Here is a 44,191-nt window from a genome sequence, read left to right on the forward strand (position 1 = left end):
ATTGGACAAATTCATCGGTCTCATAGTCAAACTGTCCTTTAGAACCTTTCTATTGGACAAATTCATCGGGTCTCATAGTCAAACTGTCCTTTAGAACCTTTCTATTGGACAAATTCATTGATCGAGAAGGTTTCTATTTCCTTTTTTCGGGTAATGAACCGCTCTCTCATTGACCGAGGAGGACTCTATTTTCTCTTTTCGGGCAATGAACCGCTCTCTCATTGACCGAGAAGGGCTCTATTTCCTTTTGTCGGGCAATGAACCACTCTTTCATTACCCGGCAGAGAGTTCTAACTAACATTCCTCTTAAGGTCATTGAGAATTTTCTTTCATTGACCTCGCGTTAGACATTCGAATTAGCAGCCATCAACAAAGAATAAGCAACACAGTCTCACATCCTATTGATATCGAGCTGTCACCATTTTCTTTCTTGTATAAAAGTCAAATCCGTCTGTGCCATTTGCATGTAAATCCCCATAAAATGAATCCTTGTACCCGGAAAATGGGAAGAAAGCCATAGGAGCCGGCACCCCTACATTGACTCCGAGCATTCCGGCATCAATGGTTTCCCGGAACTGACGCACGGCGGAAGCACGATCAGTAAATAAGCAGGCCCCGTTCGCAAATGGTGAAGCATTCGCCACTTCAATTGCTTCCGCTAAATCTTTGACTCTAACGATCGAGAGAACCGGTGCAAAAAGTTCATCCTGCCAGATTTTCATCTCTTTCGTAACATGATCGAAAATCGTTGGTCCAACGAAATAGCCGGGACCGTTAACCGCCTCATCCTTTCGCCCATCCCGGACAAGTGTAGCCCCTTGGGTAATACCTGACTCGATATAATTGATCGTACGGGTCTTATTTCCTTCACGAATGACTGGTCCAAGGAAAACCCCCTTGGATAGTCCATTCCCTATTTTGATTTCATCAGCTAAACTAGATAAACGCTGGACCAATTCATCCGCAATACTATCTTCCACAGCAACTACGGCCGCTGCCATACAACGTTCTCCTGCGGAGCCAAAGGCAGCGTTAGTAATTTCTCTTGCCGCAAGCTCCAGGTTTGCATCTTTTAAGACGATGGAATGATTTTTGGCACCAGAAAGTGCTTGGACCCGCTTCAAATTGGCTGTTCCTTTTTTATAAACATATTCGGCAACAGGCTGTGAACCGACAAATGAGATGGCCTTCACGTCTTTATGTTCGAGCAAGCCATTCACCACATCATGTGCACCATTGACAATATTGAGAACCCCACTTGGTAATCCAGCTGCTGTCATTAATTCTGCAAGACGAGCAGCTAAAAGTGGTGTCCGTTCGGATGGCTTTAAGACAAATGTATTTCCACAGGCAATCGCGATCGGGAACATCCAGCATGGAACCATCATCGGAAAATTAAAGGGTGTGATTCCCCCTACCACTCCGAGAGGATAGCGATACATCCCAGATTCCAGATTGGTGGCAATATCGGGCAGCTGTTTACCCATCATTAACGATGGGGCACCAGCTGCAAATTCAACACACTCAATTCCACGCTGTACCTCACCCGCTGCTTCCGATAGAGCCTTCCCATTTTCTATTGTGACCAGCCTCGCCAATTCATCTGAATGTTCCACAAGCAGCTGCTGATACTTAAACAAAATTCGGGCCCGCTTAGGAACAGGTGTCTGTGCCCATGTTTTAAAAGCCGACTTCGCAACGGCAACAGCATCATCGACGTCTTCTTTTGTAGATAGCGGTATTTCAGCAATCGTTTGCCCCGTTGCTGGATTGACAACAAATTCCGTTTTATCAGATTTTGAGTCAACCCATTCTCCTCCAATGTAATTCTTTAAATGCTTGATTCCTTGTGTAAAAGTTGTCATTCAAACGGTCTCCTTTTGATGATATAGGGTTGAATGTTCGATCAGAGCTGTAGCTTATTAAACTGATATACTATCATTATTAATCATTTGATCGATCTTGGTATAACTAAATCCATGGGCATCTGCTACTGCTTTAAAGGTAACTTTTCCACCAATCACATTAATTCCTTTCATTAGAGCAGGTTTGGAAAGTGCGGCAAGAGCAATCCCTTTGTTGGCTATCTCAATACCGTATGGGACGGTTACATTTGTTAAGGCGATGGTTGCCGTTCGAGGGACAGCACCTGGCATGTTAGCAACTGCATAATGAACCACGCCATGCTTTTCATAGGTTGGGCTTGTGTGGGTGGTAATCCGATCAATCGTTTCAATCGAGCCTCCTTGATCGATTGCCACATCAACCACAACTGAACCGGGCTGCATCGTTTTAATCATTTCCTCCGTGACCAGTCTGGGTGCCCGTGCGCCAGGAATAAGAACTGCTCCCACCACCAAGTCTGCTTTTTTAACAACCTCAGAAAGGTTATAAGGATTGGACATAAGTGTCGTTAAATGTCCTTGAAATAGGTCATCTAATTCTCTTAAACGGTTTGCATTAATATCTAGAATGGTTACTTTAGCACCCAGGCCAAGCGCCATTTTCGCTGCATTCGATCCGACTATTCCGCCGCCGATAATGACAACCTCAGCCGGGGCAACACCTGGAACGCCTCCAAGAAGAACCCCTTTACCCCCTTTCGGCTTTTCTAAAAATTGGGCACCGATTTGGATTGACATCCTGCCCGCTACTTCACTCATCGGCATCAACAATGGGAGTAATCCATTTTCTAGTTGAATGGTTTCGTAAGCAATCGCAATTACTTTCTTTTCAATAAGAGCTTTCGTCAGATCATATTCCGGAGCCAGATGGAGATACGTAAATAAGATTAATCCTTCCCGAAAATATTCAAATTCTTCTGGCAGCGGTTCTTTTACTTTCATGACCATATCTGCTGACCATGCTTCTTTCGCAGTTTTAACGATTTTGGCACCGGCAGCCATATATTCCTCGTTCGAGAAACCACTGCCCATTCCCGCCTGGTTTTCAATCCAAATTTCATGCCCATTGGCAATAAATTCAAATACGCCTCCAGGTGTTAATCCCACTCGATTCTCGTTATTTTTAATCTCTTTGGGTATGCCGATAATCATGCTCCTACATCCCTTTCTGGTTGATCGTTTTGTTGTTGAATCAATCTCACGGAAAAATACTTCCGAGCAGCAGGAGTTAATAGGTGGACCGTTTCCCTTTCCATTTCACCATTGCTGTTTTTTTTCTCAAAATAAACATAGGCTCCGCTTAAATTTTCGGTACTATTTTTGATTAGATACCCCTTTTGAATGTAATAATCAACAAGATCCCGTTCTTTTAAAAACTGTTGATAGTCAGACATGATTCTCCTCCCTTTACTTTGCTCCCACTCCGCAAAGGGTTAAGAATCTTTATCCTTAACCCTTTTTTCCTTACAATCTATTACAATGTTACCGTTTTTTCTGATTCTGATTTTTGATTTGAACCATATTTCGCACGTTTTAAAAACTGTCCTGCACCTGGTTTTCCAACAAACTGTTTATCACGGATCACAAACTCACCACGTGAGAGGACAGATACAGGCTCACCAGTTACCCTGATACCTTCGAAGGCATTATAATCAACAGCCATATGGTGCGTTTCAGCTGAAATGACACGATCCACATTTGGATCAAAAATGACGATATCAGCATCAGCTCCTATGGCAATTGTTCCTTTTTTTGGATACAACCCAAATAATTTAGCCGCCTTTGTTGAGGTAATATCAACAAACTGGTTAATGGAAATTCTTCCTTTCTTAACCCCTTCGGAGAACAGAATACTTACGCGGTCCTCAATGATCGGTCCACCATTTGGAATTTTTGAAAAATCACCTTTCCCGAGATCCTTTTGACCAACAAAGTCAAAGGAGCATTGGTCAGAGCCCAAGGTCTGCAGTTGTCCTGTTTTTAAAGCATTCCATAACTCGGCTTGATTCCATTTTTCACGTAATGGAGGCGACCAAACGTATTTTGCTCCTTCAAAATTTGGCTTTTCTAGGTAAGATTGGTCCAAAACCAAATACTGCGGGCACGTTTCCCCCCAAATATCGACGCCTTTACTCCTCGCTTCGGCAATCTTACGGGCAGCTTCGGCACAAGAAACATGGACAACATATAGTTGAGATTTTGCTAATTCTGTTAATGTTGCCGCTCTGCCTGTTGCTTCCGCTTCTACTTCAGGCGGTCTTGTCAGTGCATGATAAACGGGATCGGTATTCCCTTCTTCTAAGGCTTTTTTCACTAAATAATCAATGACATCGCCATTTTCCGCATGTACCATGACGAGTGCGCCAAGGTCCCTTGCAGCAATCAACGTTTTAAAAAGGGTTTCATCATCAGCTTGGAATTGATTTTTATAAGCCATAAATACTTTAAGTGATGTGATACCCTCCTCTTCAATCATTTTAGGTAGCTCAGCCAGCTTTTCATTGTTCATCTCTACAATTTGCAAGTGGAATCCATAATCAATGACGGCTTTATCTTTTGATTTGGCATGCCAGGTATCAACGGCACTTTTCAATGTTGCTCCTTTGGCCGTTAAGCAGAAATCAATGATGGTGGTCGTTCCACCAAAAGCAGCTGCAATCGTACCGGTTTCAAAGTCATCTTTTGTAACGGTTCCACCAAATGGCATATCCAAATGGGTATGGGGATCAATTCCGCCAGGGAATAGGTAACAGCCTTTTGCATCAATAACCTCTGCTCCTGCATCAGGTAAGTTCTCACCAATTTGTGTAACGACTCCATTTTCAATATACACATCGGCTCGATAGGTATCGGATGCCGTTACGACGGTTCCATTTTTGATCACCTTTTTCATAATGAATGCCCCTCCCTATTTTGATAGAAATTGAGTTTATTATTTTTTAACAATATCGGTTTCATAAGTAAGTGCCCCTAGAGCTGCCTGTCGTTCATTCCATGTCATTGGCGGCAGTTCACTTGGTATTTCTATCATGTCAATCGCACCCTCAACCGGGCAGACGATGGAACATAAATTACAGCCGACACAGTCTTCTTCCCTTACCTTTAGGATGCTGTTTCCGTGTTCATCCTTCAGCATATCGATGCATTGATGGGAGGTGTCTTCGCAGGCAATATAACATTTATTGCAATGAATACAAACATCATTATTGATTTTGGCAACCACACTATAATTCAAATCAAGATCGCCCCAGTCAGAATATTTCGGTACCGATTTACCAATTAAATCCATAACAGAGACGACACCTTTATCATCTAAATAATTATTCAATCCTTCAATCATATCCTCAACGATTCTAAAACCATGGTGCATGGCTGCGGTACAAACTTGGACCCCGCTTGCACCCATCAACATGAATTCGACTGCGTTTTGCCAGCTTGAGATTCCACCAATCCCAGAGATTGGAATATTAATCCTAGGATTTCGGGCACACTCCCCCACCATATGTAACGCAATCGGTTTTACGGCCGGCCCGCAGTATCCACCATGAGCACCTTTTCCGGCAACATGCGGGATCGTGTTCCAGGTATCAAGATCGACCCCTGCTAAACTATTAATCGTATTAATCATACTAACGGCATCCGCACCACCACGTACCGCAGCCTCAGCCGTTGCCGTAATATCGGTAATATTCGGTGTGAGTTTTACAATGACCGGAGTCTTTGCTACTTCCTTTACCCAATAGGTTTGTTGTTCAACTAGGGCTGGTACTTGGCCTGATGCAGATCCCATCCCTCGTTCTGCCATTCCATGTGGGCACCCAAAGTTTAATTCAAGACCATCGACACCAACTGCTTCTACCTTTTTTACGATCTCATGCCATTTTTCTTGCTTAGGCTCTACCATTAACGAGGCGATGATGGCGTGATGGGGGAAACGCTTCTTAGTTTCGGCTATTTCTTTAAGGTTCACCTCTAGTGGGCGGTCGGTAATCAGTTCAATATTGTTAAAACCAGCTACCTTTTGTCCGTTAAAGCTGACGGCTGCAAATCGGGAGGTCGTATTGATAATAGGCTCTCCCAATGTCTTCCAAACGGCACCTCCCCAGCCGGCCTCAAATGCACGTTGGACTTGATATCCTGAGTTTGTCGGGGGAGCTGAAGCAAGCCAAAATGGATTAGGTGATTTTATTCCAGCTAAATTAATCCTTAAATCTGCCATAAACCTACCTCCTTTTATTCTTTATCCGTAAGGCTAAGCAGTTTCAATAACCGAAGAATTCAGGAATTGATGAATGGCATAAGCACTTTCTTTCCCTTGTTGGACTGCCGTTACGACCATCGCATCCCCCTGTAGTCCCTTTCCATAAATAACATCGCCACACGCAAACACCTTCTGATTGGAAGTTTGATAGGTTGTGGGATGAATCTTGACAACGCCTTCGTTATGCTCTAACTGAAACTGTTCGATTAGTTCCACATATCTCGATTGGCCATTTGCTTTAATGACCGCATCGACTGCAAGGATAAATTCAGTTCCTTTGATTGGAACAGGGCGCCGGCGGCCATCCTCGCCTGGTTCTGTCAACTTCATGTTAATACATTCAATTCCGGTTACATTCCCTAACTCATCACCTAAAATCCCAACAGGTGCTGTAAGCCATCGGAATTCAACTCCATCTTGTTTGGCGAATTCATATTCAAACTCATAAGCAGTCATTTCTTCCCTTGTTCGCCTGTAGAGGATTTTGACATTGTCAGCACCGAGGCGGACGGAATTGGTTGCTGCATCAATAGCGGTGTTTCCAGCCCCAATTACGGCAACTTTTTTACCTAGAAGCTGAGTAGTAAGTGGTTTTGTTTTCGTTTCTTTAACAAATTCAATCGCGTCAAACACTCCTGTTAAATCCTCGCCATCTATCCCCAATTCCGGAACTTTGGACATGCCAATTGCGAGAATAATGGCATCATATTTTTTCATAATTTCTTCAACAGCTATATCTTGCCCAACTCTTGTGCCGGTGCGGATCTCAACATTTAAGCTCTCAATCTGTTTTACTTCCCAGTAGGAGATGTTAAGTGGCAGTCGAAATGGCACGATTCCATAGGTGTTTAACCCTCCGGCCTTATCTTCTGCTTCAAAAATAGTAACCTTAAACCCAAGCAGTGCTAGTTCCCTTGCAGCAGACAATCCAGCAGGCCCCCCGCCAACAATTGCCACGCTTTTTCCATTTTCCTTTCCAGCAGTAAACAGGGATTGTTCATTCTGGATCGCCCAATCGGTCGCATATCGCTGCAGGTGACCAATCATAATGGGCTTGGTAGAATGGTTCAGGACGCAGGCTCCCTCGCATAATTCCTCTGTCGGACAAACGCGGGAACAACTAGCTCCAAGCGGATTTGCCGTTAGAATCGTTTTGACAGAGCCTTTTAAATTCCCAGAAGCGATTTTCTTAATAAATGACGGGATATCAATTCCTGTGGGACATGCATTTATACAAGGTGCATCGTAGCAATATAGACATCGATTGGCCTCTTCAACCGCTTCCTGCTTGGTTAATCCAGGGACTATTTCTTGAAAATTCAGACTCAAATCTTCAGATGAAATTTTCGATTGATTGTTAACACCCAATTGCCAAAACCTCCTTTAAAGATAGTTGATTAAAATGTCAAAACCGTTTCCAACAGGACATTTACTCCCTTGGCACAATCCTCCCAAGTAGTAAGCTCTTCTTCACAATGACTCTTTCCATTGATACTTGGAACAAAGACCATAGCCGTCGGAATATAACTTGCTAGAAATTGAGCGTCATGACCGGCGCCGCTATCCATTCTTTTATAGGAGTAGTTTAATGTCTTAGCAGCTTTTTCTAATAAATTGCATAGATCATCATCAAATAAAACGGTAGAACGATCCCATAATTTCTCGGTTCGAATATCACAGCCTTCATTTGCAGATAATTGTGTAAGACCAACGATAATCTCCTCTACTCGCTGGATTACCACTGAATCTTTGTGTCTAGCCTCTAGTGAAAAAACTACTTTATTAGGAATAACGGTATGGATGTTTGGCAGGACATTCATACGTCCCATGGTGAAAACTAAATCCTTATCCAGAGCCCTTAGCTTTTGACGGGCCTCGTTAATTAAGTTATTTGCCGCAAAAAGAGCATCCTTCCTCATGTCCATCGGAGTGGTCCCGGCATGGTCCGATTCCCCCGTTACGGTGATTTCATAACAAACCATTCCCAGCACGCATTCCACTACCCCGATTGATAAAGATTCCCGTTCAAGGATCGGTCCTTGTTCGATATGTAATTCTAAAAAGGCCGCAGCTTTCTTTAAACGAGATTGCTCCTTACCAACGTAGCCAATCGACTGTAATGCATCTTTAAACGTGATACCATCGACATCCTTTTTCTGCAGCATAGTGGCTTTATCGAATTTACCCGACAATACGCCAGAGGCCATCATCGATGGTTCAAATCTGGCACCTTCTTCGTTTGTGATATCGGCAACGACAAGAGGAATCCTAGGCTTAACATTATTTTCAACCAACGCCCGAGCCACTTCTAAACCAGCGACTACCCCTAATACGCCATCAAATCGTCCGCCTTTTTTGACTGAATCTAAATGTGAGCCGATTACTAGCGGCGGCTTATCTTCAATTCCTGCTAATGTCGCATAAATATTCCCCATATCATCGATTTCAACTAGCATCCCTAACTTCTTACAGCAAGAAATAAAGTAATCTCTCGCTAAACGATCCTCCTCCGATAGGGCTAAACGAGTTACACCATTGTTTTCGGTTCGGCCGAAATTGGCAAATTGCTCAAGCGTGGACTGTAATCTTTCGGCACTGATTAAAATTTTTTGTTGTTCCATCATCTAATCTCATCCCCTTTCCTCTCTTTTAGCTGTCTGCAAAGACTTTCTTATCCTATTGTATTAATCAAACATCTCCTCCTATTTGCTATGCTTTAACCTAATGTCTTTTATATGTCTTTAATTTACGTTCTAGATTGATTATCTTCCTTACACGAAATATGTTCCATTATCTGGTAAGGACATCTAACATAATTATTTACGATAACGTCTATTTTTCCTTGAAATCATTCGAGTAAATGTTAGGGCGTTAACAAGTATGGATCAAGCTTTGTCTTTCCTTCTTCATTCACAAGTTTTGCTAATTCTGTAAAATCAATTTCATACACAATCCGTGGCCGCCCTTTTTGATGTAAGGATTCTTTTCCAATGATATTTGCAATCTTCTTTTCACATAAATTTTTTAAAATTCTTGCTGCATGGCGTTCACTAGTATTCATACCGATACTTAATTCCCTTGTGGTAACTTCCTTTTTTTGCATCATTGTCAACCATGCATAAAATTTACGAACTGTTAATGAATTTTGCTGATTATCATTAGATTTTTGCAGGGGATAATTCACCGTTTCTACCGTTCCAAGTGGTCCATAAATCCTTTTGTCTGCATCAATTAAAAAACTGCTCCCCTTCTTCTGTCTGACTGAAAATTCAAGAGCATTTCTTGCATTGTAAGCAGCACTTTCAGCGGTATTTCCATAGCCAATTCCAAGATTAACCGTAACGGCAAAAAGTTCGTTTAATTCTTTTAGAAAGGAGAAATCGCTCCATTTCTTCGTTACTTTTTCAAAAACACCGCGGGTTGTATAAAGTGTAATGATCTTGCTATCCGATAAATTGGTGCTTGAAAACAGCAGGTTTCCAAATTCTACGATTCTTTCTTTTATAAAATGACATTCTTTTTGAAATCGGTCATTCCGTTCCTTTTTGTCATGGATCAGCTGAAACTGGAGGACCGTAATTTGAGCTTCCTCTTGTTTTTGATTCAGCCCACTTAGCACCGCTTTACGTAATGTATCTCGGATATTGGCATTTGTGTGTCTGATTAGAAAGACGGGTATATTTAAGAACTTTAATCTTTCATAGACAGAATTTAGCGTGGTAGCAATCACCTGTACTTTTCCCTCTTTCCATAAGTTCAAGTGATAGTTAGCTAATCCATCACTATCCACTGTTTCTTCGTTAAAGGTGATTAATCGATAGGGGATTCGAGAGATCCCCATTTCCTCATAGATTTCTTCTACGTAATGGGGTTCGACAATATCAAAACTAATGATTGGATAGTGATGGTACATCTCATAAACCTCTAATAAAAGGCGATAGATATCCGAGCCTTCAAACGGAATATAATAGGAGATTACATCCAAGGGGATCGTTTCTTTTGCAATAAAAAAAGGTGTTGGACCAGCAAAAATATAGATATCCTTCGGTTCGTGGTGTTCCCGAACTAATTTTGCTGATTCCTCTACCTTTTCATAGAAAAGTGATTGTGTTTTAAGTTCATTAAATTCTGAGGCAATCTTGCTTATTTTATTGACTAACGGTTTTGGTCCGACAATGACTACTGTCAGTTTTATCAGTATCACCTCCTGTTCAATAGTAATGAAGCATCTACACTTGTGACTTAACTAGCTCGTTAGCCTGATTATCTTTAGTCTGTTTAAAATAATCCATCACTTTGAAATAAAAGCTCACATTGAAATTTATGTAAACGGATACATTTTAGAACAAAAAAACTGATCCCTTTTCAAGGTAACGAAAGGGTCAGGTCTTTTGATGTCTTGAAACATATTTATTATTCGTCACCCAGAAACGCCATGGATAGTCCTTTGCTTCACCAGAGTTGTTAATTCCAATCCTTTTTCCAGCTGATATACTTTCCGGACAGATGCCCCTTGCAATAAATAAAGGGGAAGAAGTCAGGGCATGCCCGTAATCCTCGATTGTAATGCCCATTGATTTTGTCAATTTGCCGGGGCCGTTTGTCAGATTGGTTAGTACTTCGATTCCTCTTCTTCTTTTCATAAGTTCGATACCGATCACCGGCTCAAGGGCTCGGACCAATACCGCCTCAGGTTTTTCTTCACCGCCGCTAACCACATTGAAAAGGCAATGGGTATGCATTAAATACGTATAAACTAGACCCGAACGCTGGAACATCACTTCTGTTCTTTTCGTGCGTCTATTTTGATAGCTGTGGGCAGCCCTGTCTCCAGGTCCTATGTAAGCCTCTGTCTCAACAATATAACCTGCCGTCATTCCTTCGGCCGTTTCTTTTACCAGCAGGCAGCCGAGTAATGCCCTCGCCAGTTCAAGAGTTGGCTGGTTATAAAACTCCGCAGGTAACGGATCCATTTCCATTAACGTATCTTCCACGCCTTCATCACTCCTTATAAAGGCTTATCTTTCTCTGTTATAAACCATCCATCAGGTTTTCTCTCAATATGAAACAAATTTTCATCAAACTTTTTTCTAAGCAATTTATACTCCTCATTTTCGAATTTCACCTGTGTTACTTTAATTTTCTTTAAGGTTATTTCTGGTTTCTCGACTTCAAAAATCAGGTCGTCTATTACAAAAAAAGTTTTCCGATGTTTCATTTTTTCCACTCCTTCCCCTTATCAATACATACGTATATAATTTGTTAAAAATGAAAAATATCCTTGTTAAATTTCTATAAAATAAGCGGAATTTTATATGAGTGGCTATCCTGGTAATGGCCAAGGTGGAGCCATTACCTATTCATTATACGCTAATTCAGAAAAAAAGCTTTACCGTAGACAGTAAAAGATACAGACCTATTACAAAATAAATTTATTTGACATTTCAATCAATGTTGATAATATTATACATGCAGGTAATGATTACAAATTAATAGGAAAAAAATCCGCTAGAGGTGCCTTTTTAAAGGGCTGAGATTGAAGTACTACTTCGGGACTCTATGAACCTGATCTGGGTTATACCAGCGTAGGGAAGTGGAAAACAAGATATTTGAATGCGCCATTATTCCCTTTCAAATGATCAAACCACTTTCTAAACATCGGAAAGTGGTTTTTTGTTTTTCACTTGTTCAATTAGCGGAATCTTCTAAAGAGGTGACGCGAATTTTAACAAAGATTAACGAGTTACATATTATTTCGAACGGTAAAATGCCAATCGAGCAGTTACGGGAGATTTTAATCGATATATACCCATATGTGACATCTATTCACTTACGAGAAAAGCAAAAAACAGCACGGGAACTTTTTCAAGCCGTTAATTTGCTATCTAAGGACATCCCGCTTTCAAAAATAATAATAAATGACAGGGTGGATGTTGCTTTCGCTGCAAAAACGGCAGGGGTCCAATTAGCCTATCATAGTTTGGATCAAGCGATTGTAAAAAAAGAGTTTCCAAGTTTAAGAGTAGGAAGTTCCATTCACTCTTATCAGGATGGAGAAAACGCTCTGCGGGATGGTGCCGATTACGTTCTGTTCGGCCACGTCTACCCTTCCCGCTCTAAACCAGGCAAGACACCGAAAGGAATAGAGGAATTATCAAAGGTAGCTAAACTGCCTATTCCGGTCATTGCCATTGGCGGAATCACACCTGAAAATACAAAATCAGTCATCGAAGCCGGCGCAAATGGTATTGCAGTAATGTCAGGTGTCTTAGATTCAAGCGATCCTATATTGGCAGTAAAAGCATATGTACATGCATTAAAAGATGGAGATGGTAAAAGGTGAAAAATTCATTTGATGTTGCCATTATTGGAGGCGGAATAAACGGGAGTTCCATTGCCTATCAACTTTCTAAGCTTGGTAAAAAAGTGGTTTTGATTGAGAAGAACCTTTTGGCTTGTGAAGCATCCAGTGCCGCTGCCGGAATGTTGGCCGCACAAGCAGAGATTGAAGATGATGGTCCCCTTTTTCAATTAGCTTTAAAAAGCCAGGCAATGTTTTCTTCCCTCTCTAACGAGTTATTTGAGCTTACCGGAATCGATATTGAGTTTGTTCGTAAAGGCATGATTAAAATTGCCGAAACAGAAGAAATAGCAAAAGAAGGTAAACAACAAGCAGCGTTTCAACGACTTTGGGATCCAGAAATAGAATGGCTCGATTCTCACAGTTTACGAGAATTGGAACCCTCCCTTTCCTGTAATATTGCTGGCGGGATGTTCATCCCTAATGATGGTCATGTCCAACCAGCTAAATTATCGAAGGCTTTTGCAATGGCCGCTGAACAATTCGGGGCGACCATACTGGAAAACACAGAGGTATATTCATTCAACTACGAAAATGACCGAGTCAACGGAGTTAAAACCATTTTAGGAAACATCGATTGTAACCAGGTTGTCCTTGCCACCGGGGCATGGGCTTCAAAGCTAATGCATGAAACCGGTCTGGATATATCAGTTTATCCAGTCAAAGGGGAATGCTTTTCTGTTAAGACAGAGAAACCGATTATAAACAGAACTATTTTTTCGGATAAGCGATGTTACCTGGTCCCAAAACGCAATGGTGAAATCTTTATTGGCGCTACCCAAATTGATCACACATTTGATAAAAGAGTAACACCAAGCGGGATTGCTACATTAGTGGAAAGAGCCAGTCAATTGGTTCCACAAATCATGGATGCTCCATGGGAGCGGGTTTGGGCTGGTGTTAGGCCTCAAACTGGGGATGGCCTCCCCTACATTGGTGAACATCCATTATGGAAGGGATTGTTCATCGCAGCGGGCCATTATCGGAACGGAATATTGTTAAGCCCGGTTACAGGTACGCTTATGGCGGATTTATTGGATGGCAGACCAAATGAAAACCTGCTCTCGGCTTTCCGAATTGACCGACATAAAGCATTGGTGGATTAGGGGGTTAAACATGAACGTTTTATTAAATGGAGAGTTTATTACATTACCAGATGACATTATTTCAGTTTTAGATTTACTTACACATTATGAAGTCCATGATAAAGTCGTTGTCGTCGAAATTAACGGTGAAATTTTAACTAGTGAAAGTCACCCATGTACTAGATTATCAGATAAAGATCGAATCGAAATTGTCCATTTTGTAGGAGGCGGTTGAAATGTTAAGAATAGGTCCATTATCATTTAATTCTCGTTTATTGCTTGGAACTGGGAAGTACCCAAGCTTTGAAATCCAAAAGGAAGCGGTTGAAGTTTCTAAAGCTGAGATTCTAACGTTTGCTGTACGGCGAATGAATATCTTTGAATCAAGCCAGCCTAATTTTTTAGAGCAGCTGGATACCAATAAATATACGATGCTGCCGAATACAGCTGGGGCAAAGACTGCCGCAGAAGCCGTGCGGATTGCTAAACTCGCAAAAGCTTCCGGTCTCTGTGACATGATTAAAGTCGAAGTGATTGGCTGTGATAAAACACTGCTTCCTGATCCAATCGAAACGCTTAGGGCAACAGAAGAGTTAGTAAAAGAAGGATTTATTGTCCTCCCTTATACTTCTGATGATGTCGTCTTAGCAAGGAAACTACAAGAAGCAGGGTGCCATGCGGTCATGCCAGGAGCCTCTCCAATTGGTTCTGGTCAGGGAATTATCAATCCAGTAAACCTTAGTTTTATTATCGAACAAGCAGTGGTTCCGGTTATTGTAGATGCAGGTATTGGTTCCCCTGCCGATGCTGCATTGGCCATGGAATTAGGAGCAGATGGTGTCTTATTAAATACAGCTGTTTCAGCAGCAAAAGACCCGGTAAAAATGGCCAAAGCGATGAGTTTGTCGATTGAAGCCGGTCGCTTAGGCTATGAAGCTGGACGGATTGAGAAAAAACGGTACGCTGCTGCCAGCAGTCCAAAAGAAGGAATGAGTATCGGGTGAATAATCGGTACTCACGCCAAGAACTTTTCCCTCCAATCGGAAAAAGCGGTCAGGAAAAAATATCAACGAAACATGTTCTAGTCATCGGTACTGGGGCACTTGGATCCGCATGTGCCGAAGCACTTGTCCGATCCGGAATTGGTCAGCTAACCATCGTTGACCGGGACTATGTTGAATGGTCCAATTTACAACGGCAGCAATTGTATACAGAAGAAGAGGCCGAAAATAGATTACCCAAAGTCATTGCTGCTAAAAATCGATTAACAGCGATTAATTCTTCTGTGGTTATCGAGGCCATCATCGCTGACGCGTCTGGTTTAGAGCTTGAAGAATGGGCTAAACAAGTCGATCTTATTATTGATGCAACGGATAATTTTGAAACAAGAATGATGATTAATGATGTTTCGCAAAAGATTGGCGTTCCATGGATTTACGGTGCTTGCGTTGGAAGCTATGGAATCTCCTACACCATTATTCCTGAAAAAACCCCTTGCCTAACTTGTTTATTAGACACAGTTCCACTAGGAGGATTAACCTGTGATACGGCTGGAATTATCAGTCCAGCTGTGAGCATGGTTGTTTCTTATCAAATCAGTGAGGCTTTAAAAATTTTGGTTGGCGACCTGGATTCATTGCGAAACAAACTGGTTTCCTTTGATTTGTGGAAAAACCAACATAGTGCCATAAAAGTAGATAAATTAAAAAAAGTGGATTGTCCTTCTTGTGGGCAACACCGCTCCTATCCCTATTTGTCGTTTGAGAATCAAACAAAAACAGCGGTATTGTGTGGGCGAGATTCCGTTCAGATACGCCCTTCCCTTTCTATTGCCCGGGATTTAGAGGCATTAGAAAAAGTATTAGTGAAACAAGGGGGAAACGTCCAGCGAAATCCTTACCTCCTATCGTTTAATGTAGATTCTCACAGATTGGTCGTTTTTAAAGACGGTAGAGTTTTAATACATGGAACGAAGGATATATCGGAAGCAAAGGCGCTATATCATAGATATTTAGGATAAAAAGAACGTAAAAAAATTAGAGGGCCCTTCTAAACCCGTGACTAAAAAACGGTGTTTTAGAAGGAAACCTCTATCTCTTAGTTGTTTGAAGTATTGATTGGACTGCATGATGAGCGTTCAACCAATTTATGTGAAACAATAATGCGTTTAACAGGTTCTGAACTATATTCTATTTTTTGGATTAAGCTCCTTGATGCTTCAATTCCAAGCATTAAAATATTAATATCCATGGAAGTTAAAGGCGGCTTTGACATTTCTGACAGCAGGATATTATTAAAGCTAACAACTGAGATATCATCTGGAACTTTGATTTTTAATTCATCTAACTTATTAAGGACTCCCAGCGCCATAAAATCATCAGCCACTAAAAGTGAGGTAGGCCGCTCAGGAAGTGCCATTAACTCACTAACTGCTTCTTGGCCCCCTTCCCTTAAGAATTCCTCATGTTTGATATATTCACCAATTATCGGAATGTTTGCCTCCTTTAAAGCTTGTTTATAGCCATTTAAACGATCTACGGTTACCGTTAGATCCGTGCTGCCGCCAATAAAGGAAATTTTCTGATGTCCAAGTTTAATCAGGTATTTGGTAGCCTCTTTCATGGCACCAACATTATCATTATCAACGTGTGCAATTTCTTCTGTATATTTAGCTGGTTTTCCAATCACTATAAAAGGAAAATTCATTTTTCTTAAGTACTTGATGACCTGATCCTCCACTTTAGAATGTAAGAGAATCATCCCATCTACGCGTTTACCTTGAACCATTTCAATAACTGCTTCAAAAGTTTCTTGTTCTGATCTTCCTGTAGTCATTTGCAAGGCATACCTTTTTTCGTGTGCCCCCTCGCTAATCCCCTGTAATACCGTCGAAAAAAAAGGATTTTGGAAAACAACATCCCCAGAGCTTGGCATTACAAGTCCAATTGTTTGGGTTGTTTTACTAGAAAGACTTCTGGCATTCAGGTTAGGATGGTACCCAAGCTCCTCCATCACTTTTTTGACTTTTCGTTTCGTTGCTTCACTAATTCTCGGATTATCAGCAATTACTCTTGAAACCGTAGAAGGGGCAACATTTGCCATCTTTGCGACCTCTTTTATTGTTACCGTCATATATTTCACTCTTCTTAATAGGGATTTTATTTAATTTTATCATAACAGAAATAGTACTTTGGTAGCACCATAAAAAGCCAAGCACATTGGGCTTCGTATCTTTTAAATTAAAATTACCAGCCGTTAACAGAAATTTTTGACTATTAACCTAATTTTCTATTGAATTAAACCTCCAAAAATAGTATTATTTGAATGTGAAAACGGTTGCACAACTCTTACATTCATTTGCATAGATTCTCCTTCATACTTCTTAGGAGGATTTTTATATCACCTTTTGTGCAAACGATTTCGCAAAACAATTGAGCATAGGGGAAAGGGGTTATTCGATGAAAAAGAAGCAGCGCACACTGCTGTCGCTTGTCACCATTACCGGATTAATACTCCAGCTGTTAACAGGTCTCTCAAGTGAAACTGTAAAGGCAGCAGAAACGTCAGCTAAGCAGGTTGTACTTGTTGGAAACTTGCAAACCGCTTTAGGAAATCCAGGGGATTGGGATCCATCATCCACCATTACTAAAATGACCGACAAAGGAAATGGTCTCTATACCTTAACTGGTACATTACCAGCCGGTACATATGAGTACAAGATCGCCATCGGCGGCAGCTGGAATGAAAATTACGGAGAAGGCGGCGCTCCCGGAGGGAACAATATTAAACTATCTCTAACTGAACAAAAAGAGGTAACCTTTTACTACAATGATATCACCCACTCCATTGCCGACAGCAGCCATTACACTCCATTAACTGGAGACAAACAGCCACGTATTGCTGGAACCATCCAGCCTGCCATTCAGGCCGGTTCAGCATGGAGCCCTGCCGATTCAACTGCATTGCTAACAGATGATCATTTTAACAATATCTACTCTTTCACCACAAAGGTACCCCGAGGCAGCTATGAATACAAAATTGTTCTGGGCAAGGACTGGACGGAGTCTTACCCATCTTCCAATGAAAAACTAAATGTACTAGCAGATACAACAATCACATTTTTTTATAACCAGCAAACAAATGAAGTTTATACAGATTACAGACCAGCTGGGTCTGATGGTTTAATTGATAAGTCTGCCCTATCTCATGATTCATGGGACAAAGTATACCGGACGCCTTTCGGGGCAGTACCTGCACAGCAACCTGTAATGATGCGCGTATCCGCTAAGAAGGGTGATCTGACAAGGGCGAATCTATATGTAAAAAACTATAATACAGGAACATCAAATGTCATTTCTATGAAGAATGCCGGCTGGACCGACACAACCGATAATGGGCCTCTTGAGTTTTGGGAAGCCTCATTCACCCCTTCTGAAAAAGGCATCTATGGATATAAATTCATGGTTGGGGATCAAGATGCTACTGCCGAATATGGTGAAGATACACAGGAAGGCCATACTGGAAAAGCAGAAGATAAAAATGCAGGACTTTTCCAATTGACCGTTTACGACCCTGCTTACAAAACACCGGATTGGATGAAAGAAGCTGTTGTTTATCAAATCTTTCCGGACCGATTTAATAATGGAAACAAAGCGAACGATCATGTGAAGGACAAAATTGGCGCACGTGGCAGCCAGCCAATCGAACATCCAGCTTCTTGGAACTCATTGCCGGATAATCCATATGAACAAGGTACTGGAACATACACGGGGGATGGAGAGTTTACCAACGACTTTTTTGGCGGTGATCTTGCCGGTATTAAAGCGAAGCTTGATTATCTGCAGTCTCTTGGCGTTAATACCCTGTATTTAAATCCCATCGCACTTGCACCATCCAATCATAAATATGATGCTACCGATTATAAACAGGTCGATCCGATGTTTGGAACACAGAAAGAATTCGAGGATTTCGCAAAGGAATTATCAAAACGTCACATGCACCTTATTTTAGATGGAGTCTTTAATCATGTTTCCGACGATTCTATCTATTTTGACCGCTACAACAAATATAAAACCGCAGGTGCTTATGAATATTGGTCCCGTATTTATGACTTGATGAATCAAGAAAAATTGACAGAATCAGCAGCCAAATATAAAGCTAAGAAGCAATTAATCGCCGAAGGCCAGACCTTTAGTCCATACGGCTTTGAAAACTGGTTCGATATCAAAAACGAAAAGGTAGACAACGAAAAAGTTAACGGCGTTTCAACAGGTAAGCATTATAAATATGACGATTGGTGGGGCTATGATAGTCTGCCTGTGTTTAAATCAGTGGACGGTACGAAGGTCGACCACCCAAGTGAACTTAACAACACACAATTAGCGAATTATATTTTTTATGACAAAGATTCTGTTGCCAAAACGTGGATTGATCAAGGTTCCTCTGGCTGGCGTCTCGATGTGGCCAATGAAGTGGACAGCTCCTTCTGGCAGGAATTCCGCAAGCAAATGAAATCCAAGGCGATGACCGGAGCAGGAAAAACACTTCAAAAAGAGGAAGAACCCCTTATTTTAGGTGAAATTTGGGATGATGCATCCAAGTATTTCTTAGGAGACCAATATGATTCTGTTATGAACTATCGGTTCCGCGGAGCCATCTTAGATTACTTAAAAAACGGTAATGCCGCTAATGCGGAGAACACCCTTCTCGCTGTACAAGAGGATTATCCAAAAGAAGCATTTTATGCCCTTATGAACCTAATGGGATCACATGATACTGCCCGGGCCATTTTCCTGTTAGGAAATGGAACAGATACGTATTACCGCGCAGAACAAGACCCGAACTATAATTATAATGAAGGGGTTAAGCGACTGAAGCTGGCATCCATACTTCAAATGGGCTATCCAGGAGCACCGACCATTTATTATGGAGATGAAGCAGGCCAGACAGGGTCGAAGGATCCAGACGACCGCAGGACCTTTCCTTGGGGAAAGGAAGACAAGTCCCTCATTACCCATTATCAAAAAATTGGTCAAATCCGGAAAGAAAATGCCGATCTATTTTCTTATGGGGATTTACACCACATTTATGCTAAAGGCGATGTATTAGCTTATGTTCGGACTAAAGGGGTAAAATCTGGCCTTGTCATTATTAATAGAGGGAAAAACTCTCAAACGGTCGAGATCGATACAAAAGAACTGCTAGGGAATGGTCTTCGTTTTGTTGATCAATTAGATAAAAAATATGAAGCTGCTACAAAGGATGGTAAATTGAGCTTAACTGTACCGGCTGAATCAGGCCGAATGCTAGTGTCTGTTAATGAAGTAAAACAGCCAGTTTCCGTAAAAACTGTAACCGGAACAGCAGGTTCAAAAAAGGTCCAGTTAAACTGGTCAGGAACAAGTGCCAAATACAATGTTTATCAATCTACAGTATCTGGCGGTTTATGGACAAAAGTTCAAGAAACAACTGATCCATCTGTAACCCTTTCTAACTTAGATAATGGCCGGACCTATTATTTTGCTGTTACGTCTGTGGATGGAAATGGGAATGAATCTGTTCCTGTTGCTACTTCCGGATTAGTCCCTCACTACGACGTGTCCAATGCCAGCATCAAAGATCTGGCTGGATTAGAAAATGGGGAACTGAATCTTGCTCAAGCCTCAACTGTAAAAGCAACTTTTTACTTGTCTGGCGCGACAGAAACAGGAGCGGCTGAAGGAGTGACAGCTGAGCTTCAAGTAAGGCTAAAAGGCCAAACTACATGGCAATCCTCCCCTGCCCTATATAATGGCCAGACACAAGATGGTGCGGCAAATGAGTTTCAAGGAAACTTCACGGCCTTTGAAGCGGGCACGTATGAATACCGATTGGCCTTTACGCCAGATCTTGGAACAACCTGGGTATACTCAACAACAGGTGAAGTAACCTATATTCATAGTACATCTGATACGACCCCTCCAGCTAAACAAGTTGTATTAGATACACCAGTGAAAGAGTCTGGTCAGGTTAACCTAACCTGGAAATTATCGGAGCCAGATCAGCCATTTAAAACGCTCATCTACAGAGACGGCCAAGTTCTTACCACCTTAAACGGGGATGCTGCCTCTTTCCGCGATTATCAGGTAGCAAATGGCACTGCCTATAAGTATCAAATCCGTGTCTTTGATCAGGCGGGTAATTCTGTAGCTTCAAATACCGTAAGTGTGACACCGGAAATTGTCATGGTTCAAGTGACCTTTAAGGTGCATGCACCGGATTACACTCCATTGTCCGCTCAAGTCAATATACCTGGCAGCCTAAATGGATGGAATACAGGCGCTTGGTCGATGAGCCGAAATGGTGCTGTTACACCAGATTGGGAATATACGATGGAGTTAGAAGAAGGAACCGAGCTCACTTATAAATATGTAAAAAATAATTCCTGGGATCAGGAAGGTCTAACAGACCATACTCCAAACGATCCTTCTGATGACGATATAAGCTACTATGGTTATGGTGCCCAAGGAACGGATATGAAGATTGTTATTACCAATCAAGGCAACAACAAAATGGTTGTCCAGGACACCATCCTGCGCTGGATTGATATGCCACTAGTGGTTAGTCAAATCAGTGTGAGTGGTTCGACGATGACGGTAACTGGAAATGCGATTAAAGGCGCAGACTTGACTATCAATGGAGAAAAAGTGACAGTGGGCAAGGATATGAATTTCACACAATCCTTCACACTCCAAGCCGGTCAAACTTCTGTACCTGTTCACATCGAGCCTTCTACCGAAACAAAGTCAACAATTTTTAAAAGTGATGGCGGATCCATTAATAAAAATACGAAGAACTATTTGATTGATGTCTCCGGAAAAACCATAAGTGAAGTGAAAAATTAGGATAGAAAGAGGTCTGCCAGGTGCGGCAGACCTTTTTTCATGTATTTAATTGGGAAAAGATGAGGTCTTTTTACTCTAGTCGGACGGTTGATTAAATAGTAATCTTACAACTAGACAAGAATAAGAATTGGATTTATTAACCAAAATAAGGTATCCATTTCTTTTCGACACGATTTTTCAAATTACATAAGGCGGAAGAAGGTATAAAATGACTGAAAATATGGCACTGGTTAATCTCGGGTTGTTACTTATACGGCTCGTGATCGGACTAACCTTTTTTGGGCATGGCGCACAAAAGTTATTTGGCTGGTTTGGCGGCCCTGGTATAGCGGGCATGGGAAACTGGCTTGAAACACTCGGTCTTGAAAAAGGGGCCAAGGTTTGGGCGACTCTGGCAGGCTTATTTGAGTTGATAGGCGGATTGCTTTTTGCTGCTGGTTTTCTTACTTGGCTTGGTGCAATTATGATTGTGATTGTGATGATTGATGCTATTTTTACTGTTCATGGCAAAAATGGTTACTGGATGACCAACAATGGATTTGAATATAATCTTGTATTAATTGCTGCTGTCATTGGCGTAGCCCTAATTGGTCCTGGCGACTATGTTTTGTTTTTTAACCTGAAGTGATAAATAAAAATCAGTGTCGTCAATAGAGCTTATTGACGACTGTCTGGTTCAAAAATGATTCATCCGGGTAGTCAAGAGAGCCTGTTGACGACTGGCTGGATCAAAAATAATTCATCAGGGTCGTCAAGAGCATCTATTGTCGACTGGCTACCTTAAAAATGATTCATCAGAGTCGTCAAGAGAGCCAATTGACGACCATCTGGCTCAAAAATATTCCATCAGAGTCGTCAAGAGAGCCTGTTGTCGACCGGCTGACTCAAAAATAATTCAGCTGAGTCGTCAATAGAGCTTATTGTCGACCGCCTACCCCAAAAATAATTCAGCTGAGTCGTCAAGAGCGCTTATTATCGACTGTTTACTTCAAAAATGATTCATCAAAGTCGTCAATAGAGTATGTAACTAATAAGCAATCTCCCCCATCACCCAATTGGTTCTTGCACCAGTCACTCCCGTACTTGGACACTTTCTGCTCTCCCCTGTTAATTCAGCCACAATGGTTTCTACAAGGTATTGATGGACATGCATCGGCGGATCAAAACTCCATTGCTCTGTTCCACTAGGTGTTGTTAATAAAATGGGTTCATTTCCAAAAGTGGAAAAAGTAATTTTCCCTTCACTGCCTACGATTTCATTAACATCCACATCTTCAAACGCAGAAAAACACCAGTTTCCTACACCGTGGACTCCAGATTCAAATCGATACGTCCCTGTCACGATATCTTCCGCATGATAATAACCTTCTTGATTGGAAGAAAAACCTTGAGCCTCCTTAATTGGCCCCAGTAAAAAATCTAATAAATCGAGGGTATGACTAGCCAAATCGAAGAATAGTCCTCCTCCTGACAATTCAGGCTGAACCCTCCATGGAAGAGTTTGTGAGTCCTTTACATTTTCAGACGCTTTTTGATACTGTGTCGTCGATACAAAACGAACATCTCCGATTGCTTTCGTCTCCAACAACTCTTTTATTTTTACAAAACGAGGCAGCGCTCTGCGGTAGTATGCTACATATAAAGGAACACCAGCCGCTTGCAAGCAGCAATCATTTCATTACACTCGTCCAAATTAAGTGCCATTGGCTTTTCTACATAAACCGGTTTGCCTGCCTTTGCGACTTTTATGGCATATTCTTTATGTGAACTTGGTGGTGTTGCGATATAGACAGCATCCACATCTGGATCGTTAATAAGCGCATCAGCATCATCGTACCATTTTGGAACATGGTGTCTTTCCGCATAGTCTTTTGCAAGTTTGCTAGTTCTCCTCATAACTGCGACCAATTCTGAATGACTATTTTTTTGGAATGCTGGTCCACTTTTCACTTCCGTCACATCACCGCATCCTATAATACCCCAACGAACTTTTTCAAATTTCATGGATTAATTCCCCTTCTCTTGGTTTTTTCCTCATTTATACATGAATATTACTGTACTTAATGCGTCCCGCTGACATCTAATATCGTATTCGTGACATGCTTTTTCTCGAATGTGGAAGATTGGATTTTCTCTTGTAATTTTTCATAATAAAGGTCTGCGTCTACGGGCAAATCGACCGTTTCGTTTAACCATGAAGATAAGTAGATACCATTTGAAATTTCTAACGCCTTGACACCATCTTCCCCAGGTGAAAGTATCGGTGAACCCTTAAGGATGGCATCAATCCAGTTCTGAACAATGATAGCATGATTACCATTATCACATTTGACGGGAATCTCAATTTTTTCACATGACGGCTGACCAAATCCGCCTGTATACGAAGTATTAAATTCACGTTCTGATTCGCTTAATTTGTAAAATAAAAGTTCTTCATTTTCAATCACGATTTTCCCACGATCTCCGACAATTTCAAAGCGATTCGTACCAGGAGCCTCTCCAGTAGATGCAATAAATACACCTGTCGCCCCATTTTCATATTCCACAAAGGCGGTTACATCATCTTCTACTTCAATATCATGATATTTTCCTAGACTGGTTATTGCACGAATACGCTTTGGCATATAACCTGTCGTCCACTGCCAAAGGTCTAGTTGGTGAAGGGCCTGGTTTAAGAGGACTCCACCACCTTCCCCTTTCCAGGTAGCTCTCCATTTACTTGAATCATAATAACTTTGAGGACGGTACGAATCAGTAACGATCCAATTGGTCCGCTTAATTTCACCCAGCTGACCTGATTGAATAAGCTCGCGTACTTTTTGATAAAGTGGATTAGCTCTTTGGTTATACATGATACTGAACACTTTTCCACTTTCTTTTGCTGCAGCATTCATTTCCAGCACATTTTTGGTATAAACCCCAGCTGGTTTTTCGATCATCACATGTTTTCCTTTTTCAAAGGCTTTTATAGCTAGCTCGGGATGACTGTAGTGCGGGGTAGCAACGAAGACAGCATCAATACCAGCTTCATTTAAAAAGGACTCGACATCCTTAAAAACCCTTACCTCACCCTTTGTATGGTTCTTTACCCAGTCAATTCGGCTATCATTGCTGCTGCAAACGGCAGTTAACTGCGCTCCTTTGATTTTTCCTTCATCCAGCATTAGCACATGTGAGCTGCCCATATTTCCGATACCAATCACACCGATTTTTACTATGCTCATCTAATTTCCCTCTTTTTTAAGAATTATTGTTGCCACACTATATAAATCTAGGAAATCATTCAAATAAATAAAAAGATAGTGATTGAAAAATTTGATTATTGACCACATAGTGGTACACTTGTATCATATAATGGTTACTTTCATTATAATGAATTGTTAAAATTCAAGTCAATAACTATTCTTTCCTCGTACAGGTACTAGTATAAAGAGGACGGGATAGGAAGAAGGATATATATGCGAAAGGAAAACATACGTATGGCAAACGATAACCAGAATCAAACGAAAGCAGCTAATGTCCAAGTTATTTCTCGCGCTGCTAAAATTTTGAGGACTCTTAGAGCTTATCCAAAAGGATTAAGCTTATCGCAAATTGCGAAAGAAGTGGGCATGGCCAGATCAACTGTTCAAAGAATTGTAACCACACTCGAACAGGAAAGGTTTATTGCTCCAGCCTCTGTAAATGGCGGTTTCCGCCTCGGACCTGAGATTGCAATGCTCGCGTGTGCTGTTCATAGTGACTTACGAGAAGAAATCAGGCCATTTTTAATAGAATTATCCAATCATATTAACGAAACAGTAGACCTCTCCGTACTGGATAATGGTAAGGTGCTTTTTGTTGATCAAATAATTGCCCCGCATCCATTGCAAGCAACTTCACAGCCAGGGGCGTCTTTTCCACTGCATTGTACCGCAAATGGTAAGGCCATCCTTGCCTCTCTGCCTTCAGCTAAGGTAGAAAATTTGTTGCCTGAACACCTGCAGCAGTATACGGAACATACCATCACGAGCCGGACTGAGCTGTTAAAGGAGTTAGAACAAGTTCGGATGAAAGGGGTCAGTTTTGCAAGGGAAGAGCACATACTAGGGATTTGTGCAGTGGGCGCTACGGTTGTTGACCGCATGGGGAATATCAGTGCTGTCTCGATTCCGCTTCCATCCACTCGTTTTTATGGCCATGAAGAAAGATTAGCGGCGGCCCTGATTCATACTTGTCAAGTGATCAGCCGGCACTTTGAACTCCAATAATGTCTGGTAGTCTTGATTAATTAAGGGTTAGGGATGATAATATTTTTTACTTTGAAAAACACCCGAACTAAATCGATTCCTCCACTAAGTGAAGGAATCGATGTTTAACCAACTATATTTTTTTGATACACTTAAAAAGCACGCTGTATAAACCATACAAGCCCCAAGGCTAAGATTGCTGCCGAGGTTCCAGGGATCACCCATTTTATCGGCCTTAAGGTTAATTTTTTAATCCACAAAATTAATGGGAAAGCTAGGCAAACAATTAAAAGTTGGCCAATTTCAATCCCGAGATTAAAAGATAGTAATGACGCCGCCAGATGACCCGTATCCAATTTCATCTCTGAAAGAATTCCCGCAAAACCAAATCCATGGATTAAACCAAAGGCAAACGCAAGCCATGGCTGGTGTTTCGAGTCCTGATTAAAAATATTTATAAGTGCCACATAAATAATGCTTAGAGCGATAGCCGATTCTACAAATCTACTAGGAAGATGAACAATGTCGAATGTTGCTAAAGCCAAAGTGATACTATGTGCAACTGTAAAAGCTGTAACTAAGGAGAGAATATGACGAATCGTTTTTGCACCAAATAGCAAACTAATGACAAACATGATATGATCATAACCGGTGAAAATATGTACTAATCCTAGAATTAAAAACTGTTTAACATTTTGCAAGAAGCTTATTTCTCCAATTTCTACTTCTCTTGATTCGAAGGTTAGAACCTTTTCTTGTTGTTTCCCGTCCATTTTAATGGTTGCATAGTTCGCATGACTAGGATCGGAATCATCCATAAACATATTATACTCGACCACTAGTTTTTCAGGTTTATGCCCGATTTTATACACCAAATTAATCCCTGCAAACGGACGCTCCTTAATCATTTCTATATCCGTTTCTAACACGCTTCCCTCTACCAGCTCGCTGTCCGCATAAAGCTTTATATGAGAATTTATATATTTTTGCAGGACCTTGTGGTTAATTAATTCCTTTTCATTCGTTACTTTATTTAGGGCATGCCCAAGCTCTTCTAAATCCAGTTTCAATTCATAATCCAGCGTTTTATCCTTGACATTAATTGTGGAAAAACCCTCACTGTTATTTGTATGTGCGTAAGCAGAATAGGGGTATAGTGAATTTAATACAAGAAAAATGAGCAATACAGGAACTAGTATTCTTTTCATTGTATACACGTCCATTTCTTTGTTAATTTCCTTGCTTCGACCAAGATAATGGAAAGACGAGGAGTATTTAGACCCCTCGTCTAGATTCTGTTCGTATAATTAACCTATTTACTAGATTTGACGAAAATTGGGTTTGAGTAGAACCAAAGATCATTCCAAGGATTTTCACCTTTTGGATCTGCTTCTGGTTCTAATTGGTCAGTATTAGTGCCACGTAAACGAATATAGCTATCTTTGTCCACATCTTTTAAAGTGTAAGTAATCGTGATGTATTCACCGTCTTTTTTCCAGTCACTTTCTGTGAAACGCTTTACGACTTTTGTTGTCGGATTAGAAGCTGTTGAGCGGTCTTCCACTTTCCCTTTAACTTCTCCCATAATTAGGTCGACACGTTGAACATTTGGCTTATCACCATGAGAGTTTGCAGCGTTTGGATCTTTAATCCGAACGGTTACTGTTACATCAGATTTCTTACTTGGAAGTGTAAGTGTTTCACCAATTGATGCAGTATTTCCTTTTGCTTCTGCATGCAATGGTGATTTGCCTCCTGCTTGTACTCTAACATCAAGTTCTGAGATTAAGTCACCCATTGTAACAAATACATTTCCTTTACGAAGGTTTTCCATTACATCTTCATAATTTTTCTCTGCTTTTACATAGGTTTTAGAATATTCACCAGGCCAGAAGTCACTTCCTCCATCCCGCCAGTTAACATGTGAGTCAGAGGTAGCAGTAATCCACCAGTGTCTTCCTTCACCTAACATCGAATCCCATAAGCCGCCAACGATAGCACTCATTTGATCGAAACCACCCATGGTTGGAGCGTTTGCGTTTGAGTAACTACCACGTGATCCTTTAGGGTCAAGAGAGCCATCTGGATTAATTGCACTTGCTTGGTGACCAGGGGCTCCCTCCATCCCAATTGAGATATTTGGTGCTGTATCATTCCAATTACGAAACTCTTGCGGAGTATCTTGTCCCCATACCCCAATACCTGTTGCAGAACGAGATGGATGATGTGCGATACTAATAGGAAGCTCGTCCATTTGTTTCATATAGTTAAGAGCGTCAATCATTTTGGATTCAGTGTTACGGCTTGGGTCATTTGGATAAGCTTCACGAGAATTAAACTTGCTTTCAAGATCATAAAGAACTTGTGATTCATTTTCACCTTCTGGGATCATTAGCGTGCTGTGGTCAGCTCCTGGTGTGTCTAACTCCATTCCGTAGAATTGAAGAACGTCAGGAACAGCTGCACGCGATTTTAGTAATTCAGGATAAGCTTGTTCTAAATTAACCTTGGAATGGTTAGGACCGCCATGATCGGTTGTCATCATCCAATCAAGTCCATATTTCTTCCCATTTTCGGCATTTTTTGAGATTGGATAGATCGCATCCCCACCTCTAATTGCAGTAGGCGGATTTGTAGTATTGTCCCAGCCTACACTCCATTCACTATGTACATGGTGGTCACCTGCTAGCCATGATGCACCATCCCTTTTCACTTCTTCTTTTGATAACGATTGTGCTTTAGCATTTTGGTTACCACTGTCGTTAAATATAGCTTGCGTTGTAAGTGCAGTTGTTGCAAGAACCGTTGTTGCGATTAAAGGTATAGCCTTCTTAAAACGAGATTTCATTTTCCCCTAACCTCCCAAGTATGTTTGCAGTATCTTCCATTGTTTACATTTTCATTAGATTGCCAGATTCATAACCCTATTACCCCAACGATGACAACTTTAAATATCCCTAGTATTAACCTCTTATATTACCCCTCTCGTTATTTATTAAAATTAGATTAAGGATTCTAATCAAATTTTAATCTTTCTCATCTCCTAATATAAATCAGAATTGTTAATCTATTGTTAAGGCCCGGTAAAGATTTACTTAAAATGAAAAAAGTGAATACATAAGTAATCTAGTAACAGCTACTCTGCTGCAAGTATCTCTTTTTCCAATCAAGTGTTTATTTGAAGAAGCACAAATTAAACTTTCCTAATTCCATAACTTTTTTATAAAAAAAGCTGACTCATAAGATCGTTGATTAACAACTTTTTGAGTCAGCTTCTTTTTTCACTAGAATGTTGGAATTTTGTTTTAATCGTTAGCTTGTATGCATCAATATATTCCTAAAAACAAACTCTGGTCTTTCCTCCGTAATTAAATGTCCTGTTTCTTCATAAGTGATTAACCTGGCATCTGGTAAATCCCGAACTAATCTTTTGCCAACTTCTACTGGAACCACGCGATCTTCCTCTCCCCATAATAATAATGTCGGGACTATATCCTTTAGTTGTTGTGGCAGCAAATCACCCTCACGGTGACGAATTAGTCGGATTAAAGCCTTATAAAATCCTTTTTCCGCCAGCGGCCTGCCAAATTCACGGATCAATTCATCGTTGATTAAGGACTGATCAAAAAATACATTCCCCAAATGATATTTGACGTCTTTTCTACCAATATAATAATGAATGATATTATCAAAGAATGGTAAATAGGAACTATAGATGAGAAGTTTTTTTGCACGCTTTAAATAGCCCGAACTACTTAATAAAATTAGTCTATGAATTTTCTCAGGAGCGATGCGCGCCATATTTAGGGCAATTTGACCGCCCATTGAATGAGCAGCAATACAGGTGTTAGCAAATCCAAACTGGTGGGTACATTCAATCATCAACTTTGCATAGTTTTCAAAACTATAAACAAACGAAAGTGATTTCTCGCTTTTTCCAAAACCGGGGAGGTCAATAGCCAGTATTGAAAACTTCTCTTTTAATAAAGGGATGATGCGACGAAACGTATAAGTAGAAGATGCGAAGCCGTGGATCAGGAGAATGGGTGGTTTACCATTTAATAAGTATTCACAGTACAAATTAATATTTTCTACTTTCATGTAGGTTTGCTTCAATCCATCAACACACAATGTGTTCCACTCCTCAGGAATTTATCATCTAGTATTTAGTATTGTTCAATTCGTTCAGGAGGATGCAGAAAGAATTTCACTGATAATTAACTGAAAGAAGTATTTTTCAGACAAATACGATAAGTATGTCTATTTTTATTTTCTTAGTTTGAAATCGATATTATTTTTCCATAATGAAATATGTGTAGAATCCACCTTAGAAAAAAGTTTAGCATGCTTTGTCCTGTCTGGTGGTTCTCATCAAACTATCTATTTTTCGAGGTGATCGTATGAGTTTACAACGAACATTTATCATGGTGAAACCTGATGGGGTGAAACGCGGGTTAATCGGAGAAGTTATCCGCCGCTTTGAACAAAAGGGTTTTTCCCTTTTGAATGCAGAGCTAATGACAGTGGACCGCAGTAAAGCTGAGTATCATTATATGGAACATCAGGAAAAGCCGTTTTTTGGAGAATTAGTGGATTTCATAACCTCTGGTCCTGTTTTTGCTATGGTCTGGGAAGGAGAAAATATTATCGAAGTTTCTCGTCTCATGATTGGAAAGACAAGCCCGACGGAAGCAGTGCCAGGCACCATTCGTGGTGACTTTGCTTTTTCAAAAGAGGAAAATGTGATTCATGGCTCCGATTCTCTCTTAAGTGCCGAACGAGAAATTGAAAATTTCTTTGGACTGCTGAAAAAACGGATCTCAAGAGATGATTTTCCATTCGAGGATCGACAATCTATGTAATTACATAAAGGCCACTTCCTTACTTGGAGGTGGCCTTTTGCATGAAGTAAAGAGTATTTAGAAGCTCCCTGCCATAGGACTAAATGTTTATAGGAAATACATTATAATAGTTCTATTATTTCTTCCTCATAAATTGTTCCTATGACTAAGTTAGGACTATTAATAGTTTAAATAGACAAAATAGTCGCATTTCCTACTTAATTTGTCGTTCTTTATCGAGAGGTTATTATTCCCAAGTAGTGGCAGTTGGACTAAAATAAATCTGTTAGATCAATTATAAGGAGGTTTTTCTATTGAATAAAAGAAAAAAAGCGATGGCTCTAGCAGCCAGCAGTATCTTAGCAATCTCCCTATCATCTTTCAATCTGCACACTTCAGCCACAACAACAGCTAAAAGCTACCTCATTGCCTACAACCAGTCTTCATTACCTAAAACCTATCAAACAGACATTAAGAATGCCGGAGGAGTAGTGATCAATGCTATTCCGGAAATTGGGGGTTTAGAAGTCCGCTCATCGAACCCTAATTTTCTCAGCAACTTGAAATCTAATACGAATATTATTGCGGCAAACGTTGAAATGAATTATAAACTAGATGACGAACAACCAGCTGGAGCGGATGGGAAGCCTGTAACCCTTACTCCTGATGAAGATGGTACATACTGGAGCTCACAGTGGGATATACAGCATCTAACTAACAATGGAAAATCATTTGGCATCGAGTCAGGCGGTACAGCAGCAAATGGAAAGGTAACTCATAAAGCGGTCGTCGGAGTCATTGACACAGGTATTGACGCAAATCATCCAGACCTTAAAGCCAACTATGTTGGCGGGCAAAGTTTCGTACCAGCTGGAGGCTATAGTGGTGATGATACATCAGAAAAAGGTGACAAAACGGATGTACTAGATCGTGAAGGTCATGGTACACACGTTGCCGGTTCAATTGCAGGCAATGGGAAAATTAAGGGAGTCGGCCCTAATCTAGGAATCATGGCATATCGTATTTTTGACAGCTCTGGAAGCGCCCCAACTGCCCCAATCGTTGAAGCGATCATCCAAGCTGCAAAAGATAAAGTCGATGTTGTCAATATGTCGATTGGCGGCTTTGACAATTTAAAATATGAATTCTATGGAACTAGATATAGTGACATTGCAGATGTTCTCCTCTGGAAGCGTGCCATCAAATATGCTGTGAATAATAATGTCACAATTGTAACTTCTGCTGGAAATGAGTCGTTAAACTATGCAGATAAAAAATCGCTTACTGACTACTTGAATGCCAATTATGGTGATACGAACCTTGTCTATAAAGGAGTCACCATTGAAACGCCAGGAGGCCTACCGGGTGTTATTACGGTATCCTCTTCCAACAAATGGTCAAAAGATCAACTTGCATTCTACTCGAACTATGGCAATAGCTTTATTACGGTAGCAGCACCTGGCGGAGACAATGGCCCTAAATATGCTGAGACTGGGATTTTAAACGATCGTGACTTTACTTACCGCGCATTGTCGACTTGGCCAACCTATTTAGCTCCATATTTCACCACAATTGATCCGGAACATCCAGGATACGCCTACCTCCATGGAACTTCCATGGCTTCGCCAAAAGTTGCCGGTATTGCCGGAGTCATCAAAGCGGCGCATCCGGACTACAAACCAGCACAGGTGGAAGCACTTATTGAAAAGACTGCATTAGATTATGGGAAACCAGGTCATGATGCATACTTTGGTTCCGGTGAAGCAAATGCTTATACGGCTTTAACTGGTAAGTAATAGAACAAAAGCAAAGGCCCCTCTTTACTAGAAGGGCCTTTGCATTGTTCTACATATTATTGAGCAAACCGGAGTTTGGAAAAGTACTAAATAGAAATTTTGACTTCTGCATTCATTCCTGGAAGTACCTTGCTTGAAGGATTTTCAACTGAAATCTTTACAGGAACCTTTTGAGTTACCTTCGTATAGGTGCCGTTCGAGTTTTGAGACGGAAGAGCAGAAAATACAGAATTGGTCGCATAACCTATTTCCTCAATCTGACCACTAAAGGTTGCTTCAGAATCCCCATCGACAGTAATATCTACACTATCTCCTACTTCAATATTGTTTAATTGGTCTTCTTCAATGTTGGCTGTAATATATAAATGATCCATATCCGCAGTTTGAGCCAAAACCTGACCAGCCTGTACCATTTGATTAGTTTTTGCTTCATTTTTGATGATGGTTCCCTTAGCCATGCTATCGATAGGAAGACCTTGTTGTCCCGTTGAAATTTTTCCCAATTCTTGATTTCCAGTGACAACTTCCCCCTCTTTCGCAATCCAATTAGTTAATAATCCAGATTTAGTTGCGACGATTTGGTTAATATCTGCTGAAACTACCGCATCATCGGTTTTTACATAGTTCTGATTTTCATAGTAGAAGTAACCACCTGCTGCAATTAATGCCAAAACAACGATCATCCCAACAACATTAATCAGTAATAAACGACCTTTACTCATGTTCGAAATCTCTCCTCAAATTTTTATTGTAGTTTTAAACTGATGTCTCCATACCAGATTTCGCTTTTTTATCTGGTAAGAGCACTCTCTTCTGTTTCTGTACTAATGACCGTCCTTTACCAGTCAGAGTTTTTCCGATCGAGCCAATCAGCATAATAACGCTGAGTACAAGTAAGAGCGTAAACAAATCATGATAAGCACCTAAAATAGCCGATTTTTTAGAATTGGCGACTAGTTCATAAGCGGCACTACTTTTTGCATCCGATAAAGACATGTGTTTTCCCATTAAGAAACGAATCAATTTTGTCATTTCCCATTTAAATTCTGAACTATTTGGGTCAACTTGTCCGCGAATGTCTTCATAGTTTTGAGCGTTTTGTCTCGTTAGAAACCAGCCGATCACTGGTGAAATAACCGCACCAATAAAATTTCGAATAGAATGCAAAGTGACGGACCTCATGGATGCCTGATGAATATCTCCGGCTAGAGCAGTTCCAAGTGCACCTGAAACAAGTGTCATACTAATCCCGGCGCCCAAACAGGCCACTTGAAAATATAATGAAGATAAAGTTGTTTCTGGACCAATCACTCTCCACTTAATGCTTATATATAACACGATAAGTGAGCCCATAATTCCAAGTACGCCGGCCCCCCATTTATCATAAAATAAGGTTTTGAATATGGCAGTAAACACAATGCCTACAAAAAACCAAAAATAAAAATGGCTCAAATATAAAAATGGCAGGTTCAAATTATTTCTTAAAAATCCGTTTATCCCTGCAATGGCGACAATAAGAGAAACATGGGAGGCGACAGCCATAATGGTACCGGAGATTGGTTTTGGTGCCTTTAAGGTCCGAAACGGAACGATTGGTGTATCGGCTTTTACGTCCACATAAATAAACAATAGTAACAAGATTAGCCCTACAAGCAGGAAGGGCCAAACATATAAGGAAGTAAACCCTTTTTCTAACAAGTTACAGAGTGGAAAAGCAAGTACAATTATAAGAAGACTCAACAAAAATACGCCTGTTTTATCCACGGGACTATGATCATGAACAGGCTCTTCATGCTTAGGTAAACCAAAAAAACCAATTATTAAGCAGCAAATTGAGGCAATTACATTTAAAACAAATAACCAACGCCATGCATCAGCTCGTAAGGAAATCGAACCGAATAAAGCTCCAATGGCACTTGATCCAAATAATCCTGTAATCACCATAAACAAAAAGGTATTTCGGATGGCATTTGGGAAAGATCTCAGACTAACTGGCAAAATGGTTAAGAAAAGCAAACCTGCACTCAACCCTTGAATGATCCTGCCTACAATTAAAATAATCAAACCAGGTGAAATGGCAGAAATAATGGAGCCACATAAAAAAATAAACACAAACGTTAAATAATTTTTTCTTAATCCAAACTTCCTCGTAAGTACTGGACCCAATGGCACACCAAGTGCAAATGCCAAATTCGATAGTGTAGAAGGGATTAGTAAATGATTTGAACTTAGCCCCAGCCCATTTTGAATAATACCTTGGTTTAAAATGTAAGACAGATTAGAAAAATACTGTGAGCCAATCGCAAGGATTGTCAAGATGGATATAACCAAATATTGCGGGACAGCAACTTTTTCAGTCTCTGAAGCTGCCGTATTGATTTGTCGACTCATCCATTTTCCTCCTTTCAATATCTGGAAAATTCCGTTAGAGTTTTGTTACATAATGATAAATAAATAGTTCTGGTCAACATATTCACCATCTTTATATTGTATCCAGCAAGTTGTATTATACAACTTATAGCAAAAAAATCAAAGAAAAACTTTATTTTATAAATATAGTGAACACAAAAAAAGATCGTGACAACTGGTCACAATCTTTCTTTATTGAAAAAATTTAACATAAGATAGTATCATTTCTTTTTTTTAAAATCCATATTTAATCGAATTAAGTTATCCTCTAATTGTTTTAATTCTGCCTTCGACCAATGTTGAAGTACTTCAGAATAAAACTTATAGCGAGAACTTTGAACAATGTTTAGGAGCTCTTGTCCCTTATTGGTAATTTCTATCAGACTAATCCTGCCATTGTCTGGATCTGGAAAACGTTTAATATATTCTTTGGATTCTAACGTACCAACCTGCCTGCTCGCTGTTGAGATGTTTAACATTAACTTTTCAGCAATAACATTAATTGCCAGCGGACCATTTTCATAAATTTCACTTAATATAAGATACTCTGAACGGTCCAATTCACCTAATTTAGGACTATAAGCTGTTGTAAGCCGAACCAACAAGGCAATTTCATATTCAATAGATTGGAGTGAGTCGCGATTCAAAAGTCCTTCCCCCTTATAAAGCAAACGGTTCTACTTATGGTAAACAAACTGATTTTAGTATAATACTTGAGTTCAGGACAAGCAAATGCCAGTACCTAGATAAAATTAAGGAACATAAACAAAGGCCCATCTATCTAGCTGGGCCTTTCATAAAAAATTAGATCGTAGTCTCTACATTTTCAAGACTTGCTTTCGGCAATTTTTCGGATTTCATCAAGAAAAGGTAGGAAATGAAACCGAGGCCAATCCCCAAGAACCATGAATATGTGTAAAGCTCCTTCAAAGCAGGGATTATTAATCCAATAAACGACGCGATCAGCCCAATCAACAAAGCTATCAGTGCCTTAACGTTCCAGCCATTTGTAAATTCGTAAACACCATCTTTTTTATAAAAACTAGCTAAATCATATTTTCTGCGTGCAATCAAATAATAATCGGCAATCATTATACCACCGACCGGTCCAAGTGCGCCGCCGATTGCCCCGAGTACATTAAAAATGGTACCTGAGTTGTTATACCAAAGCCATGGTGCAAAAAATAAGGCAACCACAATCGAAATCAGTCCCGCTTTGACAAAATTAAGTTTTCTAGGAAATAAATTTACGAGATCATAGGCAGGAGAAACTACATTTGCAGCCACATTGACAGACAAAGTAGCTATGAGCAGGGCAAAAGCACCTAAGAATAAAACTATTGGGTTTCCGAATTGCTGAAGTAATTCGACTGGATCCCAAATCGGTCTGCCGAAAGCAATAATCGTTCCAGAAGTGGTAATAATACTCATAATGGCAAAAATAATCGCTGTTCCTGGCAAACCAATCGCCTGACCAATGACTTGATCTTTCTGACTTCGGGCAAACCTCGTAAAATCTGGAATATTCAATATTAAAGTCGCCCACGTTCCAATCAGTCCGGTAATCGATATCCCAAATGCACTCCAAAAGGCTCCACCTGTTAATTTTGCAGGTTCATCAAATAGTGGTCCCAATCCATTTGATACAGAAATCGCCCAAATAACTAGTGCTAAACCTAAAACAATCACGAGGGGTCCTGCCCAAAGCTCAAAGAATTTAACTCTTTCCATCCCATGAGAGATGACCCAAGCATGTAAGATCCAGAAAAGAGCAACTGCAAGGGCATCATTTAATCCCATCCCTAAAACATGAATAGAAGACAAACCATTCCAGCTTGGGATTAATGCACCTAGAACGGCACCAACAGCTTTACTCCCTAAATAGGCTTGAACAGCAAACCAAAAGATTGCCACGAACGCCCTGATGATGATGGGAAGTTGTGCCCCTTTATATCCAAAAGAAGCACGAATGAGAACCGGAAATGGAATTCCGTATTTAGCTCCAGCTGCACTATTCAGCCACATCGCTATAATGAGGATAATATTGGCAGCTATTACTGTCGCTAGTGCCTGCCATACACTCATTCCTAAACCGAGCAAACTACCTGCTGTTTCATAGGCGACAATATTATGAACCATCCCCATCCATACGGTCGTATAGTTTAGCCAATTCCAATTCCTCTTTCCCTTTTCAAGTGGTGCAAGATCCTCATTGTATAAAGAGGGGTCCTTTTCTATCAAGGTTTCTTGTTCTTCCATAGCTATGGTACTCATTGCATTCACTCCTTTTTCTTGTCATCATCGAAGGATAGATTAAAATCTTCATATTATTTCTGAATGTTCTGAATTTATTCTATACAATATAGTTCCCCTTCCCTTTTTAACTTGTTGTGTTTAAAGTACAACTATTGATTGTATTCTACTGAATGAATCGAAAGTTGTATCAAAATTGGTAAGATAAGCTCACAGAAAATTCCATAAAATAAAACAAAGACCCATCTCGAAAGATAAGCCTTTGTTTTGCACTATTTTTTTAAAACTACTAGTCACTTTTTTGTAGTCCTTTTTGTAAATTGACAATCTCATTTTGTATGCTTGGAAATGCTTCTATTTCAGGCACTTTTCTCATTGTTGGCGCTATTTTCAGTTCTGCAGCGATAGCCATTGTTTCACAAACATAAAGCAATTGGGCAAGTAGCTCATCAGAAAGGGGCCGCCGTGTACTTGTTTTAGCACAATCTTCCAATAAATAGCCTAAATGTTCAACAGAGAATACCACAGTCCAGTAATAATCCAAAGCTTCGCGATCAGCAGGAATTTCACCTAAAGCTGTATTATAAAGGGTTTTTAAATTAAAGATATTCGTTGTCATCTTGTTTAACTCTCTGCTTTCTCTTGCCTTAAACCCTTTTCCTTGGTCAGAGAACAGAATAACTAACAATTGCGCTTGACTCCGAATCGTTTTAGAAACCAGATGGGGAATACGACTAGAGGCCGATCTCCTCCCTACCAACCAAACTCCTAAGAGACCAATGATACTGCCGATTAATACGTCAATGATTCTTGCGGTAGCAAAATAGGTAAAGTTAAAATTCCCCAAGCTGGTACTTTCAGCCATAAGTAAAGCGTTAGGTGTAAAAAACAGTGCGGCTAATCCATAATTTTTCACAATAAACAGCTCTGTTATAAACGTTAATAATAAAACAAGCAAAGCGATTAAATAACCACTCGGATGAAAGGATAGTATGACACTTGCGATTAAAATCCCTAGCAATGTACCAATTCCTCTTTGTATAGCACGATGAAAGGTAGCCATAATCGAGAATCCAGACATGACAGCTACACAAGATAACGGTACCCAATACGACCGCACAAACCCAAACTGAAAAGCGATCATGGCGGCTATTGCTGTAACAATACCAAACCTTAAAGCTGTAATAAAAATAATTGAGTTTTTGTCAAATGCACCCCCAAGTACGGTCTTTGTGGAGGGCTTTGAGAATTCAACTACCTTATTAATTTTAGAAGCGGGTTCGTTAAAGATTGCATCTGCATCATAGATGATTTTAAACAAGTAAGCACTTTGATCATCCATTACATCGGGCTGCAAAATTTTCTGATCAGTATAATGCCCTTTCCATTTAGTGTCTAACGATAAAGTCATTTTCCGAAGCGAATGCCCTAATTCAGGAGGTAACTTGACAGGATGTTCGGAATAATGTTCAAGTATGTACGTGAATATCGTTTGCGCCGAACTATTTAATACATTCAATCTTTTAAAAAAGTCTGTTTGTTTCCAGGAGATATAACCCGAAGCAAGTGTTTCTTCGGCCTCTTTCAAGACTGACATGACACGATGTCTCGACTCGTTAAAACGTTCAGTTCCGACAGAATCAAGAAATGTTGCTAGCTCGATTAAGGTCCTTTTCATTACACCCTTTTCTGGACCATGCGGGTCAAAAAAATAACCTAGCATCGCAATGATCCACGATAGACTCCCACCAAGGAAAACAAGTCCTGCTCGAAAAAAGGCTTGTTCGGGTTGAACAGGCATTCCTGTCGTCATGGAAAAAACCAAAACAAAAAAAATGGCCGAAGGACCTGTAATTCTTAACGCTCCAAAAATGAAGATGGCTCCGGCCCCAATCATGCCCATTAAAATGGCGATCGCCATTGAATATGGGGCAGCAATTGTCCCTAGCGCAGTTAGTAAAGACAAAGCAACTAAGACAAAAAATATTTTTTTAGCCCTTTGAGCATAAGGAATATTAAACACGTAAAGATATGTAAATCCACCCATCCCAGCAATCAACCCATATTTGAAATTGCCTAATAATAAACCAATTAAAATGGGCAAAGACGCAGCTACCCCTGCAGAAAATGCCTTTAACCATGGGAACGGCTTCTTATTAACTGATAAAGCCTGTTTAATGATGGATGAAGATATCGAGGGGATTTCTTTCATGCTTTTCACTTCTTTCTAAATAGCTAATTCAACTTTAATGCGCATTATTATTATCTCCAAACTAGACAAAAAACCCAAGTGAAGTCCATTCACTTGGGTTTTTTTCTTAAAAGGTCTCAGCTTTAGAAAATACTGAGAGTTGTTTTTTCATAGCTTTTCCTTTTCTCAAACTAATCATGGCGATAAAGGAGATGCAGTAAAGTACGGCAAGATAGCCCATTGCGACCGTAACATTCGTATGCTGCAGAATGTAACCCACTAAAATAGGAGATAATCCGCCCAATGCTCTGCCAAAGTTAAAAATCGTATTGGTTGCTGTGCTGCGAACTTCAACTGGATAATAATTACTGATTAAGGTACCATATCCGGCAAACATTCCATTCGAGAAAAATCCGACAAGCGCACCACCGATTAAAAGACCTGCACTTCCTGATGCATAGGAATATAAGAACACTGCTATAGCAGAAGCAGCAAGGAAAATTCCATATGACCGCTTCATTCCGAATCGATCGATAAATTGGCCAAATGTCAACATTCCGGCAATCATCCCCACAGCTGTACTAATCGTCCAAAGGGCCGAATTGGATACGGATAATCCTTGGGATTGTTGAAGCATCGATGGCAGCCAAATCATTAACCCATTATAACCAGCAATTTGAACAGTAGCCATGATTGCTAACGCAATCGTGGTGAATGAAGTTCTAGGAGTAGCAAACAATTGCTTTAATTTCCCATGCCGAGGCAGAAGTTGTTTTTGCTTTTGCGACTCGACCCAAACTGGCGATTCGTTTAATTTCCTTCTTACGATAAAAGCGAATATAACCGGAACCAAACCGACGAAAAACAATCCTCTCCATCCCCAGGCAGGAAGGATCATGGCACTAAGAAGTGCGGCTAGGATCACACCATATTGAGCACCGATACTGACGTAGGAAGAAGCGCGCCCCTGCTTATCTTTTGGCCAGGCTTCCGCCACAAGCGCCATACCAATCCCATATTCTCCACCTGCACCTAAACCTGCAATAAATCGAAAGAGGTAGACTTGTTCAATATTTTGAGCCAGCCCTGTTAACGCTGTTCCAATCGCAAATAGTAGAATCGTATAAGTAAAGACTCGGACTCTCCCGAATTTATCTGCTAAAATACCGAAAATCATTCCCCCAGCAAGCATTCCTATGTTTGTGATTGAGGAAATAAGACCCCCAGATACCATGTCAATATGAAACTGGGCAATAATCATTGACATTGCAAAGGAGATAAACATAATATCCATACCCTCTAGTGTTAAACCTGCTACTGATGCAACTACTGTTTTTTTACGATAATCCATTTTTGTCGTTCTCCTTTCAAGCCTCACGGGACTTTGATTAAAAGATAGTCGGCAAAATAAAAACCCTTTTATCCAATGGACAAAAGGGCATTATATACATAAAAATATATATAAAGTTTACTTTTGCCTTTTTGGCCTCTCTGGACCAATTTAAAGGATTTAATTTCATCTAATAGTAACACGATCGTAGGTACGTGACAATATTTTTAAATTATTTTATAAATAATAATAAAACCACAGCGTTTAATGGTACGCTGTGGTTTTACTTTAAATATGCCTAATCTCACTAAAGAGAATATTATCGAAAGATAGAGATAACGTCCTACGTACAAAACGTTAAAACCAATAGAATTAATAAGCTAAACTATACAATGCTTTAATATGTGATAAATATCGAACATTACTAGCTTCTTTCATTAACGAAGCTGGAAGTCCTTTAAGCGGGATAGAGTTAGCACCAATGGAAGCAACTGCATCTTTACGTCCCAAGCTTGCTAGTGTTCCAGAGTTAACTTGAGTAAACTCTTTAAATGATTTGTTTTCCAAGAAAGCAAATACATTGTAGCCTGTTTGCTCTCCCATTTGCCAAGCGATTTGGGCAGTAGGCGGTAATGGGCGTCCATCTTCTCCAAAAACAACCGCACTGTCACCGACAACAAATACGTCTTTATGTGAAGTAGATTGAAGATATTCATTAACGGTTGCGCGTCCACGATCCACATCAAGGCCTGATTGACCGACTAGTGGATTACCTTGTACGCCGCCAGTCCAAACAAACGTATTAGCGGTAATCTTTTGTCCATCTTTCAAATCAATGACATTTCCGTCTACGTTTGTTACCGGAAGACCTGTTAAGAACTGAACACCACGAGCTTCTAGACTTGCAGTTGCGCGTTCGATTAATGGAGCTGGTAACACTGGTAAGATCTTAGGCCCTGCTTCTACTAGCAGCAGCTTAACTTCTTTAGGATTCACGCCATAGCTTCTCGCAAGTTTAGGCATCATATCCGCGATTTCTCCTACCAACTCAACGCCGGTTAAACCGCCGCCGCCAATTAGGATTGTTGCATCAGCTTCATTTTTAGTTTTGCCATAATCAGCAATTCGGTCTTCGATATGTTGATAGATATTATTAGCATCATCAGCTGATTTTAACACCATGCTGTTTTCCTCTAATCCAGGGATACCGAAGTAAGCAGTTTTGCTTCCCAATGCTACGACTAGCGCATCATAGGATAAAGAAGATCCATCTGATAGTTTTACTTCTTTTTGATCTGCTGAGAAAGATTCAACCTTTGCGATTTTAAGATCAATATCTTTTCCTTTGAAAAGCTTCGCTAAAGGCATCGCAACAGCTTGTTCTGCTACACTTCCTGCAGCCAATCGGTGAAGCTCTGTAATAATTTGGTGTGTAGGATACTGATTAATCACAGTAACTTGTGCTTGATCTTTATTTAAATATTTACGAATATTCATTGCAGCTAATAGTCCGCCATAACCGGCACCTAAGATGACAACTTTTTTTGACATGGTCTCTCCCCCGTCTCTATGGATGTATTAAATAATTATTTTGCTGAACGTTCTGCGGAAACTTCAAGGTATGCATTAACGAAACGGAAAAGCTTTTGAGCTTGAGGATCTTTAATCATTTTCAAAAGTCCAAATAAACCAAACACTTCATTACTTTCCTCTGCACGATCTTTTGCTTCAATAGCAGTTGCAGCCACACTTTTCACTGTATCTTTAATAGGTTCAACAATCTCTGTAATGGCACCGATTGTATCGCTTTTTAATATTTCGTCCGTTGCAACAGACTGAGCGAAGTCATACGATTTTGTTAAAACATTCACAAGTTCGGTCAATTTTGGAAGCTGCTCCACTAAAGTAGTTAAAGATTCCTGAACCTCTGGCTTTAACAATTGATCAAGGACATCTAGTTGCTCTGCTTTCAATTCCTTCGATTTTTCCATAACTTCTAACATCTCTAATTCCCCTTTCGATTGGCCGGTATGGATTGTATAGGTGAATCGATTTTTAATAACAATTATAAAAAGTTCATTTTTATAATTGTGATATTCCCACGAGCCTTTTTATCAAACAATATATACACTATTTAAAAATTAATTAACAAAGAAATATAATAGAGTAATTGAGCACTTTTTTCAAGAAAAAAGCTTTAAACACTAATTTCTAAATTATCCGTAAAATCATCTATTTGAACCGAATGCTTGGCAATGTGAGTGTTCTATCAGATTCTCACCATAAAAAAAACCTAAACCACAATGATAGAGATTTTAAAAAACCTCTATTTCCGTAATTTAGGGTCTGCCTGAGTGACCAGTAACAATCCCATTGGGTTTTGCCTGCGTACACCAGAAACAATGTTAAAACTAGTTTATGTATGTCTATTACCTTATTATAAACAGATCTATGATTCATACAATTGTTAAATTACATCGATTTGTTCATTATTAAACAATTGTTTATTATTCTAATTATGTTTTACAGACTTTCCTTAGTGTTTCAAGTAATGTCTAGTGTTGATGATGAATGATGAATGATGCTGATATCATAGGCTCATACTACTATGGGTGATAAAAATGCCATGTCAATCAAGTAGCGAATTAAAGCTATTAGTGGAAGAAGCAAAACGATATACAAAAGGTGGCAAGGTTGCAGACTATATACCGGAGCTAGGAAAAGCAAATCGGGATGATTTGTCCATTGCGATTCATTTTCCCGATGGAAGATGTATATCGGCAGGCGATGTTGATAAAAAGATTACGCTTCAAAGTATCTCAAAGGTGATAAGTTTAGCCCTTGTTTTAATGGAAAGAGGATTTCAGTATGTATTTGAACGAGTGGGTATGGAACCAACAGGAGACCCTTTTAATTCAATTGCCAAATTGGAAACAATGGCTCCCGCAAAACCGTTAAACCCCATGATCAATGCAGGAGCACTTGTGGTGACGCATATGATCAAAGGGGATTCTACAGCGGATCGGTTTCATCGATTATTAGAATTTATTCGGGAATTGGCCGATGACTCCTCCATTGGATATTGTGAGCAAGTGGCTCATTCCGAATTCGAAACAGCGGACTTAAATCGCGCTTTATGTTATTTTCTTAAGCAGCATCATATCATCACAGAGGATGTCGACGCATTATTGGATTTATATACAAAACAGTGTGCAATTGAAATGAACTGTTTGGATTTAGGTCGAATTGGGATGATTTTTGCCATGGACGGTATCGATCCTCTTAACGGGAGAAGGATTATGCCTGAAGATGTAGCACGAATCTGCAAAACCTTTATGGTTACTTGCGGAATGTATAATGCCTCCGGAGAATTCGCCATCAAAATCGGTATTCCGGCGAAAAGCGGGGTATCGGGCGGGATTATGGGCGCGGTTCCAGGTAAATTTGGAATCGGTATATTCGGTCCTGCGCTGGATGAAAAAGGTAACAGTGTGGCGGGAATTAAACTCTTGGAACTTTTATCAAGAAATTATCGGTTAAGTATGTTTTAGTTTTTTTACCAAGAACCTTTTGCTTACCTAAAGGTATGGAATGTATATCCATGCCTTTTTCTTTGGAGTTTTGAACCGCTCTTATCTGCCGTAGTTC

34 protein-coding genes, 1 pseudogene and 1 riboswitch are annotated in these 44,191 nt (G+C 40.2%); of the genes and pseudogenes, 11 read left to right on the top strand and 24 right to left on the bottom strand.

Features of this window, described 5'->3' with window-relative positions; all coding sequences use genetic code 11:
- Positions 1-398: 398 nt before the first annotated feature.
- The 10 genes from V7077_RS24335 to V7077_RS24380 all read right to left on the bottom strand — a co-directional run bounded on the left by V7077_RS24335 (position 399) and on the right by V7077_RS24380 (position 11,383).
- Complete coding sequence (locus tag V7077_RS24335; protein WP_335506738.1) at positions 399-1,865, bottom strand: CoA-acylating methylmalonate-semialdehyde dehydrogenase; 1,467 nt, start codon at positions 1,863-1,865, stop codon at positions 399-401.
- Positions 1,866-1,922: 57 nt separating this feature from the next.
- Positions 1,923-3,056, bottom strand: a complete 1,134-nt coding sequence (ald, locus tag V7077_RS24340) for an alanine dehydrogenase (RefSeq protein WP_335506741.1) — start codon at positions 3,054-3,056, stop codon at positions 1,923-1,925.
- Complete coding sequence (locus tag V7077_RS24345) at positions 3,053-3,298, bottom strand: hypothetical protein (RefSeq protein ID WP_335506743.1); 246 nt, start codon at positions 3,296-3,298, stop codon at positions 3,053-3,055. The genes ald and V7077_RS24345 overlap by 4 nt, the downstream gene beginning before the upstream one ends.
- Positions 3,299-3,378: 80 nt before the next feature.
- Positions 3,379-4,797: a dihydropyrimidinase gene (hydA, locus tag V7077_RS24350; protein ID WP_335506745.1), complete on the bottom strand. Its 1,419-nt coding sequence runs from the start codon at positions 4,795-4,797 to the stop codon at positions 3,379-3,381.
- A 39-nt stretch (positions 4,798-4,836) separates the two neighbouring features.
- On the bottom strand, positions 4,837-6,123 hold the full coding sequence (gene preA, locus V7077_RS24355) for an NAD-dependent dihydropyrimidine dehydrogenase subunit PreA (protein WP_335506747.1): 1,287 nt from the start codon (positions 6,121-6,123) through the stop codon (positions 4,837-4,839).
- Positions 6,124-6,156: 33 nt separating this feature from the next.
- Positions 6,157-7,533, bottom strand: coding sequence for an NAD(P)-dependent oxidoreductase (locus tag V7077_RS24360; protein WP_335506749.1), 1,377 nt, complete (start codon positions 7,531-7,533; stop codon positions 6,157-6,159).
- Between the two features lie 29 nt (positions 7,534-7,562).
- Positions 7,563-8,786 carry a Zn-dependent hydrolase gene (locus tag V7077_RS24365; protein WP_335506860.1) on the bottom strand — a complete coding sequence of 408 codons (1,224 nt, stop codon included), beginning with the start codon at positions 8,784-8,786 and terminating at the stop codon, positions 7,563-7,565.
- Positions 8,787-9,028: 242 nt separating this feature from the next.
- Positions 9,029-10,369, bottom strand: coding sequence for a hypothetical protein (locus V7077_RS24370; protein ID WP_335506751.1), 1,341 nt, complete (start codon positions 10,367-10,369; stop codon positions 9,029-9,031).
- Positions 10,370-10,547: 178 nt separating this feature from the next.
- Complete coding sequence (locus V7077_RS24375) at positions 10,548-11,144, bottom strand: DNA-3-methyladenine glycosylase (RefSeq protein WP_335506862.1); 597 nt, start codon at positions 11,142-11,144, stop codon at positions 10,548-10,550.
- A 29-nt stretch (positions 11,145-11,173) separates the two neighbouring features.
- On the bottom strand, positions 11,174-11,383 hold the full coding sequence (locus tag V7077_RS24380; RefSeq protein ID WP_335506753.1) for a hypothetical protein: 210 nt from the start codon (positions 11,381-11,383) through the stop codon (positions 11,174-11,176).
- A gap of 282 nt (positions 11,384-11,665) precedes the next feature.
- Positions 11,666-11,774, top strand: a riboswitch (TPP riboswitch).
- On the opposite strand from V7077_RS24380, the gene V7077_RS24385 reads away from it, so the two are divergent.
- From V7077_RS24385 to V7077_RS24405, 5 genes are all read left to right on the top strand, one after another.
- Positions 11,759-12,508 carry a thiamine phosphate synthase gene (locus V7077_RS24385; protein WP_335506755.1) on the top strand — a complete coding sequence of 250 codons (750 nt, stop codon included), beginning with the start codon at positions 11,759-11,761 and terminating at the stop codon, positions 12,506-12,508. It overlaps the preceding riboswitch by 16 nt.
- The gene (thiO, locus tag V7077_RS24390; RefSeq protein WP_335506757.1) at positions 12,505-13,632 is read left to right on the top strand and encodes a glycine oxidase ThiO; all 1,128 of its coding nucleotides are present in this window, start codon (positions 12,505-12,507) and stop codon (positions 13,630-13,632) included. Before V7077_RS24385 ends, thiO begins: the two co-directional genes overlap by 4 nt.
- Positions 13,633-13,642: 10 nt before the next feature.
- Entirely contained in the window at positions 13,643-13,846 is a 204-nt protein-coding gene (gene thiS, locus V7077_RS24395) for a sulfur carrier protein ThiS (RefSeq protein ID WP_335506759.1), read from the top strand.
- Between the two features lies 1 nt (position 13,847).
- The gene (locus V7077_RS24400; protein WP_335506761.1) at positions 13,848-14,615 is read left to right on the top strand and encodes a thiazole synthase; all 768 of its coding nucleotides are present in this window, start codon (positions 13,848-13,850) and stop codon (positions 14,613-14,615) included.
- Positions 14,612-15,631, top strand: coding sequence for a thiazole biosynthesis adenylyltransferase ThiF (locus tag V7077_RS24405; protein WP_335506763.1), 1,020 nt, complete (start codon positions 14,612-14,614; stop codon positions 15,629-15,631). The genes V7077_RS24400 and V7077_RS24405 overlap by 4 nt, the downstream gene beginning before the upstream one ends.
- Before the next feature lie 77 nt (positions 15,632-15,708).
- On the opposite strand, the gene V7077_RS24410 is transcribed toward V7077_RS24405, so the two are convergent.
- Positions 15,709-16,743 carry a LacI family DNA-binding transcriptional regulator gene (locus V7077_RS24410; RefSeq protein ID WP_335506765.1) on the bottom strand — a complete coding sequence of 345 codons (1,035 nt, stop codon included), beginning with the start codon at positions 16,741-16,743 and terminating at the stop codon, positions 15,709-15,711.
- A gap of 326 nt (positions 16,744-17,069) precedes the next feature.
- Between V7077_RS24410 and V7077_RS24415 the strand changes: the two genes are divergently transcribed.
- Both V7077_RS24415 and V7077_RS24420 read left to right on the top strand, forming a co-directional pair.
- Positions 17,070-21,494, top strand: coding sequence for a pullulanase X25 domain-containing protein (locus V7077_RS24415; protein WP_335506768.1), 4,425 nt, complete (start codon positions 17,070-17,072; stop codon positions 21,492-21,494).
- Between the two features lie 226 nt (positions 21,495-21,720).
- Entirely contained in the window at positions 21,721-22,122 is a 402-nt protein-coding gene (locus V7077_RS24420) for a DoxX family protein (RefSeq protein ID WP_335506864.1), read from the top strand.
- Between the two features lie 399 nt (positions 22,123-22,521).
- Here the strand turns inward: V7077_RS24420 and V7077_RS24425 are convergent.
- A pseudogene (locus V7077_RS24425) lies at positions 22,522-23,498 on the bottom strand (Gfo/Idh/MocA family protein).
- A 56-nt stretch (positions 23,499-23,554) separates the two neighbouring features.
- Positions 23,555-24,718: a Gfo/Idh/MocA family protein gene (locus V7077_RS24430; RefSeq protein ID WP_335506770.1), complete on the bottom strand. Its 1,164-nt coding sequence runs from the start codon at positions 24,716-24,718 to the stop codon at positions 23,555-23,557.
- A 234-nt stretch (positions 24,719-24,952) separates the two neighbouring features.
- On the opposite strand from V7077_RS24430, the gene V7077_RS24435 reads away from it, so the two are divergent.
- Positions 24,953-25,744 carry an IclR family transcriptional regulator gene (locus tag V7077_RS24435; protein ID WP_335506772.1) on the top strand — a complete coding sequence of 264 codons (792 nt, stop codon included), beginning with the start codon at positions 24,953-24,955 and terminating at the stop codon, positions 25,742-25,744.
- Positions 25,745-25,875: 131 nt separating this feature from the next.
- Here V7077_RS24435 and V7077_RS24440 read toward each other — a convergent pair whose 3' ends face one another.
- From V7077_RS24440 to V7077_RS24450, 3 genes are all read right to left on the bottom strand, one after another.
- Positions 25,876-26,931, bottom strand: coding sequence for a HupE/UreJ family protein (locus tag V7077_RS24440; RefSeq protein WP_335506774.1), 1,056 nt, complete (start codon positions 26,929-26,931; stop codon positions 25,876-25,878).
- Between the two features lie 104 nt (positions 26,932-27,035).
- Positions 27,036-28,571: a phosphoesterase gene (locus V7077_RS24445; RefSeq protein WP_335506776.1), complete on the bottom strand. Its 1,536-nt coding sequence runs from the start codon at positions 28,569-28,571 to the stop codon at positions 27,036-27,038.
- Between the two features lie 464 nt (positions 28,572-29,035).
- On the bottom strand, positions 29,036-29,854 hold the full coding sequence (locus tag V7077_RS24450; protein WP_335506778.1) for an alpha/beta fold hydrolase: 819 nt from the start codon (positions 29,852-29,854) through the stop codon (positions 29,036-29,038).
- Between the two features lie 269 nt (positions 29,855-30,123).
- Between V7077_RS24450 and ndk the strand changes: the two genes are divergently transcribed.
- On the top strand, positions 30,124-30,585 hold the full coding sequence (gene ndk, locus V7077_RS24455; RefSeq protein WP_335506780.1) for a nucleoside-diphosphate kinase: 462 nt from the start codon (positions 30,124-30,126) through the stop codon (positions 30,583-30,585).
- Positions 30,586-30,878: 293 nt separating this feature from the next.
- Positions 30,879-32,360 (top strand): S8 family serine peptidase, encoded by a 1,482-nt coding sequence (locus V7077_RS24460; RefSeq protein ID WP_335506783.1) that lies wholly within the window; start codon positions 30,879-30,881, stop codon positions 32,358-32,360.
- 86 nt (positions 32,361-32,446) lie between these two features.
- Here the strand turns inward: V7077_RS24460 and V7077_RS24465 are convergent, their stop codons facing one another.
- The 8 genes from V7077_RS24465 to V7077_RS24500 all read right to left on the bottom strand — a co-directional run bounded on the left by V7077_RS24465 (position 32,447) and on the right by V7077_RS24500 (position 42,546).
- A complete protein-coding gene (locus tag V7077_RS24465; RefSeq protein WP_335506784.1) occupies positions 32,447-33,082 on the bottom strand; it encodes an HlyD family secretion protein in 636 nt (211 codons plus the stop codon).
- A 34-nt stretch (positions 33,083-33,116) separates the two neighbouring features.
- Complete coding sequence (locus tag V7077_RS24470) at positions 33,117-34,751, bottom strand: MFS transporter (protein ID WP_335506786.1); 1,635 nt, start codon at positions 34,749-34,751, stop codon at positions 33,117-33,119.
- Between the two features lie 239 nt (positions 34,752-34,990).
- Complete coding sequence (locus V7077_RS24475; RefSeq protein ID WP_335506788.1) at positions 34,991-35,416, bottom strand: MarR family winged helix-turn-helix transcriptional regulator; 426 nt, start codon at positions 35,414-35,416, stop codon at positions 34,991-34,993.
- A 157-nt stretch (positions 35,417-35,573) separates the two neighbouring features.
- Entirely contained in the window at positions 35,574-37,043 is a 1,470-nt protein-coding gene (locus V7077_RS24480; protein WP_335506790.1) for an NCS1 family nucleobase:cation symporter-1, read from the bottom strand.
- 268 nt (positions 37,044-37,311) lie between these two features.
- Positions 37,312-39,234, bottom strand: coding sequence for an FUSC family protein (locus V7077_RS24485; protein WP_335506792.1), 1,923 nt, complete (start codon positions 39,232-39,234; stop codon positions 37,312-37,314).
- 106 nt (positions 39,235-39,340) lie between these two features.
- On the bottom strand, positions 39,341-40,564 hold the full coding sequence (locus V7077_RS24490) for an MFS transporter (RefSeq protein WP_335506794.1): 1,224 nt from the start codon (positions 40,562-40,564) through the stop codon (positions 39,341-39,343).
- 351 nt (positions 40,565-40,915) lie between these two features.
- Positions 40,916-42,094 carry an NAD(P)/FAD-dependent oxidoreductase gene (locus tag V7077_RS24495; RefSeq protein ID WP_335506796.1) on the bottom strand — a complete coding sequence of 393 codons (1,179 nt, stop codon included), beginning with the start codon at positions 42,092-42,094 and terminating at the stop codon, positions 40,916-40,918.
- 35 nt (positions 42,095-42,129) lie between these two features.
- Positions 42,130-42,546, bottom strand: a complete 417-nt coding sequence (locus V7077_RS24500) for a DUF1641 domain-containing protein (RefSeq protein WP_335506798.1) — start codon at positions 42,544-42,546, stop codon at positions 42,130-42,132.
- 618 nt (positions 42,547-43,164) lie between these two features.
- Between V7077_RS24500 and glsA the strand changes: the two genes are divergently transcribed.
- The gene (gene glsA, locus V7077_RS24505; RefSeq protein WP_335506800.1) at positions 43,165-44,094 is read left to right on the top strand and encodes a glutaminase A; all 930 of its coding nucleotides are present in this window, start codon (positions 43,165-43,167) and stop codon (positions 44,092-44,094) included.
- Positions 44,095-44,191: the final 97 nt, after the last annotated feature.

The sequence above is a fragment of the Neobacillus vireti genome, from assembly GCF_036962465.1.
GTDB classification, from domain to species: Bacteria; Bacillota; Bacilli; order Bacillales; family Cytobacillaceae; genus Neobacillus; species Neobacillus vireti_B.

Coding starts and splice junctions, on each gene's coding strand:
- V7077_RS24335 (WP_335506738.1), bottom strand. CDS start 1,865: ATGACAACTTTTACACAAGGAATCAAGCATTTAAAGAATTACATTGGA.
- ald (WP_335506741.1), bottom strand. CDS start 3,056: ATGATTATCGGCATACCCAAAGAGATTAAAAATAACGAGAATCGAGTG.
- V7077_RS24345 (WP_335506743.1), bottom strand. CDS start 3,298: ATGTCTGACTATCAACAGTTTTTAAAAGAACGGGATCTTGTTGATTAT.
- hydA (WP_335506745.1), bottom strand. CDS start 4,797: ATGAAAAAGGTGATCAAAAATGGAACCGTCGTAACGGCATCCGATACC.
- preA (WP_335506747.1), bottom strand. CDS start 6,123: ATGGCAGATTTAAGGATTAATTTAGCTGGAATAAAATCACCTAATCCA.
- V7077_RS24365 (WP_335506860.1), bottom strand. CDS start 8,786: ATGGAACAACAAAAAATTTTAATCAGTGCCGAAAGATTACAGTCCACG.
- V7077_RS24375 (WP_335506862.1), bottom strand. CDS start 11,144: ATGGAAATGGATCCGTTACCTGCGGAGTTTTATAACCAGCCAACTCTT.
- V7077_RS24380 (WP_335506753.1), bottom strand. CDS start 11,383: ATGAAACATCGGAAAACTTTTTTTGTAATAGACGACCTGATTTTTGAA.
- thiS (WP_335506759.1), top strand. CDS start 13,643: ATGAACGTTTTATTAAATGGAGAGTTTATTACATTACCAGATGACATT.
- V7077_RS24400 (WP_335506761.1), top strand. CDS start 13,848: ATGTTAAGAATAGGTCCATTATCATTTAATTCTCGTTTATTGCTTGGA.
- V7077_RS24410 (WP_335506765.1), bottom strand. CDS start 16,743: ATGACGGTAACAATAAAAGAGGTCGCAAAGATGGCAAATGTTGCCCCT.
- V7077_RS24415 (WP_335506768.1), top strand. CDS start 17,070: ATGAAAAAGAAGCAGCGCACACTGCTGTCGCTTGTCACCATTACCGGA.
- V7077_RS24430 (WP_335506770.1), bottom strand. CDS start 24,718: ATGAGCATAGTAAAAATCGGTGTGATTGGTATCGGAAATATGGGCAGC.
- V7077_RS24435 (WP_335506772.1), top strand. CDS start 24,953: ATGCGAAAGGAAAACATACGTATGGCAAACGATAACCAGAATCAAACG.
- V7077_RS24440 (WP_335506774.1), bottom strand. CDS start 26,931: ATGAAAAGAATACTAGTTCCTGTATTGCTCATTTTTCTTGTATTAAAT.
- V7077_RS24445 (WP_335506776.1), bottom strand. CDS start 28,571: ATGAAATCTCGTTTTAAGAAGGCTATACCTTTAATCGCAACAACGGTT.
- ndk (WP_335506780.1), top strand. CDS start 30,124: ATGAGTTTACAACGAACATTTATCATGGTGAAACCTGATGGGGTGAAA.
- V7077_RS24465 (WP_335506784.1), bottom strand. CDS start 33,082: ATGAGTAAAGGTCGTTTATTACTGATTAATGTTGTTGGGATGATCGTT.
- V7077_RS24470 (WP_335506786.1), bottom strand. CDS start 34,751: ATGAGTCGACAAATCAATACGGCAGCTTCAGAGACTGAAAAAGTTGCT.
- V7077_RS24480 (WP_335506790.1), bottom strand. CDS start 37,043: ATGAGTACCATAGCTATGGAAGAACAAGAAACCTTGATAGAAAAGGAC.
- V7077_RS24485 (WP_335506792.1), bottom strand. CDS start 39,234: ATGAAAGAAATCCCCTCGATATCTTCATCCATCATTAAACAGGCTTTA.
- V7077_RS24490 (WP_335506794.1), bottom strand. CDS start 40,564: ATGGATTATCGTAAAAAAACAGTAGTTGCATCAGTAGCAGGTTTAACA.
- V7077_RS24495 (WP_335506796.1), bottom strand. CDS start 42,094: ATGTCAAAAAAAGTTGTCATCTTAGGTGCCGGTTATGGCGGACTATTA.
- V7077_RS24500 (WP_335506798.1), bottom strand. CDS start 42,546: ATGTTAGAAGTTATGGAAAAATCGAAGGAATTGAAAGCAGAGCAACTA.
- glsA (WP_335506800.1), top strand. CDS start 43,165: ATGCCATGTCAATCAAGTAGCGAATTAAAGCTATTAGTGGAAGAAGCA.